Source organism: Streptomyces sp. NPDC020681, from assembly GCF_044334895.1.
GTDB lineage: Bacteria > Actinomycetota > Actinomycetes > Streptomycetales > Streptomycetaceae > Streptomyces.
Window position 1 is genome coordinate 57,672 of the sequence record NZ_JBIRTX010000024.1, and the last position, 53,757, is coordinate 111,428.

Annotated in this window: 34 protein-coding genes (1 of these 34 cut by a window edge); 4 read left to right on the forward strand and 30 right to left on the reverse strand. The window is 69.4% G+C overall.

Annotated features, from left to right (window positions below):
• From ACH4YL_RS35480 to rplU, 5 genes are all read right to left on the reverse strand, one after another.
• Positions 1–736 carry the beginning of an SDR family NAD(P)-dependent oxidoreductase gene (locus ACH4YL_RS35480; protein WP_398511639.1) on the reverse strand. 764 nt of this gene lie to the left of the window's left edge, so the window shows 736 of its 1,500 coding nt (coding positions 1–736); its start codon is at positions 734–736; its stop codon lies off the left edge, out of view.
• A 247-nt stretch (positions 737–983) separates the two neighbouring features.
• Entirely contained in the window at positions 984–3,014 is a 2,031-nt protein-coding gene (locus ACH4YL_RS35485; RefSeq protein WP_398511640.1) for a glycosyltransferase family 4 protein, read from the reverse strand.
• A gap of 227 nt (positions 3,015–3,241) precedes the next feature.
• The gene (gene obgE / locus ACH4YL_RS35490; protein WP_398511641.1) at positions 3,242–4,678 is read right to left on the reverse strand and encodes a GTPase ObgE; all 1,437 of its coding nucleotides are present in this window, start codon (positions 4,676–4,678) and stop codon (positions 3,242–3,244) included.
• Positions 4,679–4,810: 132 nt separating this feature from the next.
• Positions 4,811–5,068 carry a 50S ribosomal protein L27 gene (rpmA, locus tag ACH4YL_RS35495; RefSeq protein WP_398511642.1) on the reverse strand — a complete coding sequence of 86 codons (258 nt, stop codon included), beginning with the start codon at positions 5,066–5,068 and terminating at the stop codon, positions 4,811–4,813.
• A 14-nt stretch (positions 5,069–5,082) separates the two neighbouring features.
• Positions 5,083–5,403, reverse strand: coding sequence for a 50S ribosomal protein L21 (gene rplU / locus ACH4YL_RS35500; protein WP_015033583.1), 321 nt, complete (start codon positions 5,401–5,403; stop codon positions 5,083–5,085).
• Between the two features lie 282 nt (positions 5,404–5,685).
• Between rplU and ACH4YL_RS35505 the strand changes: the two genes are divergently transcribed.
• Positions 5,686–7,509 carry a hypothetical protein gene (locus ACH4YL_RS35505; protein WP_398511643.1) on the forward strand — a complete coding sequence of 608 codons (1,824 nt, stop codon included), beginning with the start codon at positions 5,686–5,688 and terminating at the stop codon, positions 7,507–7,509.
• 82 nt (positions 7,510–7,591) lie between these two features.
• On the opposite strand, the gene ACH4YL_RS35510 is transcribed toward ACH4YL_RS35505, so the two are convergent.
• The 5 genes from ACH4YL_RS35510 to ACH4YL_RS35530 form a co-directional block, all read right to left on the reverse strand.
• Positions 7,592–8,224: a hypothetical protein gene (locus ACH4YL_RS35510; RefSeq protein ID WP_398511644.1), complete on the reverse strand. Its 633-nt coding sequence runs from the start codon at positions 8,222–8,224 to the stop codon at positions 7,592–7,594.
• Positions 8,211–15,098, reverse strand: a complete 6,888-nt coding sequence (locus tag ACH4YL_RS35515) for an RHS repeat-associated core domain-containing protein (protein WP_398511645.1) — start codon at positions 15,096–15,098, stop codon at positions 8,211–8,213. Before ACH4YL_RS35515 ends, ACH4YL_RS35510 begins: the two co-directional genes overlap by 14 nt.
• Positions 15,099–15,212: 114 nt before the next feature.
• On the reverse strand, positions 15,213–18,842 hold the full coding sequence (locus tag ACH4YL_RS35520; protein ID WP_398511646.1) for a LamG domain-containing protein: 3,630 nt from the start codon (positions 18,840–18,842) through the stop codon (positions 15,213–15,215).
• A gap of 23 nt (positions 18,843–18,865) precedes the next feature.
• Positions 18,866–20,371 (reverse strand): FG-GAP repeat domain-containing protein, encoded by a 1,506-nt coding sequence (locus ACH4YL_RS35525; RefSeq protein WP_398511647.1) that lies wholly within the window; start codon positions 20,369–20,371, stop codon positions 18,866–18,868.
• 112 nt (positions 20,372–20,483) lie between these two features.
• Positions 20,484–22,019 (reverse strand): FG-GAP repeat domain-containing protein, encoded by a 1,536-nt coding sequence (locus ACH4YL_RS35530; protein ID WP_398511648.1) that lies wholly within the window; start codon positions 22,017–22,019, stop codon positions 20,484–20,486.
• 434 nt (positions 22,020–22,453) lie between these two features.
• Between ACH4YL_RS35530 and ACH4YL_RS35535 the strand changes: the two genes are divergently transcribed.
• On the forward strand, positions 22,454–23,053 hold the full coding sequence (locus ACH4YL_RS35535) for an acyltransferase (RefSeq protein WP_398511649.1): 600 nt from the start codon (positions 22,454–22,456) through the stop codon (positions 23,051–23,053).
• A gap of 108 nt (positions 23,054–23,161) precedes the next feature.
• Entirely contained in the window at positions 23,162–25,411 is a 2,250-nt protein-coding gene (locus ACH4YL_RS35540; RefSeq protein ID WP_398511650.1) for a glycosyltransferase, read from the forward strand.
• An 86-nt stretch (positions 25,412–25,497) separates the two neighbouring features.
• Here ACH4YL_RS35540 and ACH4YL_RS35545 read toward each other — a convergent pair whose 3' ends face one another.
• Genes ACH4YL_RS35545 through ACH4YL_RS35555 form a run of 3 tightly spaced genes read right to left on the reverse strand, consistent with a single transcriptional unit; the run spans position 25,498 to position 28,527 of the window.
• Entirely contained in the window at positions 25,498–26,895 is a 1,398-nt protein-coding gene (locus ACH4YL_RS35545) for a glycosyltransferase (protein ID WP_398511651.1), read from the reverse strand.
• A gap of 21 nt (positions 26,896–26,916) precedes the next feature.
• On the reverse strand, positions 26,917–27,471 hold the full coding sequence (locus ACH4YL_RS35550; protein WP_389190175.1) for a hypothetical protein: 555 nt from the start codon (positions 27,469–27,471) through the stop codon (positions 26,917–26,919).
• A gap of 9 nt (positions 27,472–27,480) precedes the next feature.
• Positions 27,481–28,527: a glycosyltransferase family 4 protein gene (locus tag ACH4YL_RS35555; protein WP_398511652.1), complete on the reverse strand. Its 1,047-nt coding sequence runs from the start codon at positions 28,525–28,527 to the stop codon at positions 27,481–27,483.
• Positions 28,528–28,799: 272 nt separating this feature from the next.
• On the opposite strand from ACH4YL_RS35555, the gene wecB reads away from it, so the two are divergent.
• On the forward strand, positions 28,800–29,888 hold the full coding sequence (gene wecB, locus ACH4YL_RS35560) for a non-hydrolyzing UDP-N-acetylglucosamine 2-epimerase (RefSeq protein ID WP_398511653.1): 1,089 nt from the start codon (positions 28,800–28,802) through the stop codon (positions 29,886–29,888).
• Positions 29,889–30,132: 244 nt separating this feature from the next.
• On the opposite strand, the gene ACH4YL_RS35565 is transcribed toward wecB, so the two are convergent.
• The 17 genes from ACH4YL_RS35565 to ACH4YL_RS35645 form a co-directional block, all read right to left on the reverse strand.
• Complete coding sequence (locus ACH4YL_RS35565; protein WP_398511654.1) at positions 30,133–31,416, reverse strand: nucleotide sugar dehydrogenase; 1,284 nt, start codon at positions 31,414–31,416, stop codon at positions 30,133–30,135.
• Positions 31,413–33,041, reverse strand: coding sequence for a glycosyltransferase (locus ACH4YL_RS35570; RefSeq protein WP_398511655.1), 1,629 nt, complete (start codon positions 33,039–33,041; stop codon positions 31,413–31,415). The genes ACH4YL_RS35565 and ACH4YL_RS35570 overlap by 4 nt, the downstream gene beginning before the upstream one ends.
• Before the next feature lie 11 nt (positions 33,042–33,052).
• Complete coding sequence (locus ACH4YL_RS35575) at positions 33,053–34,069, reverse strand: Gfo/Idh/MocA family protein (protein WP_398511656.1); 1,017 nt, start codon at positions 34,067–34,069, stop codon at positions 33,053–33,055.
• Positions 34,066–35,184: a DegT/DnrJ/EryC1/StrS family aminotransferase gene (locus ACH4YL_RS35580; protein WP_398511657.1), complete on the reverse strand. Its 1,119-nt coding sequence runs from the start codon at positions 35,182–35,184 to the stop codon at positions 34,066–34,068. The genes ACH4YL_RS35575 and ACH4YL_RS35580 overlap by 4 nt, the downstream gene beginning before the upstream one ends.
• A gap of 333 nt (positions 35,185–35,517) precedes the next feature.
• The gene (locus ACH4YL_RS35585) at positions 35,518–39,291 is read right to left on the reverse strand and encodes an Rne/Rng family ribonuclease (RefSeq protein WP_398511658.1); all 3,774 of its coding nucleotides are present in this window, start codon (positions 39,289–39,291) and stop codon (positions 35,518–35,520) included.
• A gap of 279 nt (positions 39,292–39,570) precedes the next feature.
• On the reverse strand, positions 39,571–40,326 hold the full coding sequence (locus tag ACH4YL_RS35590) for a TIGR03936 family radical SAM-associated protein (RefSeq protein WP_398511675.1): 756 nt from the start codon (positions 40,324–40,326) through the stop codon (positions 39,571–39,573).
• Between the two features lie 122 nt (positions 40,327–40,448).
• Positions 40,449–41,702 carry a hypothetical protein gene (locus tag ACH4YL_RS35595; protein WP_398511659.1) on the reverse strand — a complete coding sequence of 418 codons (1,254 nt, stop codon included), beginning with the start codon at positions 41,700–41,702 and terminating at the stop codon, positions 40,449–40,451.
• A gap of 38 nt (positions 41,703–41,740) precedes the next feature.
• Entirely contained in the window at positions 41,741–42,721 is a 981-nt protein-coding gene (locus ACH4YL_RS35600) for an NADPH:quinone reductase (RefSeq protein ID WP_398511660.1), read from the reverse strand.
• A gap of 71 nt (positions 42,722–42,792) precedes the next feature.
• Complete coding sequence (locus tag ACH4YL_RS35605) at positions 42,793–44,742, reverse strand: TIGR03960 family B12-binding radical SAM protein (RefSeq protein ID WP_398511661.1); 1,950 nt, start codon at positions 44,740–44,742, stop codon at positions 42,793–42,795.
• 50 nt (positions 44,743–44,792) lie between these two features.
• Complete coding sequence (locus tag ACH4YL_RS35610; protein ID WP_398511662.1) at positions 44,793–46,328, reverse strand: CHAD domain-containing protein; 1,536 nt, start codon at positions 46,326–46,328, stop codon at positions 44,793–44,795.
• Between the two features lie 104 nt (positions 46,329–46,432).
• The gene (rodA, locus tag ACH4YL_RS35615) at positions 46,433–47,635 is read right to left on the reverse strand and encodes a rod shape-determining protein RodA (RefSeq protein ID WP_398511663.1); all 1,203 of its coding nucleotides are present in this window, start codon (positions 47,633–47,635) and stop codon (positions 46,433–46,435) included.
• 3 nt (positions 47,636–47,638) lie between these two features.
• Positions 47,639–49,807, reverse strand: coding sequence for a penicillin-binding protein 2 (gene mrdA, locus ACH4YL_RS35620; RefSeq protein ID WP_398511664.1), 2,169 nt, complete (start codon positions 49,805–49,807; stop codon positions 47,639–47,641).
• A 19-nt stretch (positions 49,808–49,826) separates the two neighbouring features.
• Positions 49,827–50,501, reverse strand: a complete 675-nt coding sequence (mreD, locus tag ACH4YL_RS35625; RefSeq protein WP_398511665.1) for a rod shape-determining protein MreD — start codon at positions 50,499–50,501, stop codon at positions 49,827–49,829.
• Positions 50,502–50,514: 13 nt separating this feature from the next.
• The gene (gene mreC, locus ACH4YL_RS35630; RefSeq protein ID WP_398511666.1) at positions 50,515–51,471 is read right to left on the reverse strand and encodes a rod shape-determining protein MreC; all 957 of its coding nucleotides are present in this window, start codon (positions 51,469–51,471) and stop codon (positions 50,515–50,517) included.
• A 110-nt stretch (positions 51,472–51,581) separates the two neighbouring features.
• Positions 51,582–52,601 (reverse strand): rod shape-determining protein, encoded by a 1,020-nt coding sequence (locus ACH4YL_RS35635; protein ID WP_142218247.1) that lies wholly within the window; start codon positions 52,599–52,601, stop codon positions 51,582–51,584.
• 255 nt (positions 52,602–52,856) lie between these two features.
• Positions 52,857–53,270, reverse strand: coding sequence for a nucleoside-diphosphate kinase (gene ndk, locus ACH4YL_RS35640; RefSeq protein ID WP_398511667.1), 414 nt, complete (start codon positions 53,268–53,270; stop codon positions 52,857–52,859).
• Positions 53,271–53,339: 69 nt separating this feature from the next.
• Positions 53,340–53,693 (reverse strand): DUF4233 domain-containing protein, encoded by a 354-nt coding sequence (locus ACH4YL_RS35645; protein WP_398511668.1) that lies wholly within the window; start codon positions 53,691–53,693, stop codon positions 53,340–53,342.
• Between the last annotated feature and the right edge of the window lie 64 nt (positions 53,694–53,757).

A 53,757-nucleotide genomic window follows, 5' to 3' on the forward strand; every position in this document is an offset into this window, starting at 1 on the left:
GCTGGAACAGCTTGTCGGCGATGAAGACATCGACCGGCTGCGTCACCTTCATGTTGTACTCGTCGCCCGCCACGACATGGATCGGCACGTCCGGCAGATACCTCAGCACCACCGAACAGTCGTCGGTGGCCTGAAAGTTCGGGTCGCCGGCCGCGATCTCGTACGCCCGGCGGATCGTCGAGAGCTTGAAGCCCTGCGGTGTCTGGCCGCGGCGCAGCCGCGAGCGGTCCGGCACCTCGGTGATGAACTCGCCGTCGTCGCCGTGCGTTCGAGTCACGATGATCGTGTCCGCGGACGGGATGGCGACATCGACGGCCTGGTAGCGCTCGAGCGCGTCGACACAGTCCTGGATCACACGCTGTGACAAAAGCGGACGGACAGCGTCATGGAACAGGACATTGCAGTCCTCGCCGTCGGCAAGCCCCTCGCCCAGCGCGGCGATCGCCCGCTCCGTGGTCTCGTTCCGCGTCGAACCGCCCTCGATGATCCTGCTCACCTTGGTCAGTCCGGCCTTTGCGATGATCTTCTCCACGTCGGGCACAAAACCCGGCGCCATCAGCACAATCACGTCGTCGATGGACTCGGCCTGCTCGAAAATCGTCAGCGTGTGCTCGATGACAGCCTTGCCGGCGATCTTCAGCAGTTGCTTCGGGATCGACAGACCCACGCGCTGGCCGGTACCACCGGCGAGCACGACTGCGGTGGTGCGGGGTTTGGCTATGGGCTGCACTGGCACAGGCGGACCTACCTTGCGGGGGCTGGGGACTTTCCGATAGTTGCACTCAGCGTTACCGCCTCGCAAGGTGGACGTCTTTCACTCCACACCACTCGGCAACCTCCTGTTTGCCTTGTGATCAGGCCAATCCCGGCGTATTCGGCGATTCGCCGGGTGACCGAGACCACAGAGAAGACGAGAGGCGAATCACTCTTGCCACCAAAGCGGACTGGTTGCGTTGACTTGGGTCACTCTGTGAAAGAAATCTCTACAGGTCGACCACATTGAGGGCTAGATCGTTGGACGCCGTGTAGAAGAGACGGACGCGAACCCGCTGCTGGGGCCTTCTGAGTACCTTCTTCGCGATTGCACGTACAAGAGAGCCTTTCCTCCTCTTCGGCAGGACAGACAACGGATAGTTGTAGATGTCCTTCTTCATCACCACGTCGTCGAGGACGCGGCCGATCTTCACCGGCGCGACATCCGGGGCATACCGCAGGAAGGCCTCCCACACATCGTGTGCGGTGACCTGCTCGGCGGCCGGCGCCGACGCGGGAACGGCGAAGCGGAACGTGTCCGTCCCGTTCCACTGCCCGGAGAAGGTCAGTTCATGCGCCTTGCCACGACGGCGCAGTACGAGCACCGGATCACCCGTCGCCGCGGCCCCGATCAGACGGCCAGTGAGCGTGAACCTGCTGCCGTCGAGCCGGACATCCGCGGCCTCCGCGTGCACCGGACGGACCCAGGACCGCAGCACCAGCGTGCCCCTGGCCTTGTCGGCGTACGGCACGAGATTGCGCACACCACCGCCGGGCACCAGCCGCTCCGCCGCGTGCATCGCACCGCGCTGGTCGACATTGCGGCTGCCGAGGCGGGCCCGCGCACCCGTCGCCGCCATCTCGGCATACAGCTCCCACACGCCTTCGCCGAGCTGCTCGCCGGCCGGCACGGTCACCGATCCGCCGGCGGTGAACGGGAACGTCCGGACCTCGGTGCTGCCTTCGGTCCGTACGCAGAGCAGTCGCAGACCGGCCTCGTCGGCGGCCGGCCGCGGGGTGACCAGCGTGAGGGTCAACTCGCCCGCCGCGCCTGCCGCACAGTCCGCGACCGGAGCGAAGTCCCGCGCCAGGTTCCGTGCGACCGGCTGCTGCGAAGCGGCCGACATGAGCTCCGCGAAGAGGTTCTCGTACTCCTTGACGACCTGGGCCGGGTCGAAGCGGCGGGCGTTCTCGCGCGCCGCCGTGCCGAGCCGGCGGCGCAGCTCCTCGTCGTCGATCAGCCTCAGCAGCGCGTCGACGATCGCGCGTACATCGCCGACCGGGACGAGCAGTCCGTCGACGCCGTCCTCGATGATCTCGCGCGGCCCGTAGTCGCAGTCGGTGGAGATCATCGGCAGTCCGCAGCGCATGGCCTCGACCAGCGTCATGCCGAACGACTCGTGGCGCGAGGTGGAGACGGCGATCGCGCCCTTGGCCCACTCCGGTTCGATGGGTGAATGCGGCCCCATCAGATGGACCTTGTTGTGGAGGCCCATCCGCAGGATCTGGTCGCGCAGCTTCGGCCGCTGGTCGCCGCCGCCGTAAATACGCAGCACCCAGTCCGGGCGCTGGACGGTGACCTTGGCGAAGGCGTCGATGAGGACGTTGTACTGCTTCTCCGTCGCCAGCCGGCCCGCCGCGACGACGACCTTTCCGGTCCCGTCGGAGGGCGCGACCTGCGGCTCCGGCACGCTGTTCGGGATCGCCAGCACGCGTGTGCCGGGCAGCGGCATCTTCTGCCGCCACACCGCGGCGTCGCCCTCGGAGACCGTCACAAAGGCGTCGACGGCGGCGAGATGCTCGTACATCTCGGCGCGCAGCGCGGCCTTGTGGTGGTTGTGCGTCATGTGTTCCTGGCCGATGCGGACCGCGCCGTCCGGGGCGAACTGCGCGGCGTACGCGACCAGTCCGGGCCGGGTGCCGACGACGATGTCCGCGTCGGACGCGGCGTAGTGCTCACGCACCCGGTCGTCGGTGAGCCGGCTGTACTCCTTGTAGCGCGCCTCGCTCTGCGGGAAGAACTCGGCGGGCTGCAGATGGAACGGGTGCTCCTTCTCGTTCGTCGGCGAGTTCACCCGGGTGTCCACCAGAGGTACGACCGTGATGCGCGGGTCGATGGTGAACAGCGGCACATCGCGGTGCCGGAAGACCGAAACGATCTCCACCTCATGCCGATTGACCAGCTCTTCGGCGAGATTGAGCGTGGTGCGGATCGTCCCGCCGATGCCGTAGACGGTGTGGATGAGGAAGGAGACCTTCATCGGCCCTTGATGCTCCGTTCAACCTGGAATAGTGGAACGTTCACGTTCCCGATATGCCAGTGAGACGGGTAATGGAGCCGAGAGGTTGTGCTCTGATCCGGTGATTTAGCGGAACTTGGTGATTTAGCGGGACTCTCCGTCCGCGCACGGATGCACGTCCGCGGACGGTTCTCCGTCCGCGCACGGGTGCACCGTGCGCGGACGGAGAACGACCGGCAGTGCCTGTTTTAGAACGGGTCGAAGTCGTCGTACTCGCGCTGCGGGTCGTCCCGCTCCGCCTCACGGTCCCGGCGGCGCTGGGCCGCGGGGCGCGGGGCCTCCAGGCGGTGGTCCTCGCCGCGGCGGCCGAGCATCTCCGCGCCCGCCATCATCGACGGCTCCCAGTCGAAGACGACCGCGTTGTCCTCGGGGCCGATGGCCACGCCGTCGCCCGACCGGGCGCCGGCCTTCATCAGCTCTTCCTCGACACCGAGGCGGTTGAGGCGGTCGGCGAGATAGCCGACGGCCTCGTCGTTGTTGAAGTCCGTCTGGCGGACCCAGCGCTCCGGCTTCTCGCCGCGCACGCGGAACAGGCCGTCCTCTTCCTGTACGACGGTGAAGCCCGCGTCGTCGACCGCCTGCGGGCGGATGACGATCCGGGTCGCCTCTTCCACCGGCTTGGCCGCGCGCGCCTCGGCGACGATCTCCGCCAGCGCGAAGGAGAGCTCCTTCAGCCCGGTGCGCGCCACCGCGGACGCCTCGAAGACGCGGTAGCCGCGCGCCTCGAGCTCCGGGCGGATCATGTCGGCGAGGTCCTGGCCGTCCGGGATGTCGATCTTGTTGAGGACGACGATCCGCGGGCGGTCGTCGAGCCCGCCGTACTGCTTGAGCTCCTCCTCGATGATGTCGAGGTCGGAGACCGGGTCGCGGTCGGACTCCAGCGTGGCGGTGTCCAGTACATGGACGAGCACGGAGCAGCGCTCGACATGGCGCAGGAACTCCAGGCCGAGGCCCTTGCCCTGGCTCGCGCCCGGGATCAGGCCCGGGACATCGGCGATGGTGTACACGGTCGAGCCCGCGGTGACCACGCCGAGGTTCGGCACGAGGGTGGTGAAGGGATAGTCCGCGATCTTCGGCTTGGCGGCGCTGAGCACCGAGATCAGCGAGGACTTGCCCGCGCTCGGGTAGCCGACCAGCGCCACGTCGGCGACGGTCTTGAGCTCCATGACCACGTCACGGGCCTCACCGGGCACGCCGAGCAGCGCGAAGCCGGGGGCCTTGCGGCGGGCGGAGGCGAGCGCGGCATTGCCGAGGCCGCCGCGGCCACCCTGTCCGGCGACGAAGGTGGTGCCCTGGCCGACCAGGTCGGCGAGGACGTTGCCCTGCTTGTCGAGGACGACGGTGCCGTCCGGCACGGGCAGGACCAGGTCCTGGCCGTCCTTGCCGGAGCGGTTGTCGCCGGCGCCGGGCTGACCGTTGGTGGCCTTGCGGTGCGGGCTGTGGTGGTAGTCGAGCAGCGTGGTCACCGACTGGTCGACGACCAGGATGACATCGCCGCCACGGCCGCCGTTGCCGCCGTCGGGGCCGCCGAGCGGCTTGAACTTCTCCCGGTGAACGGAGGCGCAGCCGTGGCCTCCGCTACCCGCGGCGACATGCAGCTCGACGCGGTCCACGAAGGTGGTCATGGTTGTGCCTCCAGTTAGTACGGAAATGCCTACTTCATGCTGTGCCTATTGCACAACATGCGAAAGGCGGACCCGCTTCCCGTGGGGGAAGTGAGGTCCGCCTCCGCAGAAAACCGCTCGACAGCTACCGAATTACTCGGCGACCGGAACGATGTTCACGACCTTGCGGCCACGACGAGTACCGAACTCCACCGCGCCGGCGTCCAGCGCGAACAGCGTGTCGTCCTTGCCACGGCCGACGCCGCTGCCCGGGTGGAAGTGGGTGCCGCGCTGGCGGACCAGGATCTCACCGGCGTTGACGAGCTGACCGCCGAAGCGCTTCACGCCGAGCCGCTGAGCATTGGAGTCGCGCCCGTTCCGAGTGGACGATGCGCCCTTCTTGTGTGCCATCTCTCCTCAGTCCCTTACTTCGCAGCCGCGGGGATGCCGGTGACCTTGATCGCCGTGTACTGCTGGCGGTGACCCTGGCGACGGCGGTAGCCGGTCTTGTTCTTGTAGCGAAGGATGTCGATCTTCGCGCCCTTGTGGTGGTCCACGACCTCGGCCGTGACCTTGATACCGGCCAGCACCCACGGGTCGCTGGTCACGGCGTCGCCGTCGACAACGAGCAGGGTCGAGAGCTCGACCGTGTCGCCAACCTTGGCAGTGGAAATCTTGTCAACCTCAACGATGTCGCCGACAGCAACCTTGTGCTGGCGACCACCGCTGCGCACGATGGCGTACACGCGGATCTCTCTCTCGCTCGGAACGGACCCCTGATGCCAGCCGCTCACGCAGGCCGGAGCCTGTGATGATCCGGAAGGACGAGCGGCCTCTCCCGACCGGACGAACCGTCGGGAGGGATTTGCTCAGGGGTGGGTGTGCATGGAAACACACCGAGGGTCAAGGTTACGGGGCCCGGGTTGAGGGGTCAAACCGGGTACGCGCCGTGAATCCCTGGTGGATGCCCGGCCCTGCCTGTTCAATGAACGCTCGTGGCTCTCCGCTCCCTGATCACCATGCCTCGTATGCTCCGCCACGGCTCGTCCGTGGGCGCGGATCTCCCGCCCGACGAGGCCGTCACCGTCGATGCCGTCGCGGACCCCGCGCTGCGGGCCGCCCTGGCCGCGGCCGCGAGCGGCGACGCCGGCCCGGCCCGCGAGCTGCTCGCCAAGACGCGGCTCGACGCGCAGTGGGAGCGCCGCAGCGGGTGCGTTTCCGCACTGGCCGAGTGCGCGCTGCACAGTCCCGGCTGGCTGGAGGGCTGGCTGGCCGCCACGCCGGAGGATCCGGACGCCGTGCTGGTGAAGGCGGAGCTCTGTATCCAGCAGGCCTGGGAGATACGGACGGGTCACCGCGCCGACGAGGTGTCCGAGGACCAGTTCCGGGCCTTCTTCGCGCTGCTCGACGACGCCGCGCCGGTGATCGCCGCGGCGGCGGAGCTCAATCCGGCCGACCCGGTGCCGTGGCAGATCGCGCTGACACACGCGCGCGGCAGTCAGGCGCCGCGCGAGGTCTTCGACGACTACTGGTCGGAGGCGGTCGCGCGGGCACCGCACCACAACGGATGCCATGCCACCGCGCTGCAGTATCTGTGCGAGAAGTGGTACGGCTCGCACGAGGAGATGTTCGACTTCGCCGAGCGGGCGGCGGAAGGGGCGCTGCCGGGCTCGAAGCTGAACGCGCTGCCGCTGATCGCGGCGGTCGAGTACCGGGTCGTGGCGGGCGAGTCCGCCGCCTCCGGCTCCTCCGGCTCGAGGGTTGAGGCGGCGATCGGCCGCGCCATGGAGCTCTCCGCCTGGTACGAACCGGGCGACCCGGAGGCCGCGGGGTTCCGCAACCACCTGGCGCTGATGCTGATCCTCGCCGAACGGTGGAGCGAGGCGCTGGAGGTCTTCCGGGCGATAGGCGTGCACGCGCGGAGCTTCCCGTGGGGGTACGTCGGCGATGCGCGCAAGGAGTTCCTGGAGTTCCGCCTGGGTGTACGGATGCAGGTCGCGTCGGGAACCCCGTTCTTCAGCCGCCCGCCACGGCGTGCGTCCCCGACAGCCGCGCTCCCCGCCGCCCACGCGCCGCGCTCACTGGCGATCGCCATGGCGCCGCCGCACGAGGTGGCCGAGGCGGCGCTGATGTGCGGCGTCTCGCTGCGCATCGCCCCGGCGGCGTCCGGGCTGAGCTACGTCGAGCTGGTCCCCGACCCCTCCCCAGGCAGGCGCGCGGCGTTCTCGGGAGGCGAGGACCTGCTGACCGGGGCGGCCGACAACTTCACCACGGGCGAGAAGTGGCCCGCACTGGTGCTGCGCCGGACGGCCGACCGCTACGGCTTCACCCTCTTCCACAAGGGCAAGCCGGTCGCCTCCCACCTGTGGGACCCGTCGGCCCCGGTGACGGACCACACGGATGCGGCGGCGACGGCTCAGGCCCTTTCCGCGGTCTTTCCGGTGCGGGATCCCCGCCCGCTGGTCACGCTGCTGCGAGGCGCGAACGACCCGGCCCGGCGACAGACGGAGCTGGTGACGGCACTGGGCCTGCCGCCGGTCCCGGAGGGTTTCGGCGTGCGGGACGAGGTCCTGGACGGCGTGGAAGGTGCTCAAGTCCTTGCCCGGCGGGGGGTGTTGAAGGGCATCCGCGACACCGTGTCGACGGACCTGGGCACTCCGGCCCTGCCGGTACCTCGGCCGAGGCGGTGGTGGGTGCTGCGGATCGCGGCGCTGGTGGTGCTGGTACCGGCGGGGGTGTACGGGTGGCTGTCACCGGAGGTGAGCTGGTACCGGACGTTGGTGCCGACGGGGGCGGCGGTGTTTTTCGGGGTGCAGGTGCGGAAGGCGTGGGCTGGGAGGCGCAGCCCCTGAGCTGTTGCCAGCTCTCGCACAAACCAACAAACGGGCACGAATACGGGGCCCGGCTTGAAGGATCAAGCCGGGCCCCGTGTCATCACTCGTAGCGGAGGACGATCTTTCCTCCATCCGGGATGTCCCGGATCTTCTGGGCAAGCTCGCCTCGGTAGCGCATGCCCTTCCCTGATTCCATCAGAACCAGGTTTTCGGCCGAGAACTCACCCCCCAGAACGAAAGGCTTGGCAGGCACCAGCCTCATCCCAGTAGGAATCTTCCCGTGGCTGCTCTGCCATTCCTCCGCGAGGGGGTATCCCGTCAGAACCTCAGGATCATCGAGAATCAGAGCGCACCAGCCATCAAGGTCTGGAGCGATGAATTCGATTTCCGAAGTCTCCGGATCCAGGAGATGGATCCCTCGGTTGGAAATCAAGAACTGGCCACCAAAGAGATCTTCGGCGAACGCCGTGTACTCGCTTCCGACGTCGCCATAGAGCGAGCGCCACAGATCTGGTGCGTTCCATTCCTCCAGGGAACACTCCACCCCGCTCCGCCCCGACGGGAACACGTGAAGAGCCGAGAGGAACGCGTAGAACCCGTTGCGGCGGTTGAGCAGATCCGCCAGAGGGTGCGACGGCATCACACCGTCGTCCACCAATGCCGGAGAAGCAACACGCAGCATGGCTTCAATGGCCGAGGAACCGGGGACGTTCCCACCGCTATTGTTTCGCATACACTACAACCTTTGTGCCGTCTGGATAGTCTGCGAGCGCTTTACCCATCGTCGAGCCGGCCCCGCGATTATCGCTCGGCCCAATGTGACGCACGCTGGCACCGGTGCCGCCTTCCTCGAACATCGCCGGCGGGAATTCGTCCCGGTCCTTGCCCTTCTGGGTCTTGATTCCACGCAACGAGTCCTTGCGGTTTTGCTTGGCACCGGTGCGATTGATCGTCAAGAGACTCGCGTGACCGGCCTCCTGAGCATCTGCGACGTGCTGAGCAGTCTCAGGGTACTTCGCGCCGTCGATGGCGTGCGATGGCAGGATGCACACATCGACCGCGGTGTTGTGGACCAGAACCGGGCTTCCACCCACCAGCACGTAATAGGCGTGTACGCCATCGATGGTGAGATCGTGCGTGCGCTGACGCTCGGTGAAGAAACGCAGGCCCTTCACCGGCAGGGTCTCGCCCTCCGGCGTACGGAGCAGCATGCCGGGCTTCAGATCGCCCGCCTCGACGAACCTGTCCTCGTTCTCCACCCAGAAGGGGTGGGTGACTGTGGAGATGAGCGAGGCATCGCCGTCGGCGGTGGCGACGTTCAGGTCGACGAAGTCCTTGTCGTCCTCAGTCACGATGGTGCCCACCACCGCGCGCGTGACCTTCACGCCCGTCGACGGGTCGGTCGTGGTGACCTTGTCGCCGATTTCAAGGTCCTCGATCGCCTTGCTCGTGCCGTCGGCGAGCAGGACCTTGGTACCGGGCAGGAAGGAGTGACACTCCTGCTTGTTTTTCTTGAGGGCTGCCGCAGCCTTCTTCTTGGCTGCGGACAGTGCGTCCTTCGCCTTGGTCAGCCCGTCCTTCGCCTTGGAGACGGCCTTGTTGGCGTTCCACAGGTCCTTGGCACCGCCGACGAGGTCGCCCACGAGGCCGACCACTCGCTTCGCGAGCTTGGCGCCCTTCGCCCAGTTCCACGGCGCGCCGTACTTGGCGAGAATCTTGCCGGCCAGACCGCCGGCGAAGCTGCCCGCGACGTTCAGCAGCGTCTCGCCACAGGCGCCCATGTCGCCACTGGAGAAGCAGTCCAGCGCTGCGTCGATGCCGAGGATGTCCCGGACGATCTTGACCAGCGCCTTGCCCGCGGACTTGATGCGCTGCTTGGCGTCCGACTGCTGGCCCTGCGCGCCTGCGAGGGCTGCGCCGGCCTCGTTCGCGTTCTGCTGTGCATCCTTGACGGGGTCCGACTTACCGCCTGTGACGGGCAGCCCGCCCCGGCACTCGATCAAGCCCTGCATGCACTCCGGGATGGCCATGCCGCTCGGGTCGGCATGAGTGACGGGGCTGTTGTTGGCGTAGGAGTAGCCGTTGATCTGCTGGGGCTGGGTGTGGTCGATGATCGGGTCGACGGAGATGAACTTGCCGATGACCGCGTCGTACTCCCGGGCCCCCAGGTGAGTCAGACCGGTCGACTTGTCGATCGTGCCGCCGACGAAGCCCTTCTCACCGGGCCAATTGCCGCTCGCCTCGCCCCGATCGACTCCGAACGGGTCGAATCGGCGCTGCGAGATCGCGCCAGTTGCGGCGTCGATAGCCAGCTCGCCCGTGCCGTGGTGGTCGGATGCGATGAACGAGACCTTGCCGTCATTCGTGCGGACAGCAACCGTCTGGCCGGCGTGCGAGTAGTAGCGGGTGGCTTCCTTCTTGGTGCCGTCGGCCGAGAGCTTGAGCTCCATGCCGGGCAGGTACACCGTCGTGCCCGAAGAGTCCTTGCGTTGGACCCGGTTGCCAGTCCCGTCGTAGACATAGGAGGTTTCGGAGCTGTCGGCCTCCTTCGCCTTGGTGAGTTTGCCGACGTCGTTCCATTCGAGCGTCTGCGCGTCGCCACCAAGGTTGCGCTTGGTGGTGTTGCCAGAGTTGTCGTACTCGTACGTCGACTGCTTCTCGCCGGCCGGGGTGTCCTCCACAACCTTGGTGAGCTGGTGCGGACCGTCACCGGCCGCGCCTGCTCCGCCATAGGTGTAGGTGCGGGTGACGTCGTTGACCGGGTTGAGTTCCGCATCATGCACCGTGTCGGACGTCCGGTTGCCGATCGCGTCGGTGACGTACCACTTCCAGTATGGCGAAGGTCCACCGAGCGACGTCGTGCCCGCGGCTGCCTCGCATGCCTTCGGGCCCTTGCCCTCGACGGGCGCGGTCGACCCGAGGGTGCCGTTCCCGGACGCGTCCGCCGCGGTCGACGCCGGAGTCCATGCCTGGGCCAGCCGCTGCCGACTGTCGTAGCCGAAGCACTGGACGTCCGGCACAGCGGCGTTCGCCGTGTCCGAGATGGACAGGACATTGCCCGCCTGGTCGTAGGAGTAGTTCGACTCCCTGGCCGGAGCGGACGCCCCGTAGACGTCGACGACAGAACGGGTCAGCCGGTCGGTGCCGGTCTCGTAGTCGAAGGTCTGCCAGACCTTCTTGCCGCTGCCGGTGGACAGCTCGAGCTGCTGGACGTGGCTGTTCTTGGAGTAGACCGTGTTGGTGACGTACGAGCTGGAGCCCGTCATCGTCGTCGGCCGCTGCAGGTCGTCATACCCGTAGACCACTGCTTCGGCGGGCAGGTCGCCCGCTGCCGGCAGGCCGCTGGACTGCAGTGTGCCGTCACGGTTGTAGGCCGAGGTGAAGGTGTACGTGCCGGCGAGTCCGCCCTGCGAAGCGGGCACCACATGGGCCGTCTTCAACGGACGGTAGAAGTCGTCCAGTGACTGGACGACGGAGCCGAAGTACTCGGTCCCGGAGATGTAGCTGAGGGTGGCCCACGCCTGCCCGAGCCAACCTGCCTTGTCGTACCGGACCTCGGAGAGCTTCGTTCCCGTGGTGGGCTCGCCCTGCCAAGTCGTCACGGGTCGGCCGAGCTTGTCGTAGACCGTGGAGATCTTCTTGCCCCGGCCGTCCGTGGCCGAGACGGGACGGTCGAGAGCGTCGTACGTCGTGGTCGACGTCCCCGTGTCGGGATCGACGCTCTTCGTCTGGCGGCCGAGCTGGTCGTACTCGTAACGCCAGGCATTTCCCTTGGCGTCGGTGACCGTCTCGAGCTGCCCCGCCGGGGTGTATCCGTACTTGGTGACGTCGTAACCCGCGAGCGGGTTCGGCGAGTCACCCCGGTAGTGCCAGATCTCCGACGTGTTGCCCAGGGCATCGGTGATCGTGGTGGTCGGCACGCCTCCGGTGGGCGGATCGAGGTGGGTCCGCTCGCCGTCGTACGTCGTCGTCGTACGCCACTGCTCGACGCCCGACACCGCCATGATCTGCGCCTTGGGCCGGCCCAGACCGTCGTACTCCATCAGACTCTGCTGACCAACCTCACCGTTGTGCACGATCAGCAGCTCGTCCGAAGCAGCACCCGCCGCGTTGTACGTCGCGTTGGTCTTCTTCACCTTCCCCGTGCCGTCGTAGAACGAGTCCGCGACCATCCGCGTCCCGCCCGGCCCCTCCGTCTGGAGCTGCCTCGGTCGCAGCAGGCCGTCGTACAGCTGGTACTCCGCGCCGTACGAGCCGTCGATCTCGACCTTCTCGGTCTTGATCGCGACGACCTTGTCCCGGCGCACGTTGTACGAGTACTTGATGCTCGGCGTCTGCGTCTTCGCCCGGTCCGGCAGCCAGACCGAGGTCAGCCGGCCGAGGCCGTCGTACGCCAGGTCCGTGCGCTTGCCGTTCGGGTCCGTCTGGCCGGCCGACATGCCCCAGGCAGGGGCGTAGTCGGTGGTCGTGACATGGCCCAGCGCATTCGTGTTCTTCGCCTGCGAGATCAGGCCGTTGGCGTCCGTGTACGCCGTCTTCGTCTCGGCCCCGGTCGCGTCCTTCTGCGACAGCGGACGGCCGAAGGCGTCGTACGTCGTGGTGCCGGTGACCTGGTACGTACCCGCAGTGCCGCTGTGCGCGGTCAGGCGCTCCGTCGTCGTCGCGTCGCCCTTCGTCGGGGCCTCGCCGAACGCCTTGCCGTCGTACGAGGTGCGCTCGTCCGCGTGGACCTGGGTCTTGCGGTCCGGGGTTGCCGAGCACTTCACGCCGACCGACTCGCTGCGCGAGGGCAGGGAGAGGATGTTCTCGCCGGTGTTGTCCGCGTACCAGGTGCGGGTGCAGGTGTCGTCCGACGCCGTCGAGACGTCGCCCTGGTCGTCGACCTCGGTGACCCGGCCCGTGCCGTTCGACGTGTCGTACTTCGTGGTGGTCTTGGCCTCCCGCCAGCTGCCGTCCGACAGCAGGCTGAAGCCGCGCTCCGTCTCGGACCTGACGATCGCCGCGTGCGACGTGCCCCAGCTCCTGGTCTGCGTTGCGGTGTAGTGCTTCCACGGCGTGCTGATCGTCTTGGCGACGAGCTTGGAGCCGTCGTACGTGGCCGCCTCCAGCTGGTGGCCGGTGAACTCCTCGGCGTCCGTGAACTCCGTGCCGGTGGAGTCGTTGACCTTCACCGAACGCGTGCCGCCGTCCGGGTCCTTGTCGCCGTCCATGCCCTGCAGGTACGTGTAGTCGACCCGCGAGGTCTGGTTGTCGGCGCTGCCGCTGGTGACCTTGACCTTGCCGTAGCCCTGCCAGCCGCCCCACGTGAGGTACTTGTCCTCCGTGATGCCGTCCGGCTTCGCCTTACGCCAGGCCGCGTCGCCCTGGTAGTCGTAGCGGGTGACCAGGCTGTCGCCGCCGCCCGTGCGGTCCGTCTCGACGATCTCGGCGACCACGTACTTGTGGAACCAGTCCGTGATCGGCTCGATGTTGCCGGGCGGCGCCCACTTGACCGGGTAGCAGCGCTTGGTCGACTCGCCCGGCTTCGGCAGTGCGTCCTTCGTGCAGTTCGTCGGCGCGTAGTTGACGTCCAGCTGCGCGCCCGTCTCACTCAGCACGGCCGCGAGCCGGAAGCGGTGGAACGGCGCGATGTTGTCGCCGATCGCGTCGACGCGGTTGACCAGCTGCTCGCCGTACAGCTCCAGCGTGGGCAGCTTTGCCGCCGTGCCGACCCGGCCCTCGTGGTCGATCGTCGACAGCCACAGCGTCTTGGAGTCGTCACCGTTGTCGGTGAACAGGTGCGTGAACGACCAGGCGTCCACGTCCTGGTAGCTCGTGGCGTCCTTGCGCATCTGCGTGGTGATGCCGGTCAGCCGCTTCGAAGTCCAGAAGGTCTGTCCGACGGTGCACTTGGTGTCGGCCTTGCACTCCTGGTCGACCGGGGTGTCCGGCCAGTGGGCCGCGTTGGCCTTGGTCCGCTTGCTCTCCGCGCAGTCGAAGTCCGCGGTGGGCAGGCAGCGTTCGGCCGTGTTGAACACCGCGCGCGCCGGGGCCTTGGCCGCGTAGACCTGGCCGTCGCGCTGGCCGTAGTCGACCCGCTTCAGATAGCCGCCGCGGTGGTACGCGGTGCCGTTGACGTCCGTCTTGCCGTTGAGGGCGTAGTGGTTCGTCTCGGAGCCGTAGAAGTAGGACATCACGTTGCCGTGGGTGTCCTTGACGTAGTCCAGGCTCCAGCGCCAGGCCTGCTTGCAGTGGGCGCTGGTGAACGTGGCGTTGTAGCAGGGCTCGCCGGAGTCGTCGCCGAAGACGGGAGCCGTCCAGGTGGAGTCCGTGACCTCGTTCCCGGTGGCCCAGCCCGGCAGCCGGTTGAGACCGAAGTAGTACTCGGTGCCGTCCGACGTGGTGACGCGCCAGTGCTCGCCGTCGTTGTCGCCGTTCGTCGCACCCGTCAGCTTGTCGACCTTGGTGCCGTCGTCGGACGAGAACTTCCACTCGCCTGTGGTGTCGTCCTTGATGAGCTCGCTCGAGCTGCCGTTGAGCAGAATCGTGGCGTTGTCGAACGCCCAGCACTGCTCACCGGAGCCGGAGTGGCCGTCGTCGGAGCACGGCTTGTAGCGGCGCTCGATGTAGCCGGGGTCGTAGGAGAATCCCTCACCGACCCAGGAGCCCTGGTTGTTGGTGGCGGAGGTGCGGCCGTCCGCGGACTGGGACGAGTAGCCCAGGCCGATGCTCGGCGTCAGACCACCCGGCGTGGGGACAGTGCGCAGCGGATAGTTCCAGCTGAAGCCGCCCGAGGAGTTGGCGACGCTCCAGCTCGCCGACGGCGACAGGGGCGTGGCCTTGTACGTGCCCTGGGCCGAGGACGGGCCGGCCGCGAGCGCGACCAGTGACTCGGCCTGGACCGCCATGGTGGAAGGACCGGACTCGGCGGGCACTGCGGTGACGTCCGCCGAGACCGTACGGGTCTCCGCGTTGTTCACCGTGGGCAGCGGCTTGGGGAGTTCGGGGCACGCCTTGCTGCCGGGCTGCGCGACGGCCGCACAGGCAGGGAGCTGTACGAGGTGCAGGCGGGCGCCGTAGTCGCCGCCGAAGCCCTCGGCGAAGGTCGCATAGTCCACGTTCAGGCGGACCTTGGCGGCCGTCTCGGCGTCATCCGCACGCTGCACGCGAAGCAGCGCGCCTGCGCCGATCTTCGCCGCTCGCTCGGGAGCCAGGACGTCGATCTTGACCTTGCCCGGCGCCGGACTTGCCTTCTTGGCCGCCGACTTGGTCTTCGTGAGGGCCTTGGGCGCCGTGACGGAGACGGGCAGTCCGCCCACCTTCACCTCGGCCGGGGCCTTGGATGCGGCGACGGATACTTCCGCGCTGCCCTGCTTCGGCCAGGCCGCCTTGTCCAGTTGCTTGACCGCGGCCTTCTTGGCCCGGTCCGCGGGCCGCGCCTTGGCCTTGGCGTTCTTGCCCTTTACGGGGTCGCCGAAGTCCTGAACACCTGGTTTGCCGCGGCCTTGTGCCTCGGCGGGTACGGCCTGGACCGTGCTACCGGTCAGGGCGAGGATCACGCCGAGGGCGGTCGCGCTGAGCAACCGTCCTGGCAGGCGCCGGCTCAACAGCCGGCCACGAAGAGACATCACGGAACTCCGCACGTCGAATGAGCAATGAGAAAGCAGGGGAAGGCAGAAGGAAGGCAGGGGGAATGGGTGTGCCGGCCCCCGTCCGGGGGCCGGCACACCCATCGGTGCGGCTTACATGTCCGGCAGTGCCATCGGGTTGGCCATCTGCTGGATCGCCGTCTTGTCGGCTGCTCCGCTGTAGACGCGGACCTCGTCGATCGCGCCGGCGAAGTACTCGCTGCCGCCGCCGAGTGCCGAACGGCCCACCTGCAGGCCGCCGGTGGCACCCCAGAGGGTGTCGTCGGTGCCGTGCGCCGTGTCGGCGAGCATGCCGTTGACGTACAGCCGGATCTCGTTGGCGAACGCGTCGTAGACCACGGCCAGGTGCTGGCCGGCCACGTCGGTGTCCGGGAGTTCCTGGTCGTCCGCGAAGGTCTTCACCGTCGCGGTGGCCGAGTCGCTCTCCGGAACCACCAGCTCCCACATCGCCGGCGTCTCCGCGTCCGCCGCGGGCCGGTAGCGGACCGCGAGACGGTTCGCGGCCGCGCCCGGCAGCGAGAGCACCGTCTGTGCCTTGACCGGGTCCAGCGTGGTGAGCTGGGTGCGCGCCGTCACCGTGAAGCTGGCCGCTCCGGTGACCGGGGCGGTGGCGGTGGACGCGTAGTCACCGTCGCCGTCCAGCAGCAGGTGGCCCGCTCCGACCATCGGGAACGGGTCCCCCGACAGCGGGTCGGTGGGCGCGAGGTGGATCTTCGCGTCGCCCGCCAGGCCGAGGGCCTGTCCGGTGCCGGTCACCGCGGAGGACCGGTTGGTCTCCGCGTCCAGCTGCCAGTAACCTATGCGGCTCGGCTTGACCGTCATGATCTCCGCGACCTGCGCCGCGGGCAGCACCCGGTCGAAGACCCGGACCTCGGCGAGGTCACCGACGAAGTTGTCCCGGTAGCCGCTCTTGGCCGTCGAGCGGCCGATCTGGAGCGGGCCGTACGACTTCCACACCGAGCGCCGCGTGGCGACTCCCTTGGAGTCCTTGTTGATGTACAGCCGCAGCTCGGACTTCTGTGCGTCGTACACACCGGTCAGCAGCACCCACTGGTCCTTGACCACCGAGACGCCGGTGGACACGGCCTTCCACTTGCCGAGCGAGTCGACGTCGGTGACCGGCACGGAGAACGCCCAGGTGCCGACCGTGTGGTCGTAGCCGAGCGTGAAGCCGGGCTCGCCGGTGCCGTCCTGGCTCACGACCGCCATGTCACGGTCGAGGGCCGTCGGGCGGACCCAGGCGCTGACGCTGAAGCTCTTCGAGGAGTCCAGGACCGTCTCGTTGGCGTCGGCGAAGGCGTTGCCGGAGCCGTCGAAGCGGGCGGCCGAGTCGACCTTTCCGCCCGGGCCTTCGACACCGAAGGAGACTCCGGTGCCGGCGTCGGCGGAGAACTCACCCGTCTCGTCATGGGCTTCGGTGCTGCCCACTGTGTCGCCGAGGTTCCACTGACCGGCCACCGGAGTGCCCTCGGTCACCAGGAACTCGTAGTGCGCCTTGGTGCTCGGGTTCTCGGCGTTGTCGACCGCGATGACATCGACCCAGTGGCGTCCTGCGCGGGTCGGCATCCAGCTCACCGAGGCAGGGCCGCCGGCCGTGGTGGCGGGGACCGTGGTCGCCGGAGTGGCCGTGGAGTCGAACGCGTACCGGTACTTCACGACATCGGTGTCCGGCACCGAGTCGTTCGGGTTCGGCGAGAAGGTGAAGGTGCCGTAGGTGCCGACCCCGTCGTGGTAGACGGTGTCGGACGGGTACTGCTTGGAGAGCACATTCGGCTTGCCGGGCAGCGTCTTGTCGTACATGAACTCGCAGCGGACGGTGGTGCCGTCGTAGCTCCACGGACCGTAGCCGTCACCGTCGTACGCCCGCGCGCTCCAGTAGATGACCGTGTTCTGCGGGATCGTCGACTTCACCGTGTGCTCGAATTTGGTGTTGGTGGTCGGCGCCAGCCAGGTGGGCGTGAGATACGTGTAGCTCTTCGCCTCCTTGGAGACCGGGTCCGTCCACTCCACCTTGAACTCGACCTTGACCTTGTCGGTCTGGCCGTTCGCGTGGTCCGGGTCGCTCGCCACCGCCTGAAGCTTCGGCGGCACCTCGGCGTACGGCCGGCCGGCGCCCGAGTCGCAGATGCCGCCCGGGTTGCTGGACAGCGTGGTGATCTTCCGCGGCAGGTTGTTGTAGCTGATCGACAGGTACGCGTTGCCGCAGATCCGCTTCCACTCCGCGAACCGGCTCTCGTCGGCGGCGCGCAGGCCCAGCGTCATCGACGACCAGCCCTCGGTCGCCGCGGTCCGCACCTCGGTGGTCAGCTCACCGGAGGAGCCGCTCTCGAAGTGCAGGTTCGCCTGGCTGGAGCAGGACGTCGGCGAGATGGCCTTGTCGACGGTCCCGATGTGGTCCGTCCAGTCGTCCTGGGTGTTGGACCAGTTGCTGGACGAGGTGATCGAGTAGTTCTTGCCGCCGATCCGGTACAGCCGGATGGGCTCGGCGGTCGGGGACGCGCTGTAGATGTGCGCGACCCGGGCGGAGAAGGTCGCGCCCAGGATCTGCTTCCCCTTGTAGAACGACACCGGCATGGTGAACAGCAGCCGCCGTACGCCGACTCCGTTGCAGGAGACCGGGTTGTAGTCGGTCGGGCACTTGCCCACACCCGCGCTGTCGGAGTACTTCCAGTCCTGCTCGGTCGGCATGCCGGACATGACGCCGGTCCACGCCGTACGCGAAGTGGTGCGCTGGATGGGGTCGATGACAACCGGGAAGACGGTGTCCTTCCCCTTGAGCAGCTTCTGGTCCGGGACGAGCGACAGCTTGCCCTTGCCCAGCTCGATGCCGAGCGGCGCGGTCCTGCCGCCGCCGCCCGGGCCTTCGAGCGCGGGCGCCGGCGCGACGGCCGGGGCGTCGGCGGCGGACACGGCCAGCGCCTTGGAAACGGCCTTGGGGCCCTGGGACTTGGCCCCGGCCTCCTTGACCGCGGCCGAGTCCCACATGGCCGGCTTGCCGGCCTCGAAGACCGTGCCGCCGACCGCGGCGTCCTCGGCCTTCAGGGCGCCGGAGGCGTCCTCCTTGATGGTGAGGCCGGTGGTCTTCAGCCCCAGGTCGAGCCTGGCCAGCTTCGGGTTGGCCGCGGCCTCGGGGGTCTTGACGACCAGCAGGTGGCCGAAGCCGTCGGCCTCGGCGCGGACCGTCAGGTCGACGCCGGGCAGCGCGTCCTTGTAGGTGGCGCTCTCGCCGTTGACGACCGGGGCCGGCAGTTTGCCGTACGGCCAGGTCAGAGCGAGCTCGCGGCCCGCCTGGTTCATGGTGACGAAGGGCTTGCCGGCCTGGCCGGCGGAGAACGAGAGGCCGACGGTGGAGGCCTTCGGCCCCACGCTGCCGTCCGCCCGCTTCACCAGGCTCTTGTCGATGTCGACCCACTTGCCGCCCTGGACGGTGCGGATGGGGTCGGTGTACTCACGGGCCGTGAAGGTGCCGTTGGGCTCGGCGAAGATCTCCCGGCGCGATGTACGCATCCCGAGGACTTCGACCTTCTTGCCGCTCTTCTTCGCCGCCGCGAGCGCCTGGCTTTCCGTCTGCACCGGCTTGTCGGAAGCGACCGCCGTCTGCCCGGGATCCTCGGCACCCGGCTGGCCCGGCAGCGCCACGAAGCCGCCGGTCAGCACGGCGCCCGCTGCCACAGCGGCCACCGCGCCACGCAGCAGGAGGCTGCGCCGTATTCGTCTGGACACGCGTCCACTCTCCATGTCGTTCATCAACGGACCGCCGCACCGAAGGCGACGTCACCCGCGGGGATTCCGCCCTCGCCGGGCTTCCAGGTCTGGGTGGGGGCGCCGCCGGACGCCACGTTCCACGGGAATCCGTAGACCGCGTGACCTTCGGCGGGGCCGTAGGGCATGCCCACGTACAGCAGGGTCGGGCTGCTCGCCAGGCTCATACCGGCGAGCTGCCGCGGGGCGGACAGGGATCCGATCCCGTAGCCCTGGTCGAGCCAGTTGTCGGAAGCGCCGACCGCGCCGACGAGCGGGAAGATCTGCACCCCGCCCTTCTCCGGGTGCTCCTCCGCGGACTCCTCGCCGGGCACGCCGACGGCCAGCCGGGTCGTGGTGGCCGAAGCGACCGTGTTCGGCGACGAGTTGGCCGCGGCGAGCCGCTGCCCGAAGAAGTCGCCGGCCTCGGACTCCTCGTCCACGCCGTCGGTGTTCTGGTCGATCCACGCGGTCTGCGTGAAGGTCCCCGACGCGGTGATCCGGAACACCTGGACGGCGCCCGCGTCGACGGTGGTCGACAGGTCCTCGCCCGGTACGCCGACCGCGAGCAGGGACTCGGTGGTCGAAGTGGCGCCGGAGGGGCGGTACGGAACCATCGCGACCGACGTGCCGAAGCCGTCGCCGACCTCCTCGGCGCCCTGGATCTCGTCCTGGTCCTGGGCGAGGCCGACCAGCGGCTTCGGGTAACCGGACACGAGGGTGTGGCTGAAGACCGCGACGCCTCCGGCGAAGGTCGTCGTGCCGAGCGCCTCACCCGGTGTGCCGACGGCGAAGTGGGTGGGTGTCGCGGCGAGCGACGCGCCGAACCGGTCGTCGATTTCCGCGATGCCCGGCACCGCTCCGCCGGTCTCGGTGTCCTGGTGGATCCCGACCGGGGTCTGGGCGGTGCCGGAGACGTAGAAGAACGCCCCGGCGTCCTCGACCGTGCCGATCGACTCGCCCGGCTGGCCGATCAGCAGATACGGCGTGCCGGCGGACGTCTTGCCCGCGGCCAGCGCGTAGCCGGTCCAGTCACCGGCCTCCGGGGATCCACCGAGCGTCCCGGTCTCGCCCTGTACGTGCTCCTTGACGGCCTTGCCGCCGCCGAGGCCGGTCGGGGAGCCGTAGACGATCTGCACCAGGCCGGCGTCGGCGTTGGTCCCGATGTCCTCGTACGGCACACCGACCGCGAGGTCGCTGCATCCGTCCGCGTCGGCGTCGTAGACGGCGACGGCGTATCCGTACTGGTCGTCGGCCTCGGGGGCGCCGGGCACGGAGGCACTCTCCTGCGAGAGCTCGAAGGTGCCCTTGTCGCCGCCGTACACGACCCGGACGAGTCCGGCCCGCTGAAGGCCCGCGACGGTCGCCTCGGGGTCGGCGATCGCGATGTCGCGGACACCGTCGCCGTTGAAGTCCGACTCAACGCCGGAGCAGCCCGCGGCGACGGCCGCCACAGCCGGTGGCACGGGTGTGCCGGGGCCGAAGCCGAGCGCGCAAGCCGTGAGGACCACGGCACTCGTGGCTCTGGCTGTGCGCCGTCGAAGCGTGCCTCGTGGCACGCGTGTTGGACTGATCACTGACTTGTTCCATCTCCCTTGTACTGGCGCACTTGTACTGGCGCAGTCAGCGCACGAACGCGCCGAACGCGACGTTCTCCGCCGGGATTCCGCCTTCGCCGGGCTTCCAGCTCTCGGTGGGCGCACCGCCGTTCGGGGTGTTCCACGGGAATGCGTGCACGGCACGCGACTCGGCCGGGCCGTACGGCAGACCCACATAGAGCGAGGCCGGGCTCGCGCCGAGGCCCATGCCGACGAGCATGCGCGGCGCCTGAGCGGCCGGAATTCCGTTGCCGGGCGAGATCCAGCTGTCGGCAGCACCGGGCTCACCGAGGATCGAGAACAGCTGTACGCCGCCCTCCTCGGGGAACTCCTCGCTGGCCTCCTCGCCGGGCACGCCCACCGCGAGGCGCATCATGGCTGCCGTACTGACCACGGCGGTATTGGTGTTGGTGGCGGCGAGCCGCTGTCCGAAGAAGTCGCCGGCCTCCGCCTCGCCCTCGACATCGGGCTGGTTCTGGTCGAGCCACTTGAGCGGCACGACGGTGCCGTCGGCCTTGATGTGGAAGGTGTGCACCGCGCCGGCGTCCACCGTGGTCGCCAGGTCCTCGCCGGGTACGCCCACGGCGAGCAGCGAGTCGGTAACGGTGGCCGCGCCGGTGGGCCGGTACGGCGCCAGGGCCAGCGATGTGCCGTAGCGGTCGTCGACCTGAGCCGCGGTGTCGGGCCCGGGAGTGCGTCCCTGCCCCATGCCGAACAGCGGGTCGGGGATGCCGTCCGTGTTGATCGACGGGCGGAACGCGATGACGCCGCCGGCGGATCCCACCGTTCCGATCGACTCGCCGGGTGCACCGACCACAAAGTGCCGGTCGGTGGCGGCGATTGACGCCCCGAACCGGTCGTACGGCTCGGGGTCCTCCCAGACTCCGGCGGAGTCCTGCGCGACGTGCGCCACGCTGTATCCGGTGCCGTAGACGTGGTGGAACATCCCCATGTCCGCGCCGCCCGTGCCGTCCTCGCCGGGCACGCCGATCACCAGGAACGGGATGCCGGACGCGGACTTGCCCGCGGCGACCGCGTAGCCGACCCAGTCCTCGTCCTCGTAGCCGCCGCCGAGCTTGCCGTCGGAGCCCTGCCGGAAGCCGTAGGTGCCGAGGCCGCCGGAGGCGATGCCGGCCGTCGAGCCGTAGATCAGGTGGACCAGGCCGGCGTCCTTGATGGTCTGGCCGACGAGGTTGATGTCCTCGTACGGGATGCCCACGGCGATGTCGCTGCAGCCGTCGAGGTTGGCGTCGTACACCGCGAACGAGAAGCCGAACTGGTCGCCGGTCTCTGCCGAGTCGGAGACCTCCGGCGACTCCTGGGACAGTTCGAACGTGCCCTTGCCGCCGCCGTACACGATGCGGATGAGCCCGGCCCGCTCCTTCCCGGCGACGGTGGCCTCCGGGTCGGCGATGGCGACATCGCGGATTCCGTCACCGTTGAAATCGGACTGCGTCCCGGCGCAGGCCGTGGCCGCCACCGCCTGCGGAGGCGTCGCCGCCCCTTGTCCGAGCACGGAGAAGACGGCCGTCAGCGCGACGGCCACGACCCCCCGGCCCATACGTGTGCCAACTCGCGGCATTACTCTCCCCACCCCGTCCGCGCGGCTGAGAAGCCGGCGGGAACTCACATGACCGATCGAGGCGTCGACGGACCGCGTTGTCCGAAGAGACGCCCGCCTCCAGGCAGTTGTGAGGACGAGGTGTGGGTGCCGTGCAGGCCGAAGAGGCCCTCAGCGCACATTGCGCGAGGGCACACCTGCTGCGCTTCCCCACCCCGGACCTGACGTTCCCCAACCCCAAGCAGCCCGTAGAAGCGGAGGGGGACTTTTCCATGCGTCAAGGAACTTCACAAGAACACATGTCGGACATGATCACCTCGGACCGATCACAGCTTGATCACATCGCCTGCTCATGCCCTTGCTTCCTCGCTCTGCGCCTCGCTCCTCGGGCCACGTATGCTCAGCCCGCCAAGTCCCGCGTGAAAGGCAGCACAGTGAGCTACAGGGTCCAGCCCACCGCCCAGGTCGACGACACCGCCGTGATCGGCGCCGGGAGCAGCGTCTGGGAGCTCGCCCAGATCCGTGAGGGCGCGAAGCTCGGCGAGGGCTGTGTCGTCGGACGCGGTGCGTACGTCGGGACCGGTGTGCAGATCGGTGACAACTGCAAGCTGCAGAACTACGCGCTCGTGTACGAGCCCGCCGAGCTCGGCGACGGTGTCTTCATCGGTCCCGCCGTGGTCCTCACCAATGACCACAACCCGCGTTCCGTCGACCCCGAGGGCAAGCAGAAGCGCGGCGGCGACTGGGAGGCCGTCGGTGTGAAGATCGCCGACGGCGCGTCGATCGGCGCGCGCGCCGTGTGTGTCGCGCCACTGCGGATCGGCCGCTGGTCGATGGTCGCCGCGGGCGCCGTCGTCACCAAGGACGTGCCGGACTTCGCGCTGGTCGTCGGCGTGCCCGCGCGGCAGATCGGCTGGGTCGGCAAGGCCGGTGTGCGGCTGGTGGAGCGGGCCGGCGAGGCCGGTGTCTGGGAGTGCCCGCAGTCCGGCGAGGCGTACACGGAGAAGGACGGCGTCCTGGAGGAGCGGGGCTGACGCTCCCGCTCCGGTGAACAACGCCGCTATACAGCCTCCGCGCGCGCAGGGCCAGTCTCAGGCTTCGATACTCTTGGCCTCTGCGTCATGTTGTGCGAAGGGAACCAGATGAATAGCCACGTGCTCTATCTCGCGCTCGGAACGTACCGGGTACGGGCAGCACGCGAGCATGTCAAGGAACTTGCGTCGTCCGGGTCGCAGGTCGTGCTGGTCGTCGCGGACTGCGAGGAGTGGGCGGAGACCGCCGACGAGCTCTCGCGCCTGGACCGCGTGGACGTCGTACGGCTCGGGCTCGACAAGCACGGCTCGGCATGGTCCGCCGCGAAGAAGCTGGTCGCCGACAAGTCGGGCCCCTTCGCGACAGCGGATGTGCTGATCGCCGGCGACGCGCACGCGCTGCCGACGGCCTGGGCCGCGCTCAAGCGACGGCCCGAGCTGCGGCTCCAGCTGGAGCCCGCCAACACCGACGCGCATGCCGCCGAGCCCGCGGACCTCGCGGTGCTCACCCCCTGGTACCCGTCGCCGAACAATCCGTACGCGGGATCGTTCGTTCAGGCGATGACCGCCGCGGTGGCCGACCAGTTCGACCGGATCACCGTCTTCCACACGGAGGACTGGGGCGGCCGCGCCTATCCCGCGCTGAACGACGCGATCAAGGTCACCCAGGACCGCCTCCGTGAGCGCCGCGACCTGATCCCGGTCGTCGACAGCCCCGAGGGCACCGTCGTCCGGGTCCCGGCACCGCTAGCGCACCGGAAGAACTACGCCTCCTGGGTCGGCAACCAGGAGAAGGCGCTGATGGCGGCGCTGCCCACCGGCAAGATCGAAGCGCCCGTCGTGCACGCCCACACCGGCATCTACGGCGGTGTGCTGGCCCTGCACCTGGCCAGGCCGGACGCGCGCGTGGTCGTCACCGAGCACTCCTCGTTCCTGGACAAGGTCTTCGCGCAGCCCGCCGCCCACGAGCTGTACGAAGCGGTGCTGAAGCGCGCGGACGCGTTCCTGTGCGTCAGCGGCAAGCTGCGGGACCAGATCGCCAAGGAGTTCCCGGCGTACGCGGACAAGCTCAGCGTCGTACCGAACATGATCGACTTCGAGCGCTTCACGCCCGGCCCGGAGCGCTCGGCCGAGCTGCTCAGCTGGCTGTACGTGGGCCGGCTCGTCAAGCCGAAGGGCGTCGACGAACTGCTGGAGGCCTTCGCGCTGGTGGCGCGGGAGGAGCCGCGGGCGACGCTCACCCTGGTCGGCCACGGCGTCCGCGAGGAGGATCTCGCGGCCCGTGTCGAGGAGCTCGGGCTCGGCGAGCGCGTCAGCCTCCTGCCGCCGGTGCCGCCGGAGGACGTCAACGCGCTGATGCACCGTCACGACCTGCTGGTGCACCCGAGCAAGGGCGAGACCTTCGGCATGACGGTCGTCGAGGCGGTCGCCTCCGGCCTGCCCGTGCTGGCCACCCGCAGCGGCGGCCCGCAGGAGAGTCTGGCCGGCATCGAGTCCCGGTCCGGCGCGCTGATGGACATCAGCGACAACCCCAGGATCATCGCCGACGCCTACTGGCAGCTCGTGAAGGACGCCGGCGGCATCGACCTGCCGGCGGCCCGCGAGGTGCTGGAGAGCCGGTACGGCACCGAGGCCGTGGCCAAGCAGCTGCTCGCCGTATACGAAGGCGTGCCGCTGCCTGCCGCCGAGACGGCGGGCGAAGCCGGGGAACAGCCCGCCGCGGACGTGTCCTCCGTCACGGAGAGTGCCCAGGCCTCGGCCGTGAAGGCCCCGGCGAGCACCGAGCCGCGCGGCCGCGCCGTCATCCTCTCGCTGACGCCTCCCGGCAAGCCCCGGCGCATCGTGGACTTCGCCAACTTCCTGATCGAGCAGAACGTCGAAGTCACGCTGGTCTCCGGCCGCGCCGCCCCGTTCTGGGAGCGCGCGGACCTGGACCGGCGTGTGCCCGTGATCAGCATCGAGGCCGCGGAGAAGAAGCTGCGCATCCCGCGCGGCGAGCGCCTCCTCGTCTACCGCGCCCCGCGCGCCGTGCTGCGCAGGACCCGGCGGATCGCCGCCCGCAACCGCAAGTCCATCGGACCGGAGCTCGCCGTGGCCACCGTCCAGCGGGTGCACACACGGGCCGCCAACGCCTTCCACCGGAAGATCTGGAACAAGGGCTGGGGCGAGCTCCGTCCGCAGGTGCTGTCCCGCGTGGCGCGCCGGGTGGCGCTGCCCGAGGTACGGCTCGACCTCGCCGACCATGTGTTCGTCGCCGACATCAACTCCACGGTCACGGGCTGGAAGTGGGCCAAGGCCAACCCGCACCTGACCGTCACCATGCACATGGACCGGGAGATCTACGCTCCCAAGGACGAGTAGGGCTTCTTCTCAGCAACGGCGAAGGCCCCGACCGGAACTCCGGTCGGGGCCTTCGCCGTTGACGGCAGGCGGACTGCCGTGCCGTGTCAGTCCTGCGCGGGGGTCTCGCGGCCGGTGATGGCCCGCAGCCGCTCCTCGAAGGGCTCGAGCACCGCGTCGCGCTGGTACTTGTCCGCATGTCTGCGGGCGGTCTCGCGCTGCTCCGGCGTCAGATCACGGGCGGCCTTGCCCGCGGCGACCATGGAGGCGGCGAGCGCGTCCACGTCCAGGCTGTCGGCGTTGAACCACAGCGGATAGCCCTCGAGCACGTCCTGCGCGGCGATGCCCGGCGCGTGCACCGAGACGATCGGATGCCCGAAGGCCATGTACTCGAAGATCTTGCCCGAGGTCACGTACTTGCCGCCGCCGGCCAGGAAGACCAGCACGTCCGCGTCCTCGTAGACCCGGCCGACCTCGGTCTTGGAGACCGGTCCGCAGTAGCGCAGCCCGGTGGCCTCGGCGCCGTTCTCGGGAGCTTCGTCGTCCAGGCCGAGCTTCTGCTTCAGCGTCGCCGGGCTGTTCTTGAAGAAGCCCAGGTGGCCGTGGATCTGCAGCTCGGCGTCCGCGAGATCCGGATGACGGCGGGCGATCTTGAACGCCTCCGCCATCTCCTCGACCGGCTGCTTGACCGTGAGCGTGCCGAGGTACGCGAACTTCAGCGGCCGCTGTGTCTCGGTGCCGGTGGTCGCGGGCACCGAGGAGGGCTCTTCCGCACTCTCCTCGGCCTTCGGCAGCACATCCGCGTCCCAGCCGTTCGGGACCACCATCATGCGGTCCGCGACGTCCGGGTACCGCTCCGCGTGCCAGCCGCGCAGCGCCTCGTTCACGAACACCGCGGCCGACGCCTTGTTCAGCATCCGCTTCTCCCAGCCCCACGCGATGTGGTCCTTGGGGAAGGCGGGCTCGTCGTGGAAGAGGTCCAGCGTCCACGAGTCGCGGTAGTCCATGACGTACGGCACGCCCGTCAGCCGGTTGAAGAGCCAGGCCGCGCCGAAGGAGGCGAACGGGTTGCCGGTGGCCACGACGACGTCGAAGCGCTTCTTCGAGTGGAGCTTCAGCGCGCGCATGACGGAGGCCCAGGCCCAGGACGAGTAGCGCTCCGGGAAGAGCTTCGTCTGGCTGAGGTGGTAGACGCGCTTGGCCATCAGCGGGAAGCTGCGGCGCAGCCAGCTGAACTCACGCAGATCCTGCTGCCAGGTGTACTGGTTCAGGGAGGGCCGCTCGACGCGGATGCTCGGGTCGACGGTCTCCGACAGGCCCTCGTCCACCGAGCCGATCCTCTTGTAGAGGAAGTCCAGCGGGGAGGCGAAGACAGTGACGTCCCAGCCCTTCTCCACCAGGTGGTTGGCCGTCGCCCTGGCGCGGTAGACACCGCTCGCCCGGGAGGGCGGGAAGTAGAACGCCAGGTAGAGCACGCGGGGCCGCCGGCCGCTGCGGTTCTTCATGAAACTTCCTCTTGTGTGAGATCAGCGAGCGGCTGAGGTCTGTGGGGAAACGTCGGAGTCGATGCCGTAGCTGACCCTCGGTACTGCCAGGCCTTCAGACTCCCACGCCTCCATCAGTTGTACTGCGCGGGGCACCGACAGCGCATCAGCGACCACGAGGAGTTCCGGGCCCTTGCGCGGCGAGAAGGCCCGCCAGACCATCCGGTCGGCGAATTTCGGCCAGATTCGGCGGTGCAGCGGGACGAACACCCTGCGGTGCACACGCCCCGCCACCCGGCGCTCGTACGCCTTCAGGGCCCGCTTCGCCTTGGCGCGCAGCGGGCCGCGCCCGGCGACGCGCACCACGAGCCGCGGCACACGGTAGAGCACCAGACGCTCCACGCGGCGCGGCAGATGGTGCGCCTCGAGCTCGTCGGCGGTCACCAGCTCGACGCCGGGGGCGAGGGTCTGGTCGAGCCAGGGCGTGCGCTGGGAGACCAGCACGACGGCCCGGCCGCCGCGTGCCGCCACTTCCGCCGACTCTTCGACGACGGCTCGCTTGCGCGAGGCGCCGAGAGCCAGGAACAGGACCTGCATGTCACTCCATCACGGGGAGTCGGGGAACCAGAGACGGTAGTGAGCCTGCGCGACGGCCTCGTAGCCGTACTGCGCGGCCAGCTGCTGCTGGGCACGCTCGAGATCCAGACCGCCGCTGTTGAAGCGGTCGCGCAGGCGCCGGTAGCCGTCGCTGATCGACTCGGCGTTCTCTTCCACATCAATGAGCTCGCCGGCCGCGTCCTCGATGCCGGCCAGCGTCTTCTCGGGCCCTCCGCAGCGGGTCACCAGCACCGGCATTCCGGCGGCGATGCCCTCCACGATGGTCATGCCGAAGGTCTCGTACCTGCTGGGGTGGACCAGCAGATCGTGCTCGCGCATCAGGTCGAGCGCCTGCTCGTGCGGGATCGAGCCCGGGAGGTCGACGGCGTCGGCGAGCCCGAGCTCGGCGGCCCGCTCGGTCAGCGGCTTCCGCAGCGGGCCTTCGCCGACCATCGTCAGGGTGAGCGCCGGGTCCTCGGCGTGGCACTGGGCGAATGCCTCGACCAGCCAGTTGACGCCCTTCAGATCGACCATGCTGCCCAGGTAGAGCCACTTCTTGAGCTCCTTGACCGGAGCGGGGCGGCTCGCGTCGAACGAGATGGGGTTCGGGATGCGCAGGATCTTGTCCGCGTGGTGCGGGAACTGCTTGCCGAGCACCTCGGTGACCTTGTCGCCGACGGCGAAGAAGCCGGTGACGCGGGCCAGCAGCTCGTCGTAGAGCTCGACGGCGTCCGGGTCCTGGAAGACCCGTTCGAGGAATGAGGCGTGCTCGGTGACGAAGACCTTCGCGTCCGGGCGGGCGTTCTGCAGAGCCGCCCAGCCGCTCGGCAGCCCGACATGGGCGTGCACGACGGGCGCGTCGATCGGCTTGCCGCCGAGCGCGGCCCGCAACTGCCGTTCGTGGTTGCGGGACTGGGCTCCGTAGTCCTGGGCGCGCGGCGTGGTCACCGGGAAGTGCACGAGCTCGGCTCCGCCGGCCGTGGGCACGCGGTGCGCGGCGCGGGTGACGAGTTTGCCTGCGGCCGCTTCCACCGCTTGAGTGGTCGTGGCGTCCATCGGGGCGACCCAAGGGTCGCAGTGATAGACAACGAAACTGTCACAGCCCGGGGCCGTCGCACCGACCATCGCCTGGACGAAGGATCCTCTGAAAGGCAGCTCACGTGTGGGATACCACGGCGTGACTACGGCCGCATCCCTGGATGCTGCCTGATTCATTACCGACTTCCTCCCCGGAGCACAGGTCGAGGCGTCACTTTATCATCGGACGGAATTCGGTCTTCGGTCTCCAGCCGGCGGCCCGTACCCAAGGTCTCAAGGAGCAGTTCACCGTGAAGGTCATCAGCGTCGTCGGGGCCCGTCCCCAGCTGGTCAAACTCGCACCGATCGCCGCTGCGTTCGCGGAAACCGACCACCAGCATGTGATTGTTCATACAGGTCAGCATTACGACGCCGATCTGTCCGACGTCTTCTTCTCCGGCCTCGGCATCCCGGACCCGGACGTCCACCTCGGCATCGGCTCCGGCAGCCACGGCGCCCAGACCGGCGGCGTGCTCACCGCCATGGACCCCGTCCTCGACGCCGAGCAGCCGGACTGGGTCCTGGTGTACGGCGACACCAACTCCACGCTGGCCGGTGCCCTGTCCGCGGTGAAGATGCACCTGCCGGTCGCGCACCTGGAGGCGGGACTGCGCTCCTTCAACCGCCGGATGCCCGAGGAGCACAACCGCATCCTCACCGACCACGCGGCCGACCTGCTGCTCGCGCCGACCGAGGAGGCCATGAAGCACCTGGCGGCCGAGGGCCTCGCGGGCCGTTCCGTGCTCGCCGGTGACGTGATGGTCGACGTGTGCCTGCGGATCAGGGACGCGGTGCTGGCCGGCGAGCACCCGAAGCCGCAGCTGCCCGAGGGCATCGACCCCGAGGCCCCGTACCTGCTGGCGACGCTGCACCGGCCGGACAACACCGACGACCCGAAGCGGCTCGCGGCGATCGTCGACTCGCTCGCGAGCCTGCCGGTGCCGGTGGCCCTGCTGGCGCACCCGCGCCTTGTCGTGCGCGCCGAGGAGCACGGCATCAAGCTGAACCAGGGCTCGCTGCACTCGGGCCGTCCGCTGCCGTACGCGGGCCTGGTGGCCGCGGTCCTCGGCTCGGCCGGTGTGGTCACCGACTCGGGCGGCCTGCAGAAGGAGGCGTTCCTGCTGGACCGCGTCTGCACGACGATCCGCCCGGAGACGGAGTGGGTCGAGACGCTGGAGAACGGCTGGAACCAGCTGGTGCCGAACCCGTTCGAGCTCGCTGCGACGGAGTGGGCGGCCACGGCGACGCGCCCGGCGCCCGGCACCGACCGCGGCATCCCCTACGGCGACGGCCAGGCGGCCCGCCGCGTGGTGCAGTTCCTGGAGCAGCACAAGCGCTAGGGAGTGTCCGCAAAGGATCGCCGTCCGCCCGGAGGGCGGGGCATGCGGCGTCCGGTGCGTGCGATCGCAAGGCGCCGGTGCGCCCTCGTAGCGGAGCTACTTGGGCGTATCGGCAACGCAGCGAGCGTGCGTGCAGGGCGACGCAGGCCAGGCGAGACTTTGCGGACACGACCTAGGGAGTACGCCGAAGGCCCCGGCCGCCTCGATGAGATGCCGGGGCCTTCGTGCGTGTACTCGGGGCTTCCTAGCCGCCGATGACGACGCGGCGTACGCCTTCCCAGCGCGCCGGGTCGGTGGTGCGGCGGCCGTCGACCAGGACGCGGACGTCCGGCAGGTCGGAGGCGGCCAGCTCGCGGTACTCGGCGTGGTCGGCCTGCAGGATCGCGGCGGTGACCGTCTCGCCCTCGTGCGGGGTCAGGCCGTGCGCGGCCAGCTCCTCGGAGGTGTACATCGGGTCGGAGACGAACGGCACCGCGCCGCGCGCCTTCAGCGCCTCGACGGTCGGGAAGACGCCCGAGAAGGCCGTCTCCTTCACGCCGCCGCGGTAGGCGGCGCCGAGCACGAGCACCTGGACGTCCTTCAGGTCGCCGTAGGCGGCGGCCAGCAGGTCGACGGCGTACTCGGGCATGGCGGCGTTGGCCTCGCGCGCCGAGCGCACGACGGTGGCCTCCGGGTCGTTCCACAGGTACATCCGCGGGTAGATCGGGATGCAGTGGCCGCCGACGGCGATGCCGGGCTGGTGAATGTGGCTGTACGGCTGCGAGTTGCAGGCCTCGATGACCTTCTTGACGTCGATGTCGTTCTTGTCGGCGAAGCGGGCGAACTGGTTCGCCAGGCCGATGTTGACATCGCGGTAGGTGGTCTCGGCGAGCTTGGCCAGCTCGGAGGCCTCGGCGGTGCCGAGGTCCCACACGCCGTTCGGCTGCGCCAGGTCCTCGCGCTCGTCGAAGTCCAGGACCTGCTCGTAGAACTCCACGCCGTGCTTGGCCGACGCCTCGTCGATGCCGCCGACGAGCTTCGGGTAGCGGCGCAGGTCGGCGAAGACCCGGCCGGTGAGCACCCGCTCCGGCGAGAAGACCAGGTGGAAGTCCTCGCCGGCGGTGAGGCCGGAGCCCTCTTCCAGCATCGGCGCCCAGCGCGTGCGGGTGGTGCCGACCGGCAGCGTGGTCTCGTACGAGACGAGCGTGCCGGGCTTGAGGCCCTTGGCGATCGCCTTCGTCGCGGAGTCCATCCAGCCGAAGTCCGGGGTGCCCTCGGCGTCCACGAACAGCGGGACGACGACCACGACGGCCTCGGACTGGGCGACGGCGGCCGCGGTGTCCGTGGTGGCGCTCAGCAGACCGGCGTCCACGGACTGCTTCAGCAGCCGGTCGAGGTCGTGCTCGCCCGGGAAGGGCTCGGTGCCGGCGTTGACCAGCTCGACGACCTTCTCGTTGACGTCGGCGCCGATGACCTTGTGGCCCTTGGCCGCGAACTGCACGGCGAGCGGAAGCCCGATCTTGCCGAGCGCTACTACACAGATATTCATCGGGATACTTTCCTCTTCACACGGACCAGCAGCGGGCGCACCCGCAGCCACCACTTGTTTTGGGGCGGGAACAGCAGGCCGGTCACGATGACCATCCGGCCCTTGATGTTCACACGGGCGCCCACGCGATACGGGGTGCCGCTGCGCCAGCGCCGGGCCAGCGGCATCGGCTTGTCCTGGCCGCTCACCGGGATCTCGTACGTCCAGCCCGCGACGTCGACGAAGACGCGGACTCCGAGCGAGGCCGGCCTGGGCTCTATCGGGATACGGCCACGGAGCACCGTTCCGGTGCCGTCCGCCGTCGCTTCCTGGGTGAACTCCCCCACCGGGGCCGGGAGTTCGTGTCCGACGGGCAGCCTGCGGCCGCCGGTGCGGTCGGCGCTCTTGGGCATGGCGCCCTGGACGAGCCGGATGACGGCCGACTCGGTGTCGCCGCTCAGCCCCAGCCGGACGGCGACGAGCAGCGACAGGTTGTCGCCGTTCTGCTCCCACTCGGCGCTCAGCAGCTCCGTGTTGGCGGCGAGCTGCTTGGCCACCGAATCCTTGGTGACCTCGAAGGCGCGGTCGGGGATGTTCAGCACGGGGTCGCGGAAGCCCGGGTAGCGGGCGAAGGCCCGCTCGCCCTCCAGGTGGAAGGGCGGGGGCCCGCTCTCGGTCTCGGACTCGATCGCCTCGATCAGCGCGTCCACCGCGCCGTACTGGGCCAGCACGATCCTCACCCGCCGGATGAGCTCCAGCTCGTCCCGCAGCTCGTCCGTGAGGTACGCGTCGGCCAGCTCGGCGATCCCGGCGGCCACCTCGCTCCGGGTCTGCGGATCGAGCGCCGGGAAATCCTCCTTGACGAGCTTGAAGATCTCCCAGGTGAAGTGGCGCTTGAAGAGGAAGTCCCGCTTGGGACCGGCCTCGACCAGCCCCGCAGCATGGGCCATGATCTTCTTGAAGGACTCCAGCCGGGGCATATGGCTGGACCGGTAGGTGATGTTGCTCGCGTCCTGGCGCTTGACCGCGTAGTAGTACGTGTAGTCCGCGAGCACCGAGATCTTCCGGGCGTTGAGGCACGCCTCCAGCGTGAACGGCATGTCGCTGCCGACCCGCAGGTCCTCGTTGAACCGCAGCTTCTGCTTCTCCACCAGCTCACGGCGGAACAGCTTGATGTTGGCCATCGTGAAGGGCAGCGCCGAGTCGAACAGGTCGATGTCCGGGTCGCTCTTCTTGAACAGCGCCTGATGGGCGTAGCGGCCGTTCGTGCCGACCATCTTGCCGATCACGATGTCCGAGTCCTGCTCGTCGGCGCAGGCCACCATCCGCCTGAGCGCGTCCTTGCCCAGGTGGTCGTCGGAGCCGATGAAGAAGACGAAACGTCCGGTGGCCGCCTCGAGCCCTCTGTTGCTGGGCGCCGCGGGGCCACCGGAGTTCGCCTGGTGGATCACCTTGATTGTGTCCGGGTACTTCTTTGCGAAGCGGTCGAGGACCGCCCCGCTGCCGTCCGTGGAACCGTCGTCCACGGCGACGATCTCAAGCCTGTCCAGGCCAATGCTCTGCCCGACGAGGGAGTTGAGACATTCCGTCAGATACCGGCCCGTGTTGTACACGGCCGTGATGACGGTGACATCAGGACTGGTCAAGGCTCCTCGCCCTACTGAGCCGCGTGATACGCGGAGAGATCGACGGTCTTCCCGCCGGCGGCGGACTCCAGCACGGCCGCCGCCACTTCGACCGTACGAAGCCCCTGGCGCAGCGTGCAAATGTCATCGGACTTGCCCAGCACCGCGTCACGGAAGAGCTCGTGCTCCACCAGCAGCGGCTCGCGCTTCGGGATGGCGTAGCGGATCATGTCGCCCTCGGCGACGCCCCGGAACGCCTGCAGCGCCTCCCACTCGGTGGCCTGCGCGGCGTTCGAGTAGAAGGTCAGGTCGGCGGTGAGGGTGTCGGCGATGAAGCAGCCCTTCTCGCCGGTGACCGAGGTGAAGCGCTCCTTGAGCGGGCTCAGCCAGTTCACCAGGTGGTTGACCATGGTGCCGTCGGAGAGCTGGCCGACCGCGGAGACCATGTCCTCGTGCGGACGGCCCGACTTGGAGACCGTGCGCGCCGAGATCGAGGTGTACGTCTGGCCGGTGACCCACCCGGTGAGGTCGATGTCGTGGGTGGCGAGGTCCTTTACCACGCCGACATCGGCGATGCGGTGCGGGAAGGGGCCCTGGCGGCGGGTGACGACCTGGTAGACGTCGCCGAGCTCGCCGGCCTCCAGACGCAGGCGCAGCGAGCGCAGCGCCGGGTTGTAGCGCTCGATGTGGCCGACACCGGCCACCAGTCCGCGCGACTCGAAGGCCTCGACGAGACGGCGGGCGCCGGCCACGGTGTCCGCGACCGGCTTCTCGACGAGCGCGCCGACACCGGCCTCGGCCAGCTTCAGGCCGACTTCCTCGTGCAGCGCGGTCGGGCAGGCCACCACGGCGTAGTCGATGCCGAGGGAGATCAGCTCCTCGACGGTCGCCAGCACGGGAGCGCCCTGCGCCCAGCCGTTCTTGTCACCCATCGGGTCGACGACGCCGACGAACTGGACGCCGTCCAGGCCGGCGAGTACACGGGCGTGGTGGCGGCCCATCGAGCCCAGGCCGATGAGGCCGGCCCGCAGTCCCTGGGCAGTGGTCACAGGTTCTCTCCAAGCTCGTTCACGGCGGTGGCGATGCGCTCGAGGTCCTCCGCGGAGAGCGAAGGGTGCACCGGCAGCGAGACGACCTCGGCGGCCGCACGCTCGGTCTCGGGCAGGTCCCAGTTGCGGCCGGCCTTCTGGTCCGGCTCCCAGTACGGCTTCAGCCGGTGGATCGGGGTCGGGTAGTAGACGGCGTTGCCGACGCCCGCCTCGGTGAGCTTCGCCATCGCGGCGTCGCGGTCCCCGGCGATCCGGATCGTGTACTGGTGGTAGATGTGGCGCGCGCCCTCGGCGACGATCGGCGTCACCACGTTCGGCGCGCTGATGTGCTCGGTGAGGTACGCGGCGTTGGCGATGCGCTGCTCGGTCCAGCCGTTCAGCTTCGCCAGCTGTACGCGGCCGACGGCGGCGGCGACGTCCGTCATACGCATGTTGGCGCCGACGATCTCGTTGGCGTACCGCTGCTCCATGCCCTGGTTGCGCAGCAGGCGCAGGGTGCGGGCGATCTCGGCGTCGGCCGTGGAGATCATGCCGCCCTCGAGCGAGTGCATGTTCTTCGTCGGGTAGAAGCTGAAGGTGCCGCCGGAGCCGAACGCGCCGACCGGGGTGCCGTTCAGCGCCGCCGCGTGCGCCTGGCAGGCGTCCTCGACGACGGCCAGCTTGTGCTTGGCGGCGATGGCCATGATCTGGTCCATCGCGGCCGGGTGGCCGTACAGGTGCACCGGCATGATCGCGGCGGTGCGCGGGGTGATCGCGGCCTCGGTGGCGGCCGGGTCGAGACAGAAGCTGTCGGCCTCGATGTCGGCGAAGACGACGTCGGCGCCGACCAGGCGGACCGCGTTCGCCGAAGCGGCGAACGAGAACGAAGGAACGATTACCTCGTCGCCCGGGCCGATACCCAAAGCCAGCAGAAGGAGATGCAGCGCGGAGGTACCGGAGTTGACGGCCACACAGTGGCGGCCGTCGACCAGGTCCCCGAAGCTCTCCTCGAACGCGGCCACCTCAGGGCCCTGTACGACCCTGCCGCTGCGCAGTACGCGTACCGCCGCCTCGATCTCTTCCTCACCGATGACCGGGCGGGCAGCGGGAATGGGCTGCTGGTTGCTGCTCGTCATGGACGTCCTCCTTGAACACCGCAAGAGCTCTTTGTGGCAGAGGTCAGGGGCGGAGCGGACGTCTCGCGAGGCCGCGCACACCCCTCCGGCGCAAAGCCAACGCCCTACCGAGGATCTGGGACCGGTCGTGTCCCGAACCGGGTCGGTCACCTACCGTAGTGTCCGGAACAGGGCTCCCACGCGGCAGCGACCGCCGTCACATTATCAGGGATTTCCTAGTCAATTTCGGGGCTGTTAACGCGGCCCCGCATCGATTCGGCGACAAAACACCGCGTCCCACCCCGCACACTGCGAGGTGGGACACAGCTAGTTCACTGAGGGCTCATCAACTGTTCAGCTCTCGGTGGACGCCGTCACTGAGGGCAGCGTCTGCTGCTCCGCCGCGGCGGTCTTCTTCGCACTGGCCTTCTTGGCAGTGGTCTTCTTCGCCGCGCTCTTCTTGGCCGCCGTCTTCTTGGTGGCGGCCTTCTTCGCGGTGGCCTTCTTGGCGGTCTTGCGGGCCGCCGCCTTCTTGGCCGGGGTGCCTGCCTCGGCCTCGTCGGCGCCGTCCGCCGGCTCGGCCTGGGGCTCGGCCGCCGCCGGGACCACGACGATCGCGGCCTCATCGGCGCCCGACGGCGAACCGGCGGGAGCGGTGACCTTGCGGGTCGCCCGGCGGCGCGCACGCGGCGGGGCCGCGACGGGAGCCGCTTCGGCCGGCTCGGCCACGGGGGCTGCCGGCGTTTCGGCGGCGGGAGCCTCGGACTTGGCCTCGATGACGACCTCCGCCTCGGCGGCCTTCGGCGCACCGGCCGGGGCCGTCGCCTTACGGGTCGCCCGACGGCGGCCACGGCCGGTCGGGGCCGCCTCCTCCGCGGGAGCCTCGGCGGGCGTCTCGGCGACGGGAGCGGCCGGAGCCTCGGCCTTGGCCTCGATGACGACCTCCGCCTCGGCGGCCTTCGGCGCACCGGCCGGGGCCGTCGCCTTACGGGTCGCCCGACGGCGGCCACGGCCACGCGTCGCCGCCGCCTCGGCCTCCGCGGCGCTGCTGTACAGCTCCTCGTCGGGCACGAACTCGGGCTCGGCGAGCGCGACCGGCGCGGCCACCTCGGCGGCGACCTCCGCCTCGGGCTCGGTCTCGGCAGCCGTCTCGACGGCCTCGTGCTCGTGGACATGCTCGGCGCCGCCACGGCCGCGCTTCTTGGCACGCTTGCCACCGCCGCCGACCGAGGTCGGCTGCTCCATGTGCACGATCACGCCACGGCCGTTGCAGTGGACGCAGGTCTCGGAGAAGGACTCCAGCAGACCCTGGCCCACCCGCTTGCGGGTCATCTGGATCAGGCCCAGCGAGGTGACCTCGGCGACCTGATGCTTCGTACGGTCGCGGCCCAGGCACTCGAGGAGCCGCCGCATGACCAGATCACGGTTGGACTCGAGCACCATGTCGATGAAGTCGACGACGACGATGCCGCCCAGGTCGCGCAGCCGCAGCTGACGCACGATCTCCTCGGCCGCCTCCAGGTTGTTCCTGGTGACGGTCTCCTCGAGGTTGCCGCCCTGGCCGGTGAACTTGCCGGTGTTGACATCGATCACGACCATGGCCTCGGTCTTGTCGATCACCAGCGAACCGCCGGACGGCAGCCAGACCTTGCGGTCCAGCGCCTTCATCAGCTGCTCGTCGATCCGGTACGTCGCGAAGACGTCGACCTCGCTCGTCCACCGCTGAAGGCGGTCGACCAGGTCCGGGGCGACGTGCGAGACATAGCCCTGGATGGTGTCCCACCCCTCGTCGCCGCTGACGATGACCTTCGAGAAGTCCTCGTTGAAGATGTCGCGGACGACCCGGACGGTCATGTCCGGCTCGCCGTACAGCAGCGTCGGGGCGTTGCCGCTCCTGGACTTCTTCTGGATGTCCTCCCACTGCGACTGCAGCCGCTCGACATCGCGGCGCAGCTCGTCCTCGCTCGCGCCCTCCGCGGCGGTGCGCACGATGACGCCCGCGTCCTCGGGGACGATCTTCTTGAGGATGGTCTTCAGCCGCGCGCGCTCGGTGTCGGGCAGCTTGCGGCTGATTCCGGTCATCGAGCCCTCGGGCACGTACACCAGGTAGCGGCCGGGCAGCGACACCTGGCTCGTCAGACGGGCGCCCTTGTGGCCGATCGGGTCCTTCGTCACCTGGACGAGGACGGACTGGCCGGACTTGAGCGCTGCCTCGATGCGGCGCGGGCCGCCGGAGAGGCCGAGCGACTCGAAGTTGACCTCACCGGCGTACAGGACGGCGTTGCGGCCCTTGCCGATGTCGACGAACGCGGCCTCCATCGACGGCAGCACGTTCTGCACCTTGCCCAGGTACACGTTGCCGACGTACGAGGTCGCCTGCTCCTTGTTGACGTAGTGCTCGACGAGCACGTCGTCCTCGAGGACGCCGATCTGGGTGCGCTCACCGCTCTGCCGGACGACCATCACACGCTCGACGGCCTCACGGCGGGCCAGGAACTCGGCCTCGGTGATGATCGGCACGCGGCGGCGGCCCTGCTCGCGGCCCTCGCGGCGGCGCTGCTTCTTCGCCTCCAGACGGGTCGAGCCCTTGATGGACTGCACCTCGTCGGACGGCTCGTCGCTCTTGGCACGCGCGGGACGCGGCTCGCGGACCTTGACGACCGTACGCTCCGGGTCGCCCGAACCCGTCTCCTCCGCCTCGGCGGGCTCACCGCTGCGACGGCGACGGCGGCGACGGCGACGGCTGCTGGAGGTGCCGGCGGCCGAAGGCGTCTCGGTCTCCTCGCGCTCCTCTTCCTCGGCCTCGTCCTCGTACTGCTCGGCGGCGGCCTCGTCGGACTGCTCCTCCGAGGTCTCGTCGGCGTCGGTGGCCTCGCCACGGCGACGGCGACGGCCGCCACGGCGGCGACGGCGCGACGGACGGTCCTCGAACTCGTCCGTCTCCTCGCCCTCGGCGGCCTGCTCGGGCTCGGCCGCGGGCTCTTCGGCGGCGGGGGTCTCGACGGCCTCGACCGGCTCGGCGGGCTCGCCACGACGGCGGCGGCGACGGCGTCCGGCGGGCTCGGGAGCGGCCTGCTCGACGAGCTCCTCGTCCTCCTCCTCGGGCTCGGTGTCCACGGCAGCGGCGGCGGCCGCGGCTGCGGTCTCCGGAGTCTGGAACACCGGCTCGGCGAAGACGGGGGCCTGGAAGACGGCCACGGCGGGCCGCGCGGCACGGCGGCCACGCGAAGGCGCCTCCTCCGCCGGCTTCTCCTGCGGCTTGTCCTGCGGCTTCTCGGCCGGCTTCTCCTGCGCGGCGGGAGCGAACTCGGGCGAGACGGCGCGACGGCGCGTACGGCCACGGGTCGCCGCCTTCTCGGCGGCCATGACCTCGTCCTCGTGAGAGGTGATCTGCGCGACGGCACCCTGCGGCAGGCTCTCACCCGTCTCGATGACGTCCTCGTCGATCTCGGACGCGGCGACCGGCTCGGGCGCGCTCGTCGTGCGGGTGGCACGACGACGCTTGCGGGGCGCGGCAGCCTCGGCCTCGGGGGCCTCAGCCTCGGCGGCTTCGGCCTCGGCGGCCTGCGGCGCACCGGCCGGCGCGGTCGCCTTACGGGTCGCACGCCGACGCGTACGCGGCGCAGCGGCCTCGGTCTCGGTCTCGGCGGCTACGGTCTCAGCGGCCTCTGCGGCGGGGGCTTCGGCCTCGGGGGCCTCGGCTACCGGCTCGGGCGCACTCGCGGTGCGGGTGGCACGACGACGCTTGCGCGGCGCAGGAGCCTCGACCTCGGCCTCGGCCGGTGTCTCGCCCTCGGCCGCGGCGGCGGCAGGCGCATCGGCCACGGCCGCCTCGGCGGCAGCAGCCTGCGGCGCACCGGCGGGCGCGGTCGCCTTACGAGTCGCACGCCGACGCGTACGCGGCGCGGCAGCCTCTTCGGTGGCCTCGGCCTCGGCCGGCTCCGGCGCTTGTGCAACCGCGGCCACCGTCTCCACGACCTCCGTGGGCTCCACGGACTCCGCGGCCACCGGCGGTCCGGCCGGACGCGACGCTGCGCGGCGCCGACGGCGCGGCGGCAGCTTGTCGCCCGGGGTGTTGTTCTCTTCGTTGTCAGATCCGGCAGTGCCGGATTCGTTCGGCTCGAGCATGCGGGCGGTTCTCCCGTCACGCTCCCGGGCGCCACGCCTGTTTCCGGTCCGGCCGCGGCCCGCGTGATGTGCGCGGTGCCGCCGTCCGGGGCGCGGGCGCCGCACGGGAGCTGATGTATGGCTCGCCGGTTCCCTACGCGATGTACGTACGGCCTGGCGAAAGTCTCCTGGTCTTTGCGCGGCCCGACCCAGGTGGCTCCCGAGTACAAGGGCTGCGCTACAACGACTGCCCAACGCGGCGGGACCTTCGGGCGCCGTCGCGGTGTCCCCCTGCCGAAGCTAGGGGGAGGCTGTCCCGACGGCCGTGGGTGGAGCGGCCGGGACTGCCTCGCGGTCGAGCGCGAGCGGGTCGGTCACCGTGCCGGACTCCTCGTCGAAGAGCCCCTGCGCCAGCCTGGTCACCGCTGCGGGGACCGGCGGCGCCAGGTCGGCCACAGCTCGGAGACCGGACAGGACGTCGTCGGGTCGCACGGCAGGTGTCACGTGCCGAACAACCAGCCGCAGTATCGCACAGGGCCCGTCCCCGGACCTATCGGACCGTGACGGGGCCGCCTGCAGCTCCGCCACGGCACCCCGCGCGTCAAAGGTGCGCATGCCGTTCTTGGTCTTGCGCTGGACGTCGACGGTCTCGGCTGCGAGGAAGGCCGAAACGGCCTTCTCCACCTCCTCGACCGGCACGCCGTCCAGCCGCAGCTCCCACACGGATGCGGTGAGCCGGTCGGCAAGACCGGACGTACGGGCCTCGACGGCTTCCGTGATGTCCAGTCCGTCCGGCAGCGACTCGTCGAGCAGCTCGCGCAGCTTGTCGGGATCACGGTGTTCGGTGAGCGCGATCTCCAGATACTCGGCCTCGCTGCCCGTGCCGGTGGGTGCGGCATTGGCGTACGACACCTTCGGGTGCGGGGTGAAGCCCGCCGAGTACGCCATGGGCACCTCGGCGCGCCGCAGCGCCCGCTCGAAAGCGCGCTGGAAGTCGCGGTGGCTGGTGAACCGGAGGCGGCCGCGCTTGGTGTAGCGCAGTCGGATGCGCTGCACCGCAGGTGCGGGCGGCGGGCCTTCGGGCTGTCGCTTGCCCAGTGGTTCTTCTCCTCGTGCGGGACGGGCGCGGATGCGCCCGCCCTGTGACATGCGGGGTGTCCCTCGGGGGCCTGACCGGCTCACCCCTGCTTGTGCAGGGAGATCTCGGGCTCGGCCGCCACGCCGGGAACAGTCGTTGTACTACCCAGAGTACGCGCCTGCCGCACCAGCGGATCCACGGTCTTTGCAGCCGGGGGCCCGCCGACGAGTGCCCGCCACGCGTCCCGCCTGGCCTGGCGCACGGTCTCGCGGGCCGACCGGATCGCGGATCCGGCGGCCCGGCCGGCCTCGATCGCGGCCCTCTTCGCGGGTCGCCAGATGCCGTCGCGGACGGCGTGCCCGACGGGGGTGCAGACGCTCTGGTAGAACCAGCGGACCGGTCGTCCGACAAGGTTCCAGGCGAGCCATTTGATGCCCCGGCCGACGGCGCGGGAGATGTAGCCGGCGATGCGCCAGGCGACGCCGACGGCCGCGGCGATCTCGCGGCCGACGGGTGCGAGGACATGGCGGTAGAGCCATGCGACGGGCGCGACGAGCAGGTTCATGATCACCCAGACGAGGGGCGTGACCAGCAGCGTCACCACGGTCCAGACGACAGCCGTCCACACGGCGCGGGCGGCGACGGCGATGCCGTGGCCGATGGCGGTGAGCAGCCAGGCGATGCCGTGGCCGAGCGGAGTCAGCAACTGCCGGTAGATCCACACCACCGGCACCACCAGCCCGTACGTCACCACCGGCACGATCACGTACCGCCACAGCGCAACCCACGGCCAGACGAAGAGGGCCTTGCCGAGCCAGCCGAGCACGGCGGCGATGCCGTGGCCGACGGGAGTCAGGAGCCGGCGGTAGACCCACCGCGCGGGCGCCACGAGCAGATGCTCGACGAGCCAGGCGATGCCATGGCCGACGGCGGTGAGCAGCCAGGCGATGCCGTGGCCGAGCGGAGTCAGCAACTGCCGGTAGATCCACACCACCGGCACCACCAGCCCGTACGTCACCACCGGCACGATCACGTACCGCCACAGCGCAACCCACGGCCAGACGAAGAGCGCCTTGCCGATGAAGATGCCCACCGGCGCGAGGACGTTCTCGTACACCCAGGCCAGCGCCCGGCCCAGCGGCCGCAGCACCAGCCGGTCGGCCGCGCGGCCGCAGACGACGAGCAGGTCCCAGACCATCCGCACGGGCACGACCACAACGAGCACCACGATCCGCACCGGAATCCTGATGGCCGTGGTCAGACACCCTTCGCCGGGCTCGTACTCCGCGGGCGCCTGATGCCGCCCGTACGTCTGGGGCGTCTGGGGCGCCTTCTCCAAGTCCATGTCAGACATGACGCATCACATGGCTGCACGGATCCACTACGGCGAACTCAGTGCGGGATCGTGACCAGGACGCGCCCTCGGCCGCCGGCGTCGACGCGGTCGTGGGCCTTTGCGATCTCGTCGAGCGGACGGCGCTCGCCCACATCGACGGTGAGCGCGCCGACGGCGGCCGCGGCGGTGAGGTCGCGGGCGGCCTGCCGCTTGGCCTCGGCCGGGAAGTCGTCGCTGCCGAACATGCGCAGGGTCACGTTGGCGAACAGCAGCGGCCAGAAGGGGAGTTCGGGACGGTCGGCGCGGCTGGCGTAGGCGGCGACGACCGCGTCGTTCGCGACGACCGCGGCGTCCAGGTCGGCGTTGTCCGACAGGGCCACCTCGACGATGCGGTGCACACCTTGCGGCGCGTACGCGCGGATCGCCTCGGCCGGGTCGTCCTGGTCGAGGGCGACGGTGTGCGCCACCACGGCAGGGTCGACGCGGTCCAGGTCCTCGCTGCGTCGCACGGTGGCGAGCACGGTCGCCCCGCCCCAGCGGGCGAGTTGGGCGGCCAGTGAACCGACCGCGCCGAGCACGCCGTGCACCAGCACGGTCCTGCCGTCGACAGGGCCGTCGCTGAACACGGTCCGGTGCGCGGTGATCCCCGGGATGCCCAGGCTCGCCCCGAGTTCGTCGCTCAGCCGGCCGGGCAGCGCCACCGCCTGGCTCTCGGGCACCACGTTGTACTGAGCGGCGGTGCCGAAGGGCCGGTAGGACTGGGCGCCGTACACCCACACCCGCTGTCCGATGCGGCGCGCCTCGACACCGTCGCCGACGGCGTCGACGACACCGGCCGCGTCGCTGTGCGGGATCACCCGCGGGTAGGGCATGGCCGAGCCGAGCCAGCCGCGCCGTTTCTTGGTGTCGCCGGGGTTGACACCCGACACGGTCACGCGGACCCGGACCTCGCCGGGTCCGGGCTGCGGGTCGGGCAGTTCGCCGACCTGGAGCACGTCGGTGGCCGGTCCCTGCCGTTCGTACCAGGACGCGAGCATGCGGACCTCCGTAGTCTCCGGCCGGGCACTCGGATCCACTCCGTCTGCGAGTGGATCCGATGGCCTTCAGCTCAGTGCGCGTGCCCGGTGGCCGCAGGCTTCTTGACCGTCAGAGGCAGCAACTTCTTGCCGGTGGGCCCGATTTGAATGGAGGTGTCCATCTGGGGGCACACACCGCAGTCGAAGCACGGCGTCCACCGGCAGTCCTCGACCTCGGTCTCGTCGAGCGAGTCCTGCCAGTCCTCCCAGAGCCAGTCCTTGTCGAGACCGGAGTCCAGGTGGTCCCAGGGCAGCACTTCTTCGTACGCACGCTCACGCGTCGTGTACCAGTCGACGTCCACGCCGAACGCCGGCAGCGTCTTGTCGGCGCACGCCATCCAGCGGTCGTACGAGAAGTGCTCACGCCAGCCGTCGAAGCGGCCGCCGTCCTCGTAGACGGCGCGGATGACCGCGCCGATGCGGCGGTCGCCGCGGGACAGCAGGCCCTCGACGATGCCCGGCTTGCCGTCGTGGTAGCGGAAGCCGATCGAGCGGCCGTACTTCTTGTCGCCGCGGATCTTGTCCCGGAGCTTTTCGAGGCGCGCGTCCGTCTGCTCGGCCGACAGCTGCGGGGCCCACTGGAACGGCGTGTGCGGCTTGGGCACGAAGCCGCCGATGGAGACGGTGCAGCGGATGTCGTTCTGGCCGGAGACCTCGCGGCCCTTCTGGATGACGTTCATCGCCATGTCGGCGATCTGCATCACGTCGTCGTCGGTCTCCGTGGGCAGGCCGCACATGAAGTACAGCTTCACCTGGCGCCAGCCGTTGCCGTACGCGGTGGCGACGGTTCGGATCAGGTCCTCTTCCGAGACCATCTTGTTGATGACCTTGCGCAGGCGCTCGGAGCCGCCTTCGGGCGCGAAGGTCAGACCGGAGCGGCGGCCGTTGCGGGTCAGCTCGTTGGCCAGGTCGACGTTGAACGCGTCGACGCGGGTCGACGGCAGCGACAGGCCGATCTTGTCTTCCTCGTACCGGTCGGCGAGACCCTTCGCGATGTCGCCGATCTCGGAGTGGTCGGCGCTCGAGAGGGAGAGCAGGCCGACCTCCTCGAAGCCGGTTGCCTTCAGGCCCTTCTCGACCATGTCGCCGATACCGGTGATGCTGCGCTCCCGCACGGGGCGCGTGATCATGCCGGCCTGGCAGAAGCGGCAGCCGCGGGTGCAGCCGCGGAAGATCTCCACGGACATCCGCTCGTGCACGGTCTCGGCGAGCGGGACGAGCGGCTGCTTCGGGTAGGGCCACTCGTCGAGGTCCATGACGGTGTGCTTGGACACCCGCCACGGCACGCCCGACTTGTTGGGCACGACGCGGCCGATGCGGCCGTCCGGCAGGTACTCGACGTCGTAGAAGCGCGGCACGTACACATTGCCGGTCTTCGCGAGGCGGAACAGGACCTCGTCGCGCCCGCCCGGGCGGCCCTCCGCCTTCCAGGCTCGGATGATCCCGGTCATGTCCAGCACGGCCTGCTCTCCGTCGCCGATGACCGCGCAGTCGATGAAGTCCGCGATGGGCTCGGGGTTGAAGGCCGCGTGGCCGCCGGCGAGCACGATCGGGTCGTCGAGCCCCCGGTCCTTCGCCTCGAGCGGGATGCCCGCGAGGTCCAGGGCCGTGAGCATGTTCGTGTAGCCGAGTTCGGTGGAGAAGCTCAGGCCGAAGACGTCGAACGCCTTCACCGGGCGGTGCGAGTCGACGGTGAACTGCGGCACCTTGTGCTCGCGCATGAGCTCTTCGAGGTCCGGCCAGACGCTGTAGGTGCGCTCGGCGAGCACGCCCGCGCGCTCGTTCAGTACCTCGTAGAGGATCATGACGCCCTGGTTGGGCAGTCCGACCTCGTACGCGTCCGGGTACATCAGCGCCCAGCGGACATCGCACTCGTCCCACGGCTTGACGGTGGAGTTCAGCTCACCGCCGACGTACTGGATGGGCTTCTGCACATGCGGGAGCAGAGCTTCGAGCTGTGGGAAGACCGACTCGGCAGGCATCTCGAACCTTCATGAGCTGATTGGGGTGACCATCCAGACTACCCCGACGCTCATGCCATCAGTGCCGCCCGAAGATCGGGATCAGCGGCCTCCCGCCACACCTCGGGGAGCTCGCGCTCGCGGTCCGCGGCGGAGGCCTGCTCCTGTCCGTAGAGCAGTCCCCAGGTGAAGGCGGATTCGCCGGCCGCATGGGCCTGGATCGCCAGATTCCGCAGGGCTTCGCGGGCGACGACGCTGTCCTGGTGGTCGCCGAGCACGGTCTGCACGGCCTTCATCCGCTTGGCGAACCGCTTGGCCGGCTTGCCGAGCGCGGGCGTCGCAGCCTCTCCCGCGTACCGGGCGCGCTTGGCGGCCTTGCGTGCGTCGTGCATGGCCAGATCGCGGTCCTCGCCCGGGGGCAGCCCGAGGGCCAGCTCGACCCGGCCCGCCAGCCGGTCGTAGTCCTTGAGGACCGCCTTGGGGATGGCCGCGTCGGCCGGCGCGGCGGCCGCCTTCAGCAGCGGAGGGTCGGCGAGCAGCGCGTCCAGCGACTCCAGGAGTCCGAGGTACCGCTTGCTGTCGAGGGTCGCGACGGCCTTGCGGCGCGAGCCGGCGCCGTGTGCGGTGGACCAGATCCGCAGCCGTCCGCGCACCGGCCCGAGCAGCAGGGTCCTGGGCACGGCGTCGATCCGGGACCGCAGCCGCTCGGCGAGCACCTCCTGGTCGCGGGCGACCCCGAGCTCCGCCGCGACCCACTTGAGCTCCTCGCCGATCGGGTCGGTGACCGTCCGGTCGAGGATCTTGCCGAACGTGCGGAAGGCGCTGCGCAGCCGCCGGGTGGCGACCCGCATCTGGTGCACGGAGTCGGGCAGGTCGCGGCGCACACCGGGGTCGTACGAGATCAGCGCGTCGACCTGCTCGCGGACGTAGGCGAGGATGTGGTCGCCCGCGTTCGCGGGCACGGGAGCCTCGTCGCGGGAGACCGGTTTCTTGGGCGCCGCGCCCTTCGGCGCGGTCTCCGCCAGCGCTCTGGCCAGCTTCGACGGCGACGGGGCGGGCCGCAGCCCGGCCTTGCGGAGCTTCTTGTCGACCGCGTCGAGGAAGCCGGGATCCACGTCGTCGCCCAGCTCGACCTCGATCTCGTCCCAGGCGGCGGTGCGTCCGCCGTCGGTGAGCCGTTCGGCGCGGACCGCGTCCCTGCTGAGCTCGGCCAGCAGCGCGCCGTCCGCGTCCACGAGATGGCGTATGTCCCTGGACGACCGCAGCCGCACCACCGGTTCGAGCCCGGCCTCCCGGGTGCGGGCCCGGACCAGGGACTCCAGGCCGCGCGGGAGCTGGTCGGACAGCGGCGCGCGGATCTCGTCCCGTACGTCCGGGGCCACCGGCAGCTTCAGATGCCAGCCCTCGTCGTCGCCGCCCGTTCTGCGCCGCAGGGTGATGGCGGCCGCGGCGAGGCGCAGGTCGACGGTGTCGTAGTAGACCGCGTCGAGCTCGGCGACGCCCTTGTCCACGACCGCCGAGACGCCGCCGACCTTGGTCAGGTCGGGCAGCCGGGTCTCCGGAGTGGCTTCGTACTTCCGCTCGATCTCGCGCTTCGTATCCGCCATGCAGTGAATCTAGTAGCCGCGACCCGGCCGCGGCACCCCCAGGTCGCCTGATGGACACCTTGCGTTCAGCTTTGGCGCGAATTGCACAGGTACGCGAGGTACGCCTACGCGCTTATCGGCCGCTGCACCCGGATCGACTGGAGCAGTCCGACGGCCACCCACACCGCGAACATCGACGAGCCTCCGTACGACACGAACGGCAGCGGCAGACCCGCGACGGGCATGATGCCGAGCGTCATCCCGATGTTCTCGAAGGACTGGAAGGCGAACCAGGCGATGATCCCGGCGGCCACGATCGTGCCGTAGAGCTCGGTCGTCTCGCGGGCGATCCGGCAGGCGCGCCACATCACGACGCCGAGGAGCAGCAGAATCAGTCCGGCGCCGAGGAAGCCCAGCTCCTCGCCCGCCACCGTGAACACGAAGTCCGTCTGCTGTTCGGGCACGAACTGGCCGGTGGTCTGGGAGCCCTTGAACAGTCCCGTGCCGGTCAGTCCGCCCGATCCGATCGCGATCCGCGCCTGGTTGGTGTTGTAGCCGACGCCCGCCGGGTCGAGCTCCGGGTTGGCGAACGCCGCGAAGCGGTTGAGCTGGTACTCGTCCAGCAGCCCGAGCACGGTGACCAGTACGGCTCCGCCGACTCCGGCGCCGATCAGCCCGAGGATCCAGCGGTTGGACGCGCCGGACGCGAGCAGCACGCCGAGCACGATCACCGCCATCACCATCACCGAGCCGAGGTCCGGCATCATCATCACGATGACCATCGGCAGGACGGCCAGGCCCAGCGACTTGGCGACCGTCCGATGGTCGGGATGGGCCAGATCGCCGGCGTCCACCCGGGCGGCCAGCATCATCGCCATCCCGAGGATGATCGTGATCTTCACGAACTCCGAGGGCTGGAGCGAGAATCCGCCGCCGATGACGATCCAGGCGTGCGCACCGTTGATGGTCGCGCCGAGCGGAGTGAGCACCAGCAGCACCAGCACGACGGACAGGCCGTAGAGCACCGGCACGGCTCCGCGCAGCGTGCGGTGGCCGAGCCAGATCGTGCCGACCATCAGCACGAGGCCGATGCCGGTGTTGAGGGCGTGGCGGAGGAAGAAGTAGTACGGGTCGCCCTGGTTGAGCTCGGTGCGGTTGCGCGTCGCCGACCACACCAGCAGCGATCCGACGAACGAGAGCGCCAGCGCGGCGCCCAGCATCGGCCAGTCGAGCCTGCGCACCACCGAGTCGCGTGCGGAGAGCCGGGACCACAGACCGCCGCGCTGGGGCCCGTATCCGGAGACGGAGAAGCCATTGGAGCCGGCCATGTCTCAGTCCCTCCGCGCGGGAGCGCCCGCGAGCTGCTGGTCCTCGGAAGGATCTTTCTCTTTCTTGGGCGCGTACGGCACGATCGTCGGCGCGTCGATGGAGCCGTCGGGCTGGATCTTCGGCAGCGCCTTCTGCGGCGCGGGCAGCAGAGCCTTCTTCAGGTCCTGGCCGCCCTTCTCGTCGAGCCCGTACATCGCCTCGTAGATCTTGCGCACGGCCGGGCCGGAAGCACCCGAACCCGTACCACCCTGGGCGATGGTCATGATGATCGTGTAGTCGTTGGTGTACGAGACGAACCAGGACGTCGTCTGCTTGCCGTAGACCTCGGCGGTACCTGTCTTGGCGTGCATCGGGATCTTGTCCTGCGGCCAGCCGCCGAATCGCCAGGCGGCGGAACCGCGGGTGGTGACTCCCGCGAGGGCTTTGTCTATCTGGTCGCGCGTCTCGCCCTTGAACGGCAGCTTGCCGTGCGGGGTGGGCCTGATCTCCTGGATCGTCTTGCCGTCCGCGCTGATCACTGCCTTGCCGATGGTCGGGTTGTAGAGCGTGCCGCCATTGGCGATGGCGGCGTAGATCGTGGCCATCTGGATCGGCGTGACGAGGATGTCGCCCTGGCCGATCGAGTAGTTGACGGAGTCACCGGCGCGCATCCGGTTGCCTTCGAGGCAGTTCTCGTACGCGATCTTCTCGACGTAGTCGCCGTTCTTCTTGCCCTGCCTGCACCAGCCGTCCTTGTTCGCCGCCCAGAAGCTCTGCTTCCACTGGCGGTCCGGGACGCGGCCCGTGACCTCGTTCGGGAGATCGATGCCGGTCTCCTTGCCGAGGCCGAACTGGTGGGCCGTCTTGTAGAACCAGTCGTTGGTCTTCTTCTTGGGCTTGGTGCCGCCGTCCTTCTGCCACTCGCGGTGCGCCAGGCCGTAGAAGACGGTGTCGCAGGAGACCTCCAGCGCGCGGCCGAGGTCGATACTGCCGTAGCCCTTGGACTCGAAGTTCTTGAAGACCTGGCCGCCGACGGAGTACGAGGACGGGCAGGGGTAGTTGCCGTCGAAGGGGTACCCGGCGTTGACCGCGGCGGTCGAGGAGATCACCTTGAAGATCGAGCCGGGTGCGGCCTGGCCCTGGATCGCGCGGTTCAGCAGCGGGTAGTTGGAGTCCTTGCCGGTGAGCTTGGCGTAGTCCTTGCCGGAGATGCCGCCGACCCAGGCGTTCGGGTCGTACGTCGGCTGGGAGGCCATCGAGATGATCCGGCCGGTCTTGTTCTCCATGACCACGACGGCGCCGGCGTCGGCCTTGTAGTTCTCGTCGGTGTTCCTGTCGTGCGCCTTGCGGGCTTCCTTCATCGCGAAGTTCAGCTCGTACTCCGCGACGGCCTGGACGCGCGCGTCGATGGAGGTGACGAGGTTGGCGCCGGGCTGGGCCACGTCTCTCTCGGCCTCGCCGATGACCCGGCCGAGGTTGTCGACCTCGTAGCGGGTGACTCCGGCCTTGCCGCGCAGCTCCTTGTCGTAGGTGCGCTCGATGCCGGAGCGGCCGATCTGGTCGGAGCGGAGGAACGGCGAGTCGGTGTCCTTGGCCTTGGTGATCTCCTCGTCGGTGACGGGCGAGAGATAGCCGAGGACCTGGGCGGTGTTGGTCTTGCCGGGCGCGGTGTAGCGGCGTACGGCGGTGGGCTCCGCGGTGATGCCGGGGAAGTCCTCGGCGCGCTCGCGGATCTGCAGGGCCTGCTGGGTGGTGGCCTCGTCGGTGACCGGGATCGGCTGGTACGGCGAGCCGTTCCAGCAGGGCTGCGGTGTCTTGGAGTCGCAGAGCCTGACCTTGTCCTTGACGTCCTTCGGCTTCATGCCGAGAACGCCGGCGAGCCGGGTCAGGACTCCTTCGCCGTCGTCCTTCATCTTCATCAGCTCGGTGCGGGACGCGGAGACGACGAGACGGGTCTCGTTGTCGGCGAGCGGGACGCCGCGGGCGTCCAGGATCGAGCCGCGGACGGCGGGCTGGACGACCTGCTGGACGTGGTTGTTCTTGGCCTCGTTGGTGTACTCCTGTCCGTTGCGGATCTGGAGGTACCAGAGGCGTCCGCCGAGGGTGAGGAGCAGGGAGAAGACCAGTACCTGGATGACGACGAGCCGGATCTGGACCCGAGGGGTCCGCCCGGTCTCCGGGATGTTGCTCATGGCGCGCATGCCCCCTCGGTCACAGCCGCTTGACTCCCTTGATGCGTCCGGCGCGGGCCGCTCTGGTCCTGACGGCCTTCATCCGCAGTCCGCCGCGCTGGTTGCCGATGCGCAGGCCGGTGCCGGAGGTGAGCCAGCCGGACGCGACGTCGCTGCCGCTGCTCTTGCTGTTCTGGCTGTCGGCGAGCGGATCGTTCTCAGCGCGTCTGGCGAGCGCCATGATGAACGGCACGGTGAACGGCGCGAGCAGCAGGTCGTACACGGCGGCCGTGAACAGCAGGCTGCCGAGGCCGACATGGCGGGCCGCCGTGTCGCCGACCAGCGCGCCGACCAGCGCGTACAGCAGCGTCGAGCCGATGGCGGCGGCGACGACCACGACCATCGGCCCGGTGGCGGACCTGAGCTTGCCGCTGTCGGGGCGCACCAGGCCCGCGAGATAGCCGATCACACAGAGCACCAGCGCATAGCGTCCGGCGGCGTGGTCGGCGGGCGGCGCGAGGTCGGCGAGCAGTCCCGCGCCGAAGCCGATGAACGCGCCCGCCATGTGCCCGTACACGAACGCGAGTCCGAGGACGACGAGCAGCAGCAGGTCCGGGACGGCGCCCGGCAGCTGGAGGCGGGCGAGGATGGAGACCTGGATGACGAGGGCGACCACGACGAGCGTCGTGGAGAGCAGCATCCGGTTGAAACGCATGACGGATCAGCTCCTACTGCTCGTCGTTCTGGCCATCGGCAAGACCGTCCTGGCCGTTCGGCGACGGCGTGACCGTCACCGTGACCGTCGGCGTGGGCTTCGGGGGCGCCGGCTTGGGCGGCAGGACCGTGTCGCGCGGATCGGAGCGTGGCGCGTCGACGACCACGCCGACGATGTCGAGCTTGCTGAAGCCGACGTAGGGGCGCACATAGATGTTCCGGGTCAGCGCGCCGCCGGCCGGGTCCACGCGCATGACCTCGCCGACCGGGACTCCGGGCACGAACGGCCGGTCGGCCTGCGAGCCGAAGGTGACCAGCCGGTCGCCCTTCTTGACCTTGGACTTGCCGTTGAGCAGCTGGACCAGGAGCGGTTGGTCGCCCTGGCCGGTGGCGAAGCCCAGTTCGTCGGTCTTCTCCATCCGGGTGCCGACCGTGAAGTCCGGGTCGTTGGCGAGCAGCACGGTCGCGGTGTTCGGTCCGACGGTGGTGACCCGGCCGACGAGTCCGTCGCCGTTGAGCACCGTCATGTCGCGCGTGATGCCGTCGCTGGAGCCGATGTCGATGGTCACCGTCCAGGAGAAGCCCTGGGCCGCTCCTATGGCGATGACTTCCGCGCCCTTGATGCCGTACTGGCCGGCGCCGGCCTTCTTGAGCATCTTGTCGAGTTCGCGGACACGGCTGCGGTTGCGGTCGTCGCTGCCGAGTTTCGCCTTCAGCGCCGCGTTCTCCCGCTCCAGTTCGCTGATGCGGTCGTGGCGCGAGCCGGAGTCCCGTACGGCTCCGATGGCGTTGCCGATCGGATCGACGGCTGCCGCCACTCCGTTCTCGACCGGTCCGAAGACCGTGGCGGCGGCCTGCCGGGCGCCGTCGACCGGTGACTCCTCGCCTCCGCGGATGTCCACCGTGATCAAAGCGAACGCGATGGCGATCAGCAGCACCAGGAGCAGCCGGCTCTCTCGTGTGTCCCTCACGTGCGGCGGCCGTGCCTTCCTCGTAGGAATGTTGATGTCTGTATATCAACGATCCGCCGCACGGGTTGGCAGGCCCCCGTACGGCGGATTCGTCTCAGCCAGTCGCTCTGCTAGCGACGCGGCTGGGCGTCCAGGACCTGCTGGAGCGCCTCGAATTCCTCCACACACTTGCCGGACCCGAGGGCCACCGAATCCAGCGGATCCTCGGCGATATGGATGGGCATGCCGGTCTCGCGGCGCAACCGCTCGTCGAGGCCGCGCAGCAGGGCGCCACCGCCGGTGAGGACGATGCCGCGGTCCATGACGTCGCCGGACAGCTCCGGCGGGCACTTGTCGAGGGTGGTCTTGACGGCGTCGACGATCGCGTTGACGGGCTCTTCGATCGCCTTGCGGACTTCGGCGGCGGAGATGACCACGGTCTTCGGCAGACCGGAAACGAGGTCACGGCCGCGGATCTCGGTGTGCTCGTCCTTGTCCATGTCGTAGGCGGAACCGATGGTGATCTTGATGTTCTCGGCGGTCCGCTCACCGAGGAGGAGCGAGTACTCCTTCTTGATGTGCTGGATGATCGCGTTGTCCAACTCGTCGCCCGCGACGCGGATGGACTGTGCTGTGACGATTCCGCCGAGTGAGATGACTGCGACCTCGGTGGTGCCGCCGCCGATGTCGACGACCATATTGCCGGTGGCTTCATGGACCGGGAGTCCGGAGCCGATGGCCGCGGCCATGGGCTCCTCGATGATGTGCACCTGACGGGCGCCCGCCTGCGTCGACGCCTCGATGACCGCGCGACGCTCGACGCCCGTGATGCCGGAGGGCACACAGACGACAACGCGCGGACGGGCGAGGTACCGACGCTTGTGGATCTTCAGAATGAAGTAGCGGAGCATTCGCTCGGTGATCTCGAAGTCGGCGATCACGCCGTCCTTCAACGGCCGGACGGCAACGATGTTGCCAGGTGTCCGGCCGATCATCTTCTTCGCCTCTGCGCCGACCGCGAGAATGCCGCCCGTGTTGGTGTTGATGGCGACGACGGACGGCTCGTTGAGAACGATCCCCCGGCCCCTGACGTACACCAGCGTGTTGGCGGTCCCGAGGTCGACAGCCATGTCACGGCCGATGAACGACATGTTGTTCCCCATGAGGATGCGTCTGGCCTTCCCAAATCGAGCGTTGATGGCTTTTCAGGATGGCGAGGTGGGTGCTGTGGCGTGGAGGTTTCATCGTAGTGCCGCCTGCACGGACACCGCGCGGTGAGTCCACCTCTGGATTAGATGACGAGGTGTCGAAGCGATGCGTTCCCGCATTGTGCCCGCGTATGCCGGAGGGCGACCGAAATTCCTTCGGTCGCCCCAGGTCATGACCTCTGTATGGCTGACGGCCGCTCAGGAAAGGCCGGGAAAGAAAATCTTGAGTTCCCGAATGGCGGACTCTTCGGAGTCCGAGGCATGGATCAGGTTCTCCCGGACGATCGTGCCGAAGTCACCGCGAATGGAGCCGGGCTCCGCGGCAATCGGATCAGTCGGTCCGGCGAGTCGGCGCATTCCCTCGATGACCCGCTCACCGTCGACGACCAGCGCGACGACGGGACCGGACTGCATGAACTCCACCAACGGCTCGTAGAAGGGCTTGCCCTTGTGCTCGCCGTAATGGCTCTCCAGCGTCTCCAGGTCCAGGGTGCGCAGCTCGAGCGCGCTGATGGTCCAGCCGGCCTTGGCCTCGATACGGCCGATGATCTCGCCGATCAGACCGCGGCGGACGGCGTCGGGCTTGAGCAGGACGAGCGTGCGCTGGCTCACGGTGCGAGCTCCTTCAGTGCGGATGCGGGTGCGGGTGGTCAGAGGCTACAGGTCAGGACTCGTCGCCGGTTACGCAGCGTCAGGCTCTGATGAAGCCTTGGCCGCCCACTGCGCCTTCGCCTCGTCGATCTTGCGGCCGTAGTGCACCGAGGCCCACCACAGCGCCGCGAAAACCGCGCCGAGGAAGAACATCGTCGGCACCACAAAACCGCTCACGACCAGCGCGATCTGCAGCGCCCAGCCGAGCTGCACGCCGCCGGGGCGGCCGATCATCCCGCACAGCAGGACCGACAGCAGCATCCCGATGCCGCAGACCGTCCAGACCGTCGCCATCGACAGGTCGTCGGACTTCATGGCGACCAGACCGGCGAAGCCGATCACGAAGAATTCACCGATCAGGGTGGACGAACAGAGCGTACGCATCAGAGATCAGCCCCTCCCCAGCAGCAGCCGGGCCTCGCCGACCGTGATCACCGAGCCGGTCACC

Excerpts from the sequence above, each read along its gene's own strand:
- ACH4YL_RS35485 (WP_398511640.1), bottom strand. The coding sequence starts at position 3,014 with ATGAAGGTCTCCTTCCTCATCCACACCGTCTACGGCATCGGCGGGACG.
- obgE (WP_398511641.1), bottom strand. The coding sequence starts at position 4,678 with ATGACCACCTTCGTGGACCGCGTCGAGCTGCATGTCGCCGCGGGTAGC.
- rpmA (WP_398511642.1), bottom strand. The coding sequence starts at position 5,068 with ATGGCACACAAGAAGGGCGCATCGTCCACTCGGAACGGGCGCGACTCC.
- ACH4YL_RS35505 (WP_398511643.1), top strand. The coding sequence starts at position 5,686 with ATGCTCCGCCACGGCTCGTCCGTGGGCGCGGATCTCCCGCCCGACGAG.
- ACH4YL_RS35510 (WP_398511644.1), bottom strand. The coding sequence starts at position 8,224 with ATGCGAAACAATAGCGGTGGGAACGTCCCCGGTTCCTCGGCCATTGAA.
- ACH4YL_RS35515 (WP_398511645.1), bottom strand. The coding sequence starts at position 15,098 with ATGTCTCTTCGTGGCCGGCTGTTGAGCCGGCGCCTGCCAGGACGGTTG.
- ACH4YL_RS35530 (WP_398511648.1), bottom strand. The coding sequence starts at position 22,019 with ATGGGCCGGGGGGTCGTGGCCGTCGCGCTGACGGCCGTCTTCTCCGTG.
- ACH4YL_RS35540 (WP_398511650.1), top strand. The coding sequence starts at position 23,162 with ATGAATAGCCACGTGCTCTATCTCGCGCTCGGAACGTACCGGGTACGG.
- ACH4YL_RS35545 (WP_398511651.1), bottom strand. The coding sequence starts at position 26,895 with ATGAAGAACCGCAGCGGCCGGCGGCCCCGCGTGCTCTACCTGGCGTTC.
- ACH4YL_RS35550 (WP_389190175.1), bottom strand. The coding sequence starts at position 27,471 with ATGCAGGTCCTGTTCCTGGCTCTCGGCGCCTCGCGCAAGCGAGCCGTC.
- ACH4YL_RS35555 (WP_398511652.1), bottom strand. The coding sequence starts at position 28,527 with ATGGACGCCACGACCACTCAAGCGGTGGAAGCGGCCGCAGGCAAACTC.
- ACH4YL_RS35565 (WP_398511654.1), bottom strand. The coding sequence starts at position 31,416 with ATGAATATCTGTGTAGTAGCGCTCGGCAAGATCGGGCTTCCGCTCGCC.
- ACH4YL_RS35580 (WP_398511657.1), bottom strand. The coding sequence starts at position 35,184 with ATGACGAGCAGCAACCAGCAGCCCATTCCCGCTGCCCGCCCGGTCATC.
- ACH4YL_RS35585 (WP_398511658.1), bottom strand. The coding sequence starts at position 39,291 with ATGCTCGAGCCGAACGAATCCGGCACTGCCGGATCTGACAACGAAGAG.
- ACH4YL_RS35595 (WP_398511659.1), bottom strand. The coding sequence starts at position 41,702 with ATGTCTGACATGGACTTGGAGAAGGCGCCCCAGACGCCCCAGACGTAC.
- ACH4YL_RS35600 (WP_398511660.1), bottom strand. The coding sequence starts at position 42,721 with ATGCTCGCGTCCTGGTACGAACGGCAGGGACCGGCCACCGACGTGCTC.
- ACH4YL_RS35605 (WP_398511661.1), bottom strand. The coding sequence starts at position 44,742 with ATGCCTGCCGAGTCGGTCTTCCCACAGCTCGAAGCTCTGCTCCCGCAT.
- ACH4YL_RS35610 (WP_398511662.1), bottom strand. The coding sequence starts at position 46,328 with ATGGCGGATACGAAGCGCGAGATCGAGCGGAAGTACGAAGCCACTCCG.
- rodA (WP_398511663.1), bottom strand. The coding sequence starts at position 47,635 with ATGGCCGGCTCCAATGGCTTCTCCGTCTCCGGATACGGGCCCCAGCGC.
- mrdA (WP_398511664.1), bottom strand. The coding sequence starts at position 49,807 with ATGAGCAACATCCCGGAGACCGGGCGGACCCCTCGGGTCCAGATCCGG.
- mreD (WP_398511665.1), bottom strand. The coding sequence starts at position 50,501 with ATGCGTTTCAACCGGATGCTGCTCTCCACGACGCTCGTCGTGGTCGCC.
- ACH4YL_RS35635 (WP_142218247.1), bottom strand. The coding sequence starts at position 52,601 with ATGTCGTTCATCGGCCGTGACATGGCTGTCGACCTCGGGACCGCCAAC.
- ACH4YL_RS35645 (WP_398511668.1), bottom strand. The coding sequence starts at position 53,693 with ATGCGTACGCTCTGTTCGTCCACCCTGATCGGTGAATTCTTCGTGATC.